This window comes from Oceanobacillus oncorhynchi (assembly GCF_000821065.1).
Lineage (GTDB): Bacteria > Bacillota > Bacilli > Bacillales > Amphibacillaceae > Oceanobacillus > Oceanobacillus oncorhynchi.
The window spans coordinates 2,072,526-2,130,196 of record NZ_CDGG01000001.1 but is presented as its reverse complement, the minus strand read 5'-3'; the positions used below and the strand labels follow the sequence as shown (position 1 = coordinate 2,130,196).

At 39.4% G+C, this 57,671-nt stretch carries 54 protein-coding genes and 1 pseudogene (2 of these 55 cut by a window edge); 17 read left to right on the top strand and 38 right to left on the bottom strand.

Translation table 11 applies throughout. The features are described 5' to 3' along the window. Together BN997_RS10080 and BN997_RS10075 are read right to left on the bottom strand one after the other, a co-directional pair. Positions 1-676, bottom strand: partial view of a class-II fumarase/aspartase family protein gene (locus tag BN997_RS10080; protein WP_042531910.1) — the 5' end (the start) only. It extends 707 nt beyond the left edge of the window; 676 of the gene's 1,383 nt are visible here — the first part of the coding sequence; the start codon lies at positions 674-676; its stop codon lies off the left edge, out of view. 20 nt (positions 677-696) lie between these two features. After that, positions 697-2,262 (bottom strand): PTS transporter subunit EIIC, encoded by a 1,566-nt coding sequence (locus tag BN997_RS10075; protein ID WP_042531908.1) that lies wholly within the window; start codon positions 2,260-2,262, stop codon positions 697-699. 201 nt (positions 2,263-2,463) lie between these two features. Between BN997_RS10075 and BN997_RS22215 the strand changes: the two genes are divergently transcribed. Together BN997_RS22215 and BN997_RS10065 are read left to right on the top strand one after the other, a co-directional pair. Next, positions 2,464-4,011, top strand: coding sequence for a helix-turn-helix domain-containing protein (locus tag BN997_RS22215; protein ID WP_052484973.1), 1,548 nt, complete (start codon positions 2,464-2,466; stop codon positions 4,009-4,011). 130 nt (positions 4,012-4,141) lie between these two features. Next, positions 4,142-4,804, top strand: a complete 663-nt coding sequence (locus BN997_RS10065; RefSeq protein WP_042531906.1) for a PepSY domain-containing protein — start codon at positions 4,142-4,144, stop codon at positions 4,802-4,804. Positions 4,805-4,893: 89 nt separating this feature from the next. Here the strand turns inward: BN997_RS10065 and BN997_RS10060 are convergent, their stop codons facing one another. The 13 genes from BN997_RS10060 to BN997_RS23755 form a co-directional block, all read right to left on the bottom strand. Beyond that, positions 4,894-5,505: an ABC-2 transporter permease gene (locus BN997_RS10060; RefSeq protein WP_042531904.1), complete on the bottom strand. Its 612-nt coding sequence runs from the start codon at positions 5,503-5,505 to the stop codon at positions 4,894-4,896. A gap of 45 nt (positions 5,506-5,550) precedes the next feature. Beyond that, complete coding sequence (locus BN997_RS10055) at positions 5,551-6,162, bottom strand: ABC-2 transporter permease (protein WP_042531902.1); 612 nt, start codon at positions 6,160-6,162, stop codon at positions 5,551-5,553. After that, positions 6,155-7,024, bottom strand: a complete 870-nt coding sequence (locus tag BN997_RS10050) for an ABC transporter ATP-binding protein (protein WP_042531900.1) — start codon at positions 7,022-7,024, stop codon at positions 6,155-6,157. The genes BN997_RS10055 and BN997_RS10050 overlap by 8 nt, the downstream gene beginning before the upstream one ends. A gap of 83 nt (positions 7,025-7,107) precedes the next feature. Then, a complete protein-coding gene (locus BN997_RS10045; protein ID WP_042531898.1) occupies positions 7,108-7,398 on the bottom strand; it encodes a YfzA family protein in 291 nt (96 codons plus the stop codon). A gap of 318 nt (positions 7,399-7,716) precedes the next feature. Continuing rightward, entirely contained in the window at positions 7,717-8,328 is a 612-nt protein-coding gene (locus BN997_RS10040) for an ABC-2 transporter permease (protein ID WP_042531896.1), read from the bottom strand. Further along, on the bottom strand, positions 8,321-9,190 hold the full coding sequence (locus BN997_RS10035; protein ID WP_042531894.1) for an ABC transporter ATP-binding protein: 870 nt from the start codon (positions 9,188-9,190) through the stop codon (positions 8,321-8,323). The genes BN997_RS10040 and BN997_RS10035 overlap by 8 nt, the downstream gene beginning before the upstream one ends. Before the next feature lie 5 nt (positions 9,191-9,195). Next, positions 9,196-9,567, bottom strand: coding sequence for a GntR family transcriptional regulator (locus BN997_RS10030; RefSeq protein WP_042531893.1), 372 nt, complete (start codon positions 9,565-9,567; stop codon positions 9,196-9,198). 158 nt (positions 9,568-9,725) lie between these two features. Continuing rightward, positions 9,726-10,022, bottom strand: coding sequence for a YfzA family protein (locus BN997_RS10025; RefSeq protein ID WP_042531891.1), 297 nt, complete (start codon positions 10,020-10,022; stop codon positions 9,726-9,728). 475 nt (positions 10,023-10,497) lie between these two features. After that, positions 10,498-12,000 carry a glycerol kinase GlpK gene (gene glpK, locus BN997_RS10020; protein WP_042531888.1) on the bottom strand — a complete coding sequence of 501 codons (1,503 nt, stop codon included), beginning with the start codon at positions 11,998-12,000 and terminating at the stop codon, positions 10,498-10,500. Positions 12,001-12,103: 103 nt separating this feature from the next. Next, on the bottom strand, positions 12,104-12,913 hold the full coding sequence (locus BN997_RS10015) for an MIP/aquaporin family protein (protein ID WP_042531887.1): 810 nt from the start codon (positions 12,911-12,913) through the stop codon (positions 12,104-12,106). 537 nt (positions 12,914-13,450) lie between these two features. Beyond that, positions 13,451-14,641 carry an AI-2E family transporter gene (locus BN997_RS10010; protein ID WP_139089061.1) on the bottom strand — a complete coding sequence of 397 codons (1,191 nt, stop codon included), beginning with the start codon at positions 14,639-14,641 and terminating at the stop codon, positions 13,451-13,453. A 212-nt stretch (positions 14,642-14,853) separates the two neighbouring features. Further along, positions 14,854-16,758 (bottom strand): ribosomal protection-like ABC-F family protein, encoded by a 1,905-nt coding sequence (gene abc-f / locus BN997_RS10005; protein ID WP_042531885.1) that lies wholly within the window; start codon positions 16,756-16,758, stop codon positions 14,854-14,856. Positions 16,759-16,865: 107 nt separating this feature from the next. Then, complete coding sequence (locus BN997_RS23755) at positions 16,866-16,988, bottom strand: RAxF-45 family protein (protein WP_281422721.1); 123 nt, start codon at positions 16,986-16,988, stop codon at positions 16,866-16,868. 249 nt (positions 16,989-17,237) lie between these two features. Here BN997_RS23755 and BN997_RS10000 point away from each other — a divergent pair, with 249 nt between their 5' ends. The 6 genes from BN997_RS10000 (at position 17,238) to BN997_RS09975 (ending at position 21,125) form a co-directional block, all read left to right on the top strand. Further along, the gene (locus BN997_RS10000) at positions 17,238-18,023 is read left to right on the top strand and encodes a helix-turn-helix transcriptional regulator (protein WP_042531883.1); all 786 of its coding nucleotides are present in this window, start codon (positions 17,238-17,240) and stop codon (positions 18,021-18,023) included. An 84-nt stretch (positions 18,024-18,107) separates the two neighbouring features. Beyond that, a complete protein-coding gene (locus tag BN997_RS09995) occupies positions 18,108-18,455 on the top strand; it encodes a nuclear transport factor 2 family protein (RefSeq protein ID WP_139089059.1) in 348 nt (115 codons plus the stop codon). Positions 18,456-18,467: 12 nt separating this feature from the next. After that, positions 18,468-18,899, top strand: coding sequence for a VOC family protein (locus BN997_RS09990; protein WP_042531879.1), 432 nt, complete (start codon positions 18,468-18,470; stop codon positions 18,897-18,899). Positions 18,900-19,101: 202 nt separating this feature from the next. After that, positions 19,102-19,494 carry a DUF3592 domain-containing protein gene (locus BN997_RS09985; RefSeq protein WP_042531877.1) on the top strand — a complete coding sequence of 131 codons (393 nt, stop codon included), beginning with the start codon at positions 19,102-19,104 and terminating at the stop codon, positions 19,492-19,494. A 116-nt stretch (positions 19,495-19,610) separates the two neighbouring features. Continuing rightward, positions 19,611-20,453: an aldo/keto reductase gene (locus BN997_RS09980; RefSeq protein ID WP_042531875.1), complete on the top strand. Its 843-nt coding sequence runs from the start codon at positions 19,611-19,613 to the stop codon at positions 20,451-20,453. Positions 20,454-20,603: 150 nt separating this feature from the next. Then, complete coding sequence (locus BN997_RS09975; protein WP_042531873.1) at positions 20,604-21,125, top strand: VOC family protein; 522 nt, start codon at positions 20,604-20,606, stop codon at positions 21,123-21,125. Positions 21,126-21,330: 205 nt separating this feature from the next. Here the strand turns inward: BN997_RS09975 and BN997_RS09970 are convergent, their stop codons facing one another. The 8 genes from BN997_RS09970 to BN997_RS22210 all read right to left on the bottom strand — a co-directional run bounded on the left by BN997_RS09970 (position 21,331) and on the right by BN997_RS22210 (position 29,628). Continuing rightward, a complete protein-coding gene (locus BN997_RS09970) occupies positions 21,331-22,272 on the bottom strand; it encodes an AEC family transporter (protein ID WP_042531871.1) in 942 nt (313 codons plus the stop codon). A gap of 69 nt (positions 22,273-22,341) precedes the next feature. Further along, the gene (gene xylB / locus BN997_RS09965) at positions 22,342-23,853 is read right to left on the bottom strand and encodes a xylulokinase (protein WP_042535988.1); all 1,512 of its coding nucleotides are present in this window, start codon (positions 23,851-23,853) and stop codon (positions 22,342-22,344) included. 92 nt (positions 23,854-23,945) lie between these two features. Continuing rightward, complete coding sequence (nadE, locus tag BN997_RS09960; RefSeq protein ID WP_042531870.1) at positions 23,946-24,773, bottom strand: ammonia-dependent NAD(+) synthetase; 828 nt, start codon at positions 24,771-24,773, stop codon at positions 23,946-23,948. A gap of 135 nt (positions 24,774-24,908) precedes the next feature. Beyond that, entirely contained in the window at positions 24,909-26,360 is a 1,452-nt protein-coding gene (locus tag BN997_RS09955; RefSeq protein ID WP_042531868.1) for a nicotinate phosphoribosyltransferase, read from the bottom strand. Between the two features lie 183 nt (positions 26,361-26,543). Then, positions 26,544-27,326, bottom strand: a complete 783-nt coding sequence (locus BN997_RS09950) for an NUDIX domain-containing protein (RefSeq protein WP_042531866.1) — start codon at positions 27,324-27,326, stop codon at positions 26,544-26,546. A 175-nt stretch (positions 27,327-27,501) separates the two neighbouring features. Then, positions 27,502-28,149 (bottom strand): hypothetical protein, encoded by a 648-nt coding sequence (locus tag BN997_RS09945; protein ID WP_042531864.1) that lies wholly within the window; start codon positions 28,147-28,149, stop codon positions 27,502-27,504. A gap of 258 nt (positions 28,150-28,407) precedes the next feature. After that, positions 28,408-29,169, bottom strand: a complete 762-nt coding sequence (locus tag BN997_RS09940; protein ID WP_042531862.1) for a MerR family transcriptional regulator — start codon at positions 29,167-29,169, stop codon at positions 28,408-28,410. A gap of 120 nt (positions 29,170-29,289) precedes the next feature. Further along, the gene (locus tag BN997_RS22210; RefSeq protein WP_052484972.1) at positions 29,290-29,628 is read right to left on the bottom strand and encodes a hypothetical protein; all 339 of its coding nucleotides are present in this window, start codon (positions 29,626-29,628) and stop codon (positions 29,290-29,292) included. 254 nt (positions 29,629-29,882) lie between these two features. Here BN997_RS22210 and BN997_RS09930 point away from each other — a divergent pair, with 254 nt between their 5' ends. Then, positions 29,883-31,199 carry a lysine N(6)-hydroxylase/L-ornithine N(5)-oxygenase family protein gene (locus BN997_RS09930; protein WP_042531860.1) on the top strand — a complete coding sequence of 439 codons (1,317 nt, stop codon included), beginning with the start codon at positions 29,883-29,885 and terminating at the stop codon, positions 31,197-31,199. Between the two features lie 45 nt (positions 31,200-31,244). Here BN997_RS09930 and BN997_RS09925 read toward each other — a convergent pair whose 3' ends face one another. Beyond that, positions 31,245-31,700, bottom strand: coding sequence for a GNAT family N-acetyltransferase (locus BN997_RS09925; RefSeq protein ID WP_042531858.1), 456 nt, complete (start codon positions 31,698-31,700; stop codon positions 31,245-31,247). Between the two features lie 116 nt (positions 31,701-31,816). Here BN997_RS09925 and BN997_RS09920 point away from each other — a divergent pair, with 116 nt between their 5' ends. Beyond that, complete coding sequence (locus tag BN997_RS09920) at positions 31,817-32,755, top strand: AEC family transporter (protein ID WP_042531856.1); 939 nt, start codon at positions 31,817-31,819, stop codon at positions 32,753-32,755. A 79-nt stretch (positions 32,756-32,834) separates the two neighbouring features. Here the strand turns inward: BN997_RS09920 and BN997_RS22205 are convergent, their stop codons facing one another. The 11 genes from BN997_RS22205 to BN997_RS09865 form a co-directional block, all read right to left on the bottom strand. Next, positions 32,835-33,200, bottom strand: a complete 366-nt coding sequence (locus BN997_RS22205) for a hypothetical protein (RefSeq protein ID WP_052484971.1) — start codon at positions 33,198-33,200, stop codon at positions 32,835-32,837. Positions 33,201-33,377: 177 nt separating this feature from the next. Beyond that, entirely contained in the window at positions 33,378-34,268 is an 891-nt protein-coding gene (locus BN997_RS23490; protein WP_244882363.1) for a cupin domain-containing protein, read from the bottom strand. Positions 34,269-34,401: 133 nt separating this feature from the next. Then, positions 34,402-35,154 carry a class I SAM-dependent methyltransferase gene (locus BN997_RS09905; RefSeq protein WP_042531854.1) on the bottom strand — a complete coding sequence of 251 codons (753 nt, stop codon included), beginning with the start codon at positions 35,152-35,154 and terminating at the stop codon, positions 34,402-34,404. A 226-nt stretch (positions 35,155-35,380) separates the two neighbouring features. Continuing rightward, complete coding sequence (locus BN997_RS09900; protein ID WP_042531852.1) at positions 35,381-35,899, bottom strand: GNAT family N-acetyltransferase; 519 nt, start codon at positions 35,897-35,899, stop codon at positions 35,381-35,383. Positions 35,900-36,022: 123 nt separating this feature from the next. Continuing rightward, the gene (locus tag BN997_RS09895) at positions 36,023-36,700 is read right to left on the bottom strand and encodes a flagellar brake protein (RefSeq protein ID WP_042531850.1); all 678 of its coding nucleotides are present in this window, start codon (positions 36,698-36,700) and stop codon (positions 36,023-36,025) included. A 504-nt stretch (positions 36,701-37,204) separates the two neighbouring features. Then, on the bottom strand, positions 37,205-37,906 hold the full coding sequence (locus BN997_RS09890; protein ID WP_042531848.1) for a LutC/YkgG family protein: 702 nt from the start codon (positions 37,904-37,906) through the stop codon (positions 37,205-37,207). Next, a complete protein-coding gene (locus BN997_RS09885; RefSeq protein ID WP_042531847.1) occupies positions 37,906-39,330 on the bottom strand; it encodes a LutB/LldF family L-lactate oxidation iron-sulfur protein in 1,425 nt (474 codons plus the stop codon). The genes BN997_RS09890 and BN997_RS09885 overlap by 1 nt, the downstream gene beginning before the upstream one ends. After that, a complete protein-coding gene (locus tag BN997_RS09880; protein ID WP_042531845.1) occupies positions 39,327-40,070 on the bottom strand; it encodes a (Fe-S)-binding protein in 744 nt (247 codons plus the stop codon). The genes BN997_RS09885 and BN997_RS09880 overlap by 4 nt, the downstream gene beginning before the upstream one ends. A gap of 42 nt (positions 40,071-40,112) precedes the next feature. Continuing rightward, complete coding sequence (locus BN997_RS09875; RefSeq protein WP_042531843.1) at positions 40,113-40,826, bottom strand: FadR/GntR family transcriptional regulator; 714 nt, start codon at positions 40,824-40,826, stop codon at positions 40,113-40,115. Between the two features lie 70 nt (positions 40,827-40,896). After that, positions 40,897-42,486, bottom strand: coding sequence for an L-lactate permease (locus tag BN997_RS09870; protein WP_042531841.1), 1,590 nt, complete (start codon positions 42,484-42,486; stop codon positions 40,897-40,899). A gap of 1,099 nt (positions 42,487-43,585) precedes the next feature. Then, complete coding sequence (locus BN997_RS09865; RefSeq protein WP_042531839.1) at positions 43,586-43,816, bottom strand: hypothetical protein; 231 nt, start codon at positions 43,814-43,816, stop codon at positions 43,586-43,588. Between the two features lie 297 nt (positions 43,817-44,113). Here BN997_RS09865 and BN997_RS09860 point away from each other — a divergent pair, with 297 nt between their 5' ends. The 5 genes and pseudogenes from BN997_RS09860 to BN997_RS09840 all read left to right on the top strand — a co-directional run bounded on the left by BN997_RS09860 (position 44,114) and on the right by BN997_RS09840 (position 50,123). Next, the gene (locus tag BN997_RS09860; protein ID WP_042531836.1) at positions 44,114-45,103 is read left to right on the top strand and encodes a LacI family DNA-binding transcriptional regulator; all 990 of its coding nucleotides are present in this window, start codon (positions 44,114-44,116) and stop codon (positions 45,101-45,103) included. An 11-nt stretch (positions 45,104-45,114) separates the two neighbouring features. Continuing rightward, positions 45,115-46,131: a Gfo/Idh/MocA family protein gene (locus BN997_RS09855; protein WP_042531834.1), complete on the top strand. Its 1,017-nt coding sequence runs from the start codon at positions 45,115-45,117 to the stop codon at positions 46,129-46,131. Between the two features lie 300 nt (positions 46,132-46,431). Beyond that, positions 46,432-47,430, top strand: a complete 999-nt coding sequence (locus BN997_RS09850; RefSeq protein WP_042531832.1) for an ABC transporter substrate-binding protein — start codon at positions 46,432-46,434, stop codon at positions 47,428-47,430. A 56-nt stretch (positions 47,431-47,486) separates the two neighbouring features. After that, positions 47,487-48,986 (top strand): annotated as a pseudogene (locus BN997_RS09845) (sugar ABC transporter ATP-binding protein). 90 nt (positions 48,987-49,076) lie between these two features. After that, a complete protein-coding gene (locus tag BN997_RS09840) occupies positions 49,077-50,123 on the top strand; it encodes an ABC transporter permease (protein WP_042531830.1) in 1,047 nt (348 codons plus the stop codon). A 44-nt stretch (positions 50,124-50,167) separates the two neighbouring features. Here the strand turns inward: BN997_RS09840 and BN997_RS09835 are convergent, their stop codons facing one another. Next, positions 50,168-51,982 (bottom strand): methyl-accepting chemotaxis protein, encoded by a 1,815-nt coding sequence (locus BN997_RS09835; protein WP_042531828.1) that lies wholly within the window; start codon positions 51,980-51,982, stop codon positions 50,168-50,170. Next, positions 51,966-54,041, bottom strand: a complete 2,076-nt coding sequence (locus BN997_RS09830; RefSeq protein WP_175297030.1) for an efflux RND transporter permease subunit — start codon at positions 54,039-54,041, stop codon at positions 51,966-51,968. The genes BN997_RS09835 and BN997_RS09830 overlap by 17 nt, the downstream gene beginning before the upstream one ends. A gap of 169 nt (positions 54,042-54,210) precedes the next feature. Here BN997_RS09830 and BN997_RS09825 point away from each other — a divergent pair, with 169 nt between their 5' ends. Then, positions 54,211-54,765, top strand: coding sequence for a TetR/AcrR family transcriptional regulator (locus tag BN997_RS09825; RefSeq protein WP_042531824.1), 555 nt, complete (start codon positions 54,211-54,213; stop codon positions 54,763-54,765). Between the two features lie 765 nt (positions 54,766-55,530). Then, positions 55,531-56,544 (top strand): Rpn family recombination-promoting nuclease/putative transposase, encoded by a 1,014-nt coding sequence (locus tag BN997_RS09820; RefSeq protein WP_042531822.1) that lies wholly within the window; start codon positions 55,531-55,533, stop codon positions 56,542-56,544. 356 nt (positions 56,545-56,900) lie between these two features. Here the strand turns inward: BN997_RS09820 and BN997_RS09815 are convergent, their stop codons facing one another. Further along, positions 56,901-57,671: the 3' portion of an SDR family NAD(P)-dependent oxidoreductase gene (locus BN997_RS09815; protein WP_042531821.1), read on the bottom strand. It continues 15 nt past the right edge of the window; 771 of the gene's 786 nt are visible here — the last part of the coding sequence; its start codon lies off the right edge, out of view; it ends in the stop codon at positions 56,901-56,903.

Genomic DNA, 57,671 nt, shown 5'->3' with positions numbered 1-57,671 from the left:
TTGACGGTACCGGCATGGTATTCATATTTAACAGTTTAGCCACTTCTGATTGCAGTGTTATCCCCTTTTCTCCAAAGGTATTAAATGAACCGACAGCTCCACCCATCATTACTTGAAACGTCCGTTTGGCCGCTTCGGATAATCTCTCTATCGAATCAATCGTCTCACTAATCCACACAGAAACTTTGTATCCGTACGTAATGGGAATGGCATGTCTTCCATGTGTACGTCCAGACATTACTGTATTTTTATGTTTTTCTGCCAATTCTCCTAAATGAGATAAAATATCAGCAAGTACGTTCATTACGCGATCATGTATTTTTGATGTAACTAATAGCTGTGCAGTTTGTTGAATATTTTGCGTTGTAACCCCATAATGCACGTACTTCCCGCTTTCTTCATGACATGCTTTAATGAAAACTTTTAAAAAGGGTACAAAGCCATGTCCAACACTTTCTTTTAATCGTTCCATCTCTTCTAAATCTATATTTTCTATTCGCGCTGCTTCATTAATATTTTTTGCTGCTCTTTGAGGAATGATGCCCAATTCTCCTTGAGCAGTTGCTAAAGCTGCTTCAACGTCCAGCCACGATTGATACTTTTGGTTGGAATCTAATAATTCTCTTATCCCGTAATCATACATTGTTTTTGTTTTGGAATCATATAACGCTCTCATACTTCCTGCTCCCTTATGCTTTATTTTGAATATAGTTTTTCATCCACTGCATTTCTGACAAATTCAACGTGTGGTCCAAATACGACATGAATATGATTTTTTTGAGCCATAAAGGAGCCGGATGAACCAGAATCTTTTAATCTTTCCAGGTCAACTTTTTCATCGTCATATAAGTCTACTCTTAATCGGGTAACACAATTGTCTACATTCTTAATATTTTCTTTTCCGCCAAGTCCTTCAATAACAATTCCCGCAATTTCAGGGTATCGTTTTTCTTTTAATAGACTCACATTTTTAATTTCTGCTTCACGTCCAGGTGTTTTTAAATTCCATTTTGTAATCGCAAACCGGAAAACAAAATAGAATACAATAAAGTTTACGATACCTAAAAGAACAAGCTGGTACCAATTCGTTCCTTCATACAATAAGCCAAATATACCAAAGTCAAATATCGTACCCCGGATGTAGCCGATTGAAATATCTAGAAAGTTTAATGGTAACGCCATAATACCACTTAATATGATATAAACGACAAACAACAAAGGAGCAATAAATAAGAATGAGAACTCAAGCGGTTCCGTTACATTCCCTAAGAATGCTGTTAATACGACTGTCAGAATAGTTCCTTTAGCAATTGTTTTATTTGATGCAAAAGAGGTATGATACATTGCTAAACCGATGGCAGGAATCCTAAACAAGGTAATCAACATCTGACCAGACGCCAAATACTTTACTAAATCAGGCATTAAGCGATCCCATGCTTCATGCGATGGACCTAAATCAAATAAAATCTTATTTGTAGCATTTAAAATACCAATATAATTTTGACCGTCAATCAGGTAAACGCCTCCCGCTTCCGAAAAACGAACAACAGAAGCAAGTACGTGATGGAGTCCAAAAGGAATTAATGCACGATGCGCAAACCAATAAGCGCCGACGCCAAAATGCTGGTTCATAAATATAAATGAAATACTTAATAAAAATTGAGTAAATAATCCCCAGATAACAGGGATAATCAATCCGACTGGAATCATCACCAAAAATGTAATGATTGGAACAGATTTTTTTCCGCCAAAGAAAGCAAATGCCAGCGGTAATTCTAATCTATAGAAGCGATCCGCAATTTTGGCAGCTATTAAACCAGCGATTATCCCTCCAAAAGCATCAATTCGCAAGGTTTGAATTCCTAATACGACGCCTTGTCCTACTTGCGACATCGTTTCGGGATCTTCAGCTAGTGTGCCTGTCACTGTCAGATATACATTCATTACAACAAGCATGGTTAAATAACCTAATACAGAGGCAAATACAGCGATTCCTTTTTCATTCTTCGACATCCCGTATGCGACACCCATAGCAAAGAGAAGCGGTATATTTTCAAAAATAATTGCTGTAATATCCTGCAAACTATGAATAGCTGTTTGGACCACCGTATTATCTAAAAAAGGTAATCTCTCAATCATATAATCCTGTCCTAAAGCTCCACAAATCCCCATAAGCATCCCAACAGGTGCCATTACACCAATCGGTAATAACAAAGATCTTCCAAACTTTTGAATTGTATCTTTAACGTTATTTAATTTCATACCTTCTCTTCCTTCCTTATTTCTTAAACTAAGTGTAGAATTATATCAGGGGTATAACAAGGAAGTTTTTCAATAGAAATCTATTCAAAAAATTACCCCTCATTTTAAAATGGACAGGCCTAATTAACTTTCACCTGTGCTTTTAAAAGAAGAAAGAACCAATATACTTTTTGAAGATACTTCATGAGGAGGAAAGGAACTATGGACTCACTTGATTTAAAATTACTTAATCACCTTCAAGAGCATGGTGAGATTGATTTATCAAATACAAAAGCTTTCAATCGAAGCGAGGGAAGTATTTATAGAAGAATTGATTTAATTAATGCCTATTTAGCCAAGCATCAGCAGCTTGTCCCTAAAAACCACAAGATTCAAAGTAAGATGACGTATAAAGAATATATCCAAATCGTTCAAAATATTCCTTTTTATGAATATGTCCCATCACAAAAGGAGCGATTATCTTTTATTATTGTGCAATCCCTTTTAAAAGAAGTTGTCAATACCTCCAGATTATATCAGCATTTAGGATTAAGTATGAGCACCAAGAAAAAAGATAACCGTCATTTGACAAATCAACTAAAACAAGCAGGGCTTTCCAAAGAAATTGTTCGTAAAAAAGGGATTCGTATTACTGGTCAAGAAACCCTAATTCGTATAGAAGGCACAAAAATTTTAGTCAAACTATTTGAGCTGGATGAGAATAATACGTTATATCTTCGGCAAGCTAATAATCCAATGGAAGTATTAATTTCAGAATACGTTTTAACCGAAACAAATTTTATTCACAGCCAAGTTAAAAATATGATTGAAAATATAATCCATCAACAGAATATAGAATTATCTTATCCTTCTAAGAAGTTTATTTTTCTATATGTAATGATTGCACTTTATAGAAATCATCTAGGTTACTATGAAAATAAAAAAGTTCATACAAGCCTGACCTTCTCGTCACCATTTAAATTGGTTGAGCATTCAACGGAGAATCAGGTTATGAATCATATATTATTCTCTTTGGATACCATGAACAGGGAAAATAACGTATCTATTCAAATCCGGTGGCTGGAAGAAAAAATAATACAATTTGTTTCCGGCATTCAATCAACTATTATTACAGATATATATTCGTACCATGAATTATTCCAAGAAATATACCAGTTCATCTTTAAATGTATACTGCGTTCCGATTATCACTTTGATTTTTATGATAATAAGCTGGATCAAACTGCAGAGAAATTTCCAAATTTATATCATTTAATTGAACAAGATTCATTTATTTCCAATGAGCTTCAATTATCTTCAGATCAGATAGCAACACTCACGCTTATTTTCCGAAAACATATTAATGAAAATAAAATCTTGGGTAGAAACACAAAAAGAATTATCGTTGTTACGAATTCTTCCATCGAAAAAGCAGATTTTTTTGGAGCTTCCCTAAACCATTTTTTAGATATTAAAATTGTTAAAATACTACACATTAACGAATTATATGAATTAGCTAAACTTGATTATGACTACGTTCTTACTTTTTCCAACCGGATTGCTACGCTTATTGAGGAACAAGGATATACATGCCTAAAAGTAAAATTCTATATGAATGATGAGGATATTAATAAGCTGTTGGACATCGGTTTTTCCAGCAGTTCACGCAGAAAAATACTAGCTGATGATATTGTGCCTGCTTTGCAAAAGAAAACAGCTGAGGAAATGAAAGAGTTCTTGATTAAAAACTATCCTTCTCACTTTCTGTAAGAGTAACCTGCATCGCTTATAGAAAAATATTTATACATACTTTTTTATATTTGTGGTTTGATTATTTTTAAAATGGGTATTATGATTTTAAATAAATTTCTTTTACAGAGATTGGAAAGGGTGAATATTCATGAAAAAAATGTTACTTCTATGCCTGACACTGCTTCTTTCCATTACTTTAGCAGCCTGCGGGACAAGTGATGACAGCAACACAGAAGATAATGCAGCAAATGATTCAAACTCAAATGAGACCGCAGAAGATAATAATGAGGATACAAATTCAGAAGGGGAAAACGAAAACACAGATACGAATGACAACACTGACACAACAGAGAATAAGGATGATTTAGACTTAACAAGTGTGTCGTTAAGCGCGGAAGATGCTATGGACGCCTTTCTTGAACATTTCCCTGGTTCAAGTCTTTCTTCTATTCAGTTGGATGAAGAAAATGGAGAGCTTGTTTATGATATAGATGGTTATGATGATTCGATGGAATACTCTGCTGAAATCGATCAAAGTGGTGATGTTATAGCAGAAGAAAGGGAACAAATAGAATCAGATGAACAGTATAACGAATTAGTACTCGGCGATTATATCACTGCTGAAGAAGCACTATCTATAGCTTCCGAAGCTTCCGAAACAGAAGGCATAACCGCAAGAGGCTGGTCCTTAGAATTTGAAAACGGCAGCCCGGTATATGAAATCAATTTTGAAGATATGGGGTCCCAAGAAGTAGATGTTTATATTGACGCAGAGTCAGGAGAACAGCTGCACGTAGAAATAGATGATTAATGGTTTTAGAAAGCAGGCTAAGCCTTGGGCTTGAGCCTGCTTTTTCACGTCCATCCTGAACCCTACAAACATCATCTTAAATACATTCGTTAAAATACTTTTCGCTGGTAAATAAATTGGCTGACTGTCCATGACAAGATATATAAACTGATGGCGATAATTGCACCGCTAAGATAAAGTGTTAATGTTGAAAAGCCTGCTAGAAATTGAATGATTACTGTGAAATTTTCGGTCACAAAGGGTACAATAAAGGATAAGGCAAATGAAAATACGAGAAATCCAATCATAATTGCGGTTCCTATATAACCAGGCCTCAGTATATAAAATAACGGAAAAGTGAAAGCAGCAAAAATGAAGAATAACCCCGCACCAATCGCCATATCCCTTATTGTATAGCTATAATTAAAGATATATAGAATGATACCAGCTGCTCCGATTGATAAAATCATAAATAGCACTGCTCCAAGATATTTTGCAGTAACAATCTCTTTTCTTGTGTATGGAAGCGAGTTCCATAATATATTTATTTTTGTCTTTTCTTCATTTATATAAGCATTGAGCGGCAAAAAAATACTCGCCACCAAAAAAATAAAAAATGGACTGAGCTGTCTGGCAAAGATGGCATAAAAAACAACTATAGCAACAGATACAAGCAGCTCCCATTTTTGTATAATTAAATCCTTTTTTATCAAATTAAGCATATTCATGACTCCATTCTTTCAAGTTTATTGATAATGTACAAGGTATCAGAATACTTTTCGCTGATAAATAAATTGGCTGACTACCCAGGATATCAGATATAAACTAATGGCAATAGCTGCACCGCTAAGATAAAGTGTAGAGGTTGATAAACTTGTTATAAAATCCGTAATGGTTGTAAGGTGTTCTGCTAAAAACCGAAAAACTGGCGGTAACATAATGGTTGAAGCAATAAATCCAATAAAAGCCGCTATAAAAATATACTCTGCCTTTAAGAAATAAAATAATGGAAAAGCAAAGGCCGCAATGAGACAGAATAACCCAGCAGCAATTGCCATATCTCTCATGGTATAGTCAAACTGAAGTACATATAGAATAACTCCTGCCAGAATAATGGATAGAATCATATATACAATTGCCCCAATATATCTGGCAGCAACGATTTCTTTTCTTGTGTATGGCAAAGAGTTAAGAAGAATATTTGTTTTAGATTGATGATCAAAGATATATGCATTCAAAGGAATAAAAACAGCCGCCATCAGGAAAATAAACGATGGGTGTATATCCTTAATGAAAATAGCAAAGATCATAATAAGGGGAACAAGAAAGCCTATTTGCGTTTTCTGTATAAAAACATCTTTTTTTATCAGGTTAAACATTTTGCTTCTCCGCTCCTTTTGCATAGAACATAATATCTTCTACAGTAGCAGGTTCCATAGTAACACGATCTCCAAGTACCGCCTTCACTCCAGCTACATCATTTGTTAAAGCTGTGAATCCATAGGAGGAACGCTCTATCTTGATAAACATTTTTTCTACATCCCGATTGATGACATCCATACTTCCTTTAACTAAAGCATAACGATTCTGTACATCTTCTATGGAATCATTAAACAGAATTTTTCCCTTTTGAATAAACGTAATATAATCGGCAATCCGCTCTAAATCACTCGTGATATGCGTAGAAAAGAATAATGTTCTTCTTCCATCTTCCATGATCTCCTGCAAGATATCCAAAAGCTCTCTCCGGAAAACGGGATCTAACCCTGCAGTCGGCTCATCCATCATAATAAATTCGGCATCATGCGATAATGCCATTGCCAACGAAGCTTTCATCTGCATCCCTTTGGAGAAGGTTTTCATTCCTTTATTTAAAGGCAATTCAAACTTCTTGATATAATCGAAAAACTGCTTATCATTCCAATTTTTATAAGCTGGTGCAACAATCCGCCGGATATCTTTTAAATTTAAACTTTCGTAAAACACATTGCTGTCATAGACAAAGCCCATCCGCTCCTTGATTTCTTTTTCGTTGCTGGCATAATCCAGTCCAAATACATTGATGTCTCCTGCATCAGCCTTTAACAAATTCATCATCAGCTTCATCGTTGTTGACTTCCCAGCTCCGTTGGCTCCGATAAAACCAGTTACACAACCTTGTCTGATTTGCAAATGAACATCTTCTAAAGAAAAATCTTTAAAGTGTTTGGTTACCCCTTTGAATTCTACTACATTTTTCATATTTTTCACCCCTTCATTAAAATTCGTAATAACTTAATCCGATTCATTCCTATCCATGAACTTCTGCTTTCAGAATCATTTCTTTATTTACTTTTCTTAAAAATAAAACTCCAGATATCCGCAAACACACATAAAATTACCGAAATCAAACACAGAAAAGTGGCGAAATTAAAAAATGGATAATCATAAAAATGGAAATACTCCGTAAATAACTTCGCGTTTAAGATTCGGTTGATGAAATCTGTATCACGAACCTTCGGCTCCCAGCCAGTTCCATCCAAAAGCATAAAAATAATTTGGGCAAGGAGAGAACCTCCTATAGTTATTAACGTTTGTTTCCCTGTTCCCTTTGTTTTTTCAGCCTTCTCCGTCATTCGAATTCCCCTTTAGATAATTCTTATATGATAACTAAATATTGTGTATATACTATATTTACACTATACACAATATTAAACCATCTTTTTATTATCTTTTCAACTGTTAAAATGATTTTTCCATAAAGAAAACTTGGCAAGCCAAGCCTAAAAGGCGTAAGATTGCCTTAGTTACGCTTATACTTGGTACCTAAAAATTTTTACTACGTCGAAATTCTTCTTCGCTAAAATTTTATACTTTTCTAAAGTGCAAAAAAAAGACCTCAGCTTTATGCTTAAGATCTCTAATCCGTATCTCTTCAAGATTTACTATAATTTTTAAAAAGCTTTCCGCTGATAAATCATTTGGCTAAATAGCCAAGAAGCTGTATATAACATGATAATGATACCCGCACTGCTTATATAAAGCGCAGGGGTGGACGCACTGGAGAGAAATTGAACAATGGAAGTCAGATGCTCTTCTAAAAATGTCATTGTCACCTGGCTTAAAACAACCACCAAAACAAATCCTATCACAATCGCCGTTCCAATATGTCCCGGCTTCAATAGATAGAACAACGGAAACGCAATTGCAAACAAAGTAAGTGTAATCCCTATCCCAATTCCAATATCCGCCCATGTAAAAGCACGATTAAACAATGAAAAAAGGACAATTGCTATGCCGATAGATACTGCCATATAAAAAATCGCACCAATATACCTAGAAGCAATAATTTGCGTGCGTGTATACGGTAATGAATTCAACAAAATGTTGGTTTCTGCCTTTTCATCATATGAGTAGGCATTTATCGGAATGAAAAATCCCGCAAATACAAAAATGAAAAAGGCAGGTAAATGGGTTCCTGCAAAAATAAAGAAAAGAATACATGGAATAAATAAATATAGCTGAGATTTCTGTATAATCAAATCTCTTCTAATTAAATTAGTCATACGGGTGGTCTGCCCCTTTCATATAAAACATGATTTCCTCTAAGGATGCTTCTTCAATCACAACATGCTTGCCAAACACTTCTTTTACAGTCGCTACCTTCTTTGTCAACGCCTGAAAACCGTTTGGAGAACGTTCTATTTTTATAAAATAGGCTTCTGTATCTGCATCTAGCAATTCGGTGCTTCCCTTCACTACCGCATATTGTTCCTGCAACTCATAAACTGGTTTATCAAAGAGTATTTCTCCTTCATCAATCAGAACAATATAATCGGCAATCCGATCCAGATCGCTGGTGATATGTGTCGAGAAGAGAATCGTTCTTTTCCCGTCTGTCATTACTTCCTGAAAAATATCTAACAGCTCTCTGCGAGATGTCGGATCCAGCCCTGCTGTCGGCTCGTCCATAACAATCAACTCCGCATCATGCGATAAAGCGATCGTAATCGAAGCCTTCATCTGCATTCCTTTGGAGAATTTCTTCATTGGCTTATTTAAAGGCAGTTCAAACTGGTTCACGTACGCTTTAAATTGCTTTTGGTTCCAATGCTTGTATGCAGGTGCCACAATCCTGCTGATATCCTTCAGGTTCAAGGATTCATAAAAGATATTGCTGTCGTAAACAAAGCCGATGCGATCTTTTATTTCTTTTTCATGATTAGCATAATCCAGTCCAAATACACTTACTTCTCCATTATCCGGCTGCAGCAGATTCATAATGAGCTTCATCGTCGTTGATTTACCGGCGCCATTCGCCCCAATAAATCCAGTTACATATCCTTGCTTTATCTGTAAATCCATATGATCTATCGTGAATGCTTTCAACGATTTAGAAACATCATGGAGCTCTATCACATTTTCCATCCCCATCACTCCTCATACAACAGCTTTAATAATTCCTGCAGTTCTTCATAAGGCAATCCGATTTCCTTACTATTCGAAATAACCGCACTCAGCTGCTCTTCAATCACTCTTAATTTCTTCTCCCGGATAACATCTAAATTTTGCTCCGCTACAAACGAACCTTTTCCGACAATGGAATAGATGAACCCTGACTTCTCCAACTCTTCATAAGCCCGCTTTGTTGTAATAACACTTATTTTTAAATCCTTAGCCAGCTGTCTGATGGAGGGCAATGCATCGCCTTCTGCCAGTTCACCTGAAAGAATTGCTGTTTGAATTTGCTTTAATATCTGCTCATAAATCGGCTCTTTAGAGCTGTTTGATATGATAATTTGCATGTCTATACCTCATTTTTCTGATTGTATATCTTCATTATACACAATACAAAAAGTATTGGATAATCTCGTAATGCTAAGCTCCAAGAACGTCGTTTCATTTAGAAAATTTGGGAGAGAGTAATTTTATTCGCTGCAGGATAAGTAAAAATGATGATGAATCAGTCTCTTTTCAACACACTTGAAAAAAGCAGAAAAACCGTCTGCATCACTATGATAACTATACTAAGAAGGGTAATAAAATTATAGATATCAGATGTGTAAAAGTTGAAAATATCGGTAAACCATGCTGACTCCATGATACTGTCCCGAATTCGCATCAAAAGCGAATTATCATCACGCAAATTCGGGCTCCATCCTGCCCCATCAAAAATAACAAGCAAGATTTGTATTCCAATCAAAACACCTACAGTATTTAACCAGTCGCCCAGTGCTTTATGTTTTGACGTTTTTTTCATTAGAACACTTCCTCTAGCAGTGTATATATACGATATAAACAATATACACGTATTAAACCATCTTTTTATACTTTTTTCAACCATAGAAAAAGACCAGGAATTCTCCTGGCCCTCACATTTCTTTTTTTCAAGCTGTAAAAAAATGAAACACCATTACAAGCAAAACGATTCCTGAAATCTCGTGGTCTCAAATTAATGATTATATCTCGTGTTAAATACTTAAATTTTCGGGGATTTTTACAGGAGAGTTAGTCATTCCGGCGTTTGTTACGAATTATACAATAGTGGGAATACGGTGATTCCATCCTTCTGATTTAGACGATGAAATAAAGGTTTCATGTTCTTATTGATTGAACTTTTGTGGGGAAGTTAATGTGATTACGGTTATATCCGTATAATCTCGCAAGGCCGCAGCTCAGCAGTATATTCTGCTGAGCCGATTAGCACTTATGCTTACTTTTGCCTGCATCAGCAACTATTCTTCCAGCTTAAACACTCTTGTCGCCTCGACAGCTTTTTGCCATCCTTTATATAATTTTTCACTTTCATTATTATCCATTTTATCCTCGAATGTTTTCTCTACTTTCCATTGCTTCGCGATTTCCTCCTGGCTTTCCCAGAAGCCGACAGCTAACCCAGCCAGATAAGCGGAGCCAAGCGCGGTTGTCTCCTGAATTTCAGGGCGTTCTACAGTGACGTCCAAAATATCGCTTTGGAACTGCATTAAGAAATCATTTTTCACAGCTCCTCCGTCTACGCGCAGGGTTTTTAATTCAATATCTGAATCTGTCGCCATCGCTTCCATCACATCTCTGGTCTGATAAGCCAGTGACTCTAATGTCGCGCGGATAAAGTGCTCTTTTTTTGTTCCTCTTGTCAAGCCAAATACGGATCCGCGAGCTTCACTATCCCAATATGGCGTTCCTAAACCAACAAAAGCAGGTACGACATAAACACCATCTGTTGTTTTGACCCGTGTTGCAAAATCTTCACTTTCCGGACTTGATTCAATCATTCTTAAACCGTCCCGCAGCCATTGAATAGCAGAGCCAGCTACAAAAATACTTCCTTCTAACGCATAGGTTACTTTTCCATCAACGCCCCAGGCAATGGTTGTTAATAATCCATTTTTTGATTCAACTGGTTTTTCTCCTGTATTCATTAGCAAGAAGCCGCCGGTCCCATACGTATTTTTTGCCATTCCCTGTTCAAAACAAGCCTGCCCAAATAAAGCAGCCTGCTGATCACCGGCAATGCCGGCAATCGGAACTTCCTCACCAAAGAAATGATAGGATACGGTTTTTGTATATTCCTCAGAAGATGGACGTACTTCTGGAAGCATCGATTTCGGTACATCTAAAATGTCTAGCAGTTCTTCGTCCCATTCTAAATCATGGATATTAAACATCAGTGTTCTGGCAGCATTAGAATAGTCTGTCACATGAGTTTGTCCGCCTGAAAACTTATAAATAAGCCACGAATCAACTGTTCCAAATAACAAATCTCCTGCCTCCGCTTTTTCTCTTGCACCTTCTACATTATCCAGAATCCATTTAACCTTGGTTCCTGAAAAATACGGATCAATCAGGAGTCCTGTCTTCTCCCGGAATGTGTCCTCATAGCCTTGTTCTCTTAACTCCTTACATATAGGCTCTGTCTGACGGGATTGCCAGACAATCGCTTTATAAATTGGACGTTTCGTGTTTTTGTCCCACACGATTGCGGTCTCACGCTGATTGGTAATTCCAATCCCCTCTATTTGATTCGCTTCAACACCTGTTTTATTTAAGACTTCTGCGATACAGCCTAATACAGATGTCCAAATCTCATTGGCATCATGCTCTACCCAGCCTGGTTTTTCAAAGTACTGTTCAAATTCTTTTTGTGCGGTATCGATAATTGCCCCTTTATTATCAAATAAGATCGCACGCGAACTCGTTGTTCCTTGATCAATTGAAAGAATATATTTCTCTGCCATCCCTGTTTCCTCCGTTTATTCATTTAAAATTCACCTGTTCCAAAAGTTCAGGCGTAGTGATTCCATTTATTGCATACCCTAAAATGCTATCTTCTATTCTTATTTATGAGACAGCATGCTTATCTCGATGCTGTTCAGTTACAAAAGCTGTTGCCAGAATAATGGCTACTACAGCAGACATGATCCAAAAGCTTGCACCCATATTTCCATCAAAAAAAGCATGATAGAAAACGGCACCGTATACACCACCGATAATCGGACCAATCACAGGTATCGGTGAATAACTCCAATCCGATCCGCCTTTGCCTGTAATCGGTAAAATAGCATGTGCAATTCTTGGACCCAAATCTCTGGCCGGGTTGATTGCATAACCGGTCGGTCCTCCCAGAGACATCCCAATCGCAACAATTAGTAAACCAACAACTGCCGGATTTAATCCTTCTGTGAATTCGTTTGCACCAATAAATAATAAGCCCATAACCAAAACAAATGTCCCGATTATCTCACTTACTAAATTGGATGGATAGCTTCTCACAGCTGGACCTGTCGCAAATACTCCCAGCTTCGCCCCTTTATCTTCCGTTTCTCTCCAATGTGGAAGATACTGAAAGTAAACAATCATTGCGCCGATAATAGCTCCGAGTATTTGACCAGATATATATGCCGGCACCTTTGCCCAAGGAAATTCGCCAATTGCAGCAAATCCTAATGTTACCGCAGGATTTAAATGGGCATCGGAGATATTCCCTGCCGCATAGACTCCCATCGTCACACCTAAACCCCAGCCTATTGTAACCAATACCCAGCCGGCGCCTGCAGCTTTCGATTTTTTTAATTCTGTGCCAGCGACAACTCCTGCCCCTAAAATGATTAGAATCATTGTCCCAAGCAACTCAGCTGCAAATTCAGACATGTTTATATCCCCCTTGTTAAATAGAATGTTCTATTGATTTTCAACAAGTATGAAGTAAAAATGACAAATAAAAAAGTCCACACAGATACAACCGTCCCTTCTCTTACGAAAAAAAACGATTTACTGTGTGAACTTTATCTCCGACACAATCCTTAACTTGTCATCCAATACCTTATAACAAAATTAAAACGCTGTCAATAATTTCAATTTTTATATTTGGCAGGCATCATCATTATGTTAATTAAACGCTATCGTCATTTGTCCCAAGTAAATCGCTTTTGATTGGTCTTTTCCGTCTTCCTATCATACATTTCTGTATAATATCTTATTTCATAAGGATTCCCTATAATTTAATAACCATTCACATTTTATGAAACCTTTAAGCAACAGACTTGTATTCCTTTTCATTTTACCCTAATTCAATAAATTAAAAACGCTCCTGCTTTCCTTGAAGAAAGGCAAGAACGTTTTTTACTTTTATTTCTATATTCATCAATACCTGTAGATTTCTTAATTGACGCAAATTACTGCCTTCAGCTACTCTTTTTCATCCCGATTGTCTGACTCCAAATCAGCTTCATATAAATGACTGCGGATTTTAAAGAACTCAAAGGCATGCGTCACAAATACTTTAAGAAGTGCGTAGCCGGGGACAGCTAACAGAATACCAACGACACCAAATAAATTCCCAGCCGTCAGAATAATAAAGATAATCGTAATCGGATGCACACGGAGATTTCTTCCCATAATCTGCGGGGAAATAAATTTCCCTTCAATAAGCTGTACAATGGTCCATACAATAATCAGCTTGATTACCATAAATGGAGAAGTCACAACTGCAACAATCAATGCTGGAGTAATCGCAATTGCTGGTCCGAGGTAAGGAACAACATTTGTAAAAGCAGCAATTAACGCCAACACCGGCGCGTATTCCAATCCAATGATGGTAAATCCGATATACATCAGTACACCTATACAGAAAGCAACAATAATTTGTCCGCGAATAAAACTGCTGATTTGATGATTCATTTCTTTCAAAATCACGTAGGTCGGTTTTCTCATGGAGACTGGTAAAAATTCAAGAAAATAGTGTGGCAGCTTTTCCCCATCCTTCAATAGATAAAATAAGATGAATGGCAGCGTGACAATTGCTAAAACAATCTCTGTGACGGCACCGATTACACTGCCAATATTGGAAAAGGCGCTGTTCACTAAATCAAGTGAACGGTCAGATAACTGTGTAGCAAATCCTTGCAGATCAATATATTCTACTAATTGAAATTGATTAATGAAATTCCCGCCAATAAAATTATTTACCATTTTTTCAATATCTGAAATAAACGGCGGCAGGCTTGTTATGAAACTTGTAATCTGCTCTCTTAAAAAAGGAAAGACAGAAATGATTAAAATCGTTAAAATGCCAGTAATAACCAGATACAGCATAAAGATAGAATAAATCCGCTTCACATTTTTCTTTTCTAAATAATTAACGATTGGATTTAATAAATAATATAAAATTGCTGATAAAATAATCGGCAGCAATACGGTTTTTAAAAGTACAACAAATGGTGTGAATACAAAGGAAATATGCGTGAAAATAAGTATGTTTAAGCCAATCAACAATAAAATGACTAAAAACACAACGAAGCGGTTATTTAAGAAAAAACGTTTAAATAAATCTATTTTATCGTTAACGGATTTCAATGCAGCACCTTCTCTTTTCCCCATATTTCTAAGTTACTCCTATTATATCGCAAAAACTGACAGGAATCTCTACCCAGCTCACCATTTTTTGCATATTTAGATACGTTAAAATTTTAGTAAACGTTTTTCATGGAGGCGAATAAAACGCAAAAGTTTTTTGATGGGCGAGTAATCCCGGTCCCATCCTCATCTTATCAAAGGCATTCACCGAATTGGTTGATGAATGCCATCATGCCTTAATCCCCATTCTCTAAAACTACCAGCTTTTCATAGGCGTGTTGTCTTTCACTATCTTTATTTTCCTTCTGCTCTTGTAACCTTTGCAGTTCTTCTGCATCAGCTATTCCTGCCATACGCAGCTCTATCGCATAAATTTCCGCTTCTAACGCTTCAATATGCTGTTCCAGCTTCTCTAACATTATTGACGGGTCTTCTATGGTTCTATACGATTTTTTCATTTTTTTATCTGTTTTTTTGTCAGAGGAAAAGAGCGTTTCTTGCTTTTCCGATAATTGTTCTTTCCGTTTTTTCTTTGCCCAAGAATAATTCCCCAGATACGTTGATATTTGTTTGTTTTCTATCCAATACAGATAATCAAATTGTTTATCTAAAAAGTAGCGGTCATGGCTGACAGCAATCAGACTTCCTCCAAACCCTTCCAACGTCTCCTCTAATACTTCTCTGGAATCAATATCTAAATGGTTCGTCGGTTCATCCAGTATAAGCGTATTGATGTCCTGATGCATCAGCTGTGCTAAGCGCAGACGCATTTTTTCACCGCCGCTCAATTGTGTAACTTTACGAAAAACATGCTCTCCGTAAAAAAGAAACTTTGCCAGAATATGTCTTGCCTTTCCCTCCGTAACGGAAATTGCTTCACGAAAGGTTTCAAGCACCGTCTGATTCGGGTCAATATCATGAAATACATGCTGTGACAGGTAACCAAATTTCACATTGCTGCCAATCATGACTTCTCCACTATCTGGAGATACATTGCCGAGCATCAGCTGAATCAGCATTGATTTTCCTGTTCCATTTTCCCCAATAATGGCAACACGATCCTGATAACGAATATGCATAGATACATGATTAAAAAGCAGTTTTTCTCCAAATTGCTTCCGCACATCGGTCATCACAACTACATCTTTACCGCTTCGATCCGAGCTGTCTAATTCCATTTGCATCTTTTTTCGGTTTAGCCCCGGCTTATCTATTTTTTCCATTCGCTCCAGCGCGCGTTCCATATTTTTTGCCCGCTTATGCAGTCCTTCATTTGGCGGATTGGCCCGGTTCGCCCACTCCTTCAAACGCTTAATAGCTTCCTTCATTTTCTTGATTTTCTTCTGTTGTTCTTCATAGGCCTGAAACTCCCGGAGCAGGCGCTCTTCCTTTTCCTTCACATAACCGGAGAAATTCGTATGATACACAGCCAGCTCTCCATCCTCTAAATCTAAAATCCGCTCCACGACTTCATCGAGAAAATAGCGGTCATGGGAGATGACAACCACAGTTCCCTTATAGTTATTTAAAAATTCACCAAGCCATTCCACTGCCTGCAGGTCTAAATGGTTTGTCGGTTCATCCAGTAATAGTAAATCTGGATTCTGAAGAAGAATCTTCGCTAAGCCAACCTTTGTTTTTTCTCCGCCGCTGATTTGGTCAAAAGGCATTTGTAATAAATCATGAATGTGCAAGCCCGTCGTAATCCGATCAATATTTGCCTCTAATTCATATCCGCCAAACACAGTGAATCGTTCCTGCGCTTCACCATATGCCTTAATAGCTGCAGTCATATCCTGTTCTGATTCCGGGCTCTGCATCGCCTGCTCCAGATGCTTCATTTGTTTTTCCAAAGCTACTATTTCCTCATTAGACTGTTTTAGCACTTCAAATACACTGATGCCTTCCCCCGGATGAGGTATCTGTTCTAAATAACCGATGGTCGTCGCTTTTTTCCAATGAATATTTCCTTCGTCCTGCTTTGTAATTCCTGCCATTAACCGTAACAGTGTCGTCTTGCCGCCTCCATTCCTGCCGACAATTCCGATTCGCTCCTTTTCTTTTACTTCCAATGTTAAATCTTCAAATATGATATTTCCTCCGTACATTTTCTTAACCTGATTCATTTGACAAATCATTATTTATTCCCCTTTACCTTCTCTGCCGAAGATAAAGACAGCAAAAAGCACACAAAGAGCGTACCTCTCTGTGTGCTTTCAGACGTCACTTTATTTCACATAACCGTACTTTATCCGATGCAGAGATGCTTTTTTGCTTTCGTATTTGCTATTAAATTGCTAAAAAAGGACAGACGTATCCCGCAGGCAGCAAATAGCGCAAATTTCGCACGGCAGTAATATAAGAATTCCATCCAGTCTCCGCACGATTTCTCAAGCCCTAAAAACATCTCTACACCTCCATTTCTCTCATAAATTATATTCATTATATAGAATTTTTGTGCTCCATGCAAACTTTTCCCAGTGTATTGTTTCACAGTTCAGGATCCATTGTGAAATTTATTAAATTTAGATTAACCATTTAAAATAATTTAAAATTCTAATATTAGTATAGATATTCTCTTATTTTCAGCTATACTCAGAATAGAAGGAGGCTTTTAAAAATGCTGACACCAAATAAGACCATTCAGGATTCCATTGTATTTATTCAGCAGAATTTAGATCAGGACCTCTCACTCAACGTTCTTGCTGATGAAGCAGCTTACAGTCCATTTCATTTTTCCCGTATGTTTAAACGGCAGATCGGCGTATCACCGATGTACTTTATTTCCAGTTTACGCTTGCAGCTTGCCAAGACATTATTATTAGACACCGCTTTTCCTATCCGGGATATCGGTCTTGAAATCGGCCAGCAAAGCCTCGGTACCTTTACAACACGCTTTACCAAAAGTATTGGAATGACACCTGCCTCCTTTCGTGCTTCTCTTCAGCACCCGGAAGCATATATGACTGATTTAAAGCAAAATAAATGGCAGCCTCCATCCATGCATACTGCTTCTACCCGCCAATTATCTGGATCGATTCAGACAGATGAACCATTCAACGGTATTATTCTGGCGGGGCTATTTCCAAAGCCGATTCCAGAAGGACTGCCAGTCCGCGGCACCTTATTAATACATTCTCATTCTTTTCATTTAACGAATATTCCTGTTGGCACCTATTTTCTGATGGCAACGGCTATTTCATGGGAAATGGATTCCAAAAAGATTCTTATCCCGCAAGAAACATTACGTGCACGCCATCCCTATCCCATCAGTATTGATGGAAAACGTTCACTGCCCGAAACCCGCCTGATTATGAGAAAACCGGAAATTACAGACCCGCCCATCCTTATTTCGTTACCATTACTCATGAAACATTTCCTGCAGCAGTCACCGATTTCACATTAAATTATTTTAAATGGAGCAATCGAGAAGAAATCAGTGTAAACAACTGCTGCTATACTAAAAAAAAGAGAAAAGGAGTGAAGAAAATTGACCGTTACTAGGCAATTAATGGAAAAGTTTAACACTGCTTTCGCCAACGGAGAAGTTGATTTTATTTTTGAAGCAGCCGCAGACGATATTATCATGAATGAAGTTGGTCAAGGTATTAGTGAAGGAAAAGCAGCTTTTATTGAAAAAATGGAGCCGATGCGCGGTTATAAGGCAGATGTCTATAAGGTTTACCGAACACTCATTGAAGGAAATACAGCTGTTGTGGAGGGTGAAATGCAGTTTACAGATGAAGATGGGTCTGTCACTTATTATTTTAATGACTGGTATACGTTTGAGAATGAAAAATTAAAAAACCTTACTGCCTATATGATTAAACAGACCTAGGAGGAGAATACGATGCCTGCAGGAGTATACGCTTATATAACAATGGATGGTACCGGAAAAGAAGCAATCGATTTTTATAAAGAAGCACTGGATGCTGAAGTATTAGGGGTACAAACATTTGGCGACCTGCCTGAGAATCCGGAATTTGCTCTTCCGGTTGAAGCAAAGAACCGTATCCTGCATGCCCAGATACAAATAGGAAATACGTATTTTATGCTGTCTGATACTTTTCCAGGGCAGCCCCTTGAGACGGGTTCACAGGTCCACGTTTGTGTTACATTAGAAGACGCCGGCAAATCTAAAGATACATTTGAGAAATTGCAGCAAGGAGGCAAGGTGCTTATGCCGCTTCAAGAGACACATTGGAGCCCTGCTTATGGACAGGTGCAAGATAAATTCGGGATTACCTGGCAAATATCAACGAATCTGCAGGAATGCATGTAAGTTAGATTCTAAAGCAGATGAAATGTATCTCCACCTTCTCTTACCTTTATCAGGTAGGAGTTTTTTCTTTAAGGAGAAATTTTAAAAACAACGGATAAAAAGTGGTTACCGGATAAAATTTTATATTGTTCAAAACAGGTGAAAAATGCAATAATACCAGATAAATACTATTTATAATAAACGAAAAAAGGATGGGAAATCGTTGGCTTTTATTGGTTTATTGCTTTGCATTGCAGCTTTGTTTGTTATTTTCTTAAAATTAAAGAGTGTTTTAACTGGTGAATTAGTAGAAGGAAAAATTGTAGGATATAACCGCGGTGCGAAAGGCCGCTATAGCATCGTCGCCTACAATTATAGAGTTTTACTGGAATATAATGACGAACTGTATTATGTTACCTCTATTGATACTTTTACTGCAACAGACGGTGTAATACCCAGAAAGTATTTGGGAATGTATTGCTGGGCTTATTTTAACCCGAAGGCACCAGATAAAAGAGTGGCTTTAAAAGGTTTTCATCGTTTAGAATGGATGGCCTTCTCTCTATTTTTGCTGGGAGCTTTGATTATTATCATCGATTTGGCCAGGATGCTTTAAACCAAACGCCGCCGAATACATAGATGGAAACGATTGAACGGTAAAGACAAATTGTTTGAATTTTCCGGAGCAGACAGGTAGGATTTTAAGTATAAGCGAAGGGAGAGTATATACAGATGACATATCAAATTCCAGAAATCACATTACATGACGGTGTTCAAATTCCTGCTGTCGGCTTTGGTACGTACAAGCTGAAAGGACAGCAAGGCGCACAAGCAATCAATACGGCAATCACAAATGGCTACCGCTTGATCGATACAGCGTACAACTATGAAAATGAAGCTACCGTTGGAGAAGCCGTACGTCGTAGCTCCGTACCACGTGAAGAATTAGTTATCACATCAAAGCTTCCCGGACGTTATCATCATTATGATGATGCCATTGTTACGATTCAAGAATCCTTATTCCGCGCTAATCTGGATTATTATGATTTATACTTGATTCACTGGCCAAATCCCATTCAGGATAACTATGTGGAAGCCTGGCAAGCGTTAATTGATGCACAGAAATTTGGTTATATCCGTTCCATCGGTGTGTGCAACTTCTTACCAGAACATTTAGAGCGGCTTGAAAAAGAAACAGGGATTTTGCCGACTGTGAACCAAATTGAATTACATCCGCGATTCAATCAGGCAGAGCAGTTGAAATGGGATACGGACCATCAGATTGTAACAGAATCCTGGAGCCCTTTATCCAGAGCAAGCGACCTCCTGCAGGATGAAACCTTACAAAAAATTGCTGAAAAGCATCACAAAACAATCTCACAAATTATTCTCCGCTGGCACTATCAGCTGGGAGCGGTGGCAATCCCTAAATCAGCGTCACCAGTCCGCCAGAAGGAAAATATTTCTATATTTGACTTTGAATTAAGTAATGAAGAGATGACGATAATCAACAATTTTACCAAGACAGATGGGCGTTTGAAGGATCAAGACCCGGCTGTTTATGAAGAGTTTTAAAAGATTAAAAAATAGAAGACAAGTTTCACCTGTAAATAAAGAAATCACTTATACGAAAGGAGGCTGTTGTGCAATGAGGTAATCGATTGTACGGCAGCTCTTTTTATTTCTTACTTCCATTTATTCATTTCATAAAGGAGTGGCTAACTCATGGCAAATTTGACACGCGGTATTGACCATATAGGAATTACAGTACCAGATATTGAAGAAGCAACAACATTTTTCAAAAAAGCTTTCCATGCAAAAATTGCTTACGATAATAAGAAATTAGGCGACGAACCGCAGCAGGGAGAAGCTGTTGAAAAAACGTTAGGTCTGAAAAATGGGGCGAAGGTGATCCATATACGGATTCTTTCTTTTGACAATGGTTCCAACATAGAGCTTTTTCATTTTAAAGATACCGAACAAAGAGAACCTGTTATTGCCTCTGATTTTGGAGTCCAGCACGTTGCATTCTATGTTGATGATATCCAGCAGTCAGCTGACGCTTTTGTGGAAGCAGGCGGCGAATTATTAACAGAACCTGGCGAGCTATTAGGGGATGTAGAAAACGGATCTGGAGAATTTGTTTATGGCCGTGCACCATGGGGCATGCTGATTGAGTTAATAAGCTATAATCCGAATCAATTGGATTATCCTGAAGATAGTGAAGCAAAAAGATTTACACCGTGAAAATCTTTTTACATGTCCAGTTTTTTGTAGCAGCTTAACTGGACCATGCCCGGCATAAAGCAACATAAAAAGTTCCAGTCATCAAAAAGAAGGATTGGAACTTTTTTATGTTAGGTGATAAAATCTCTGGGATGTATTATTCATCAAATTCATAGCCATAAACACAAACTTTAATAGTAAACCATAACTTTTCTATTCACCAACACTAAATCAACAGCAAAAACACCAAATAAACAATCGGAATACTGACAACCGAAAGAAGTGTAGAGAAAAAGACAACTACCGCCGAAAATTCCATATCTCCCGCATATACTTGTGCGTACATACTTATTGTTGCCGGACTCGGCGTCGCGGAAAGCAAACATGCTATCATAAATAATTCAAATGGAAGCTTAAATAACAGCAATGGCAAAAAAAAGACAATGGGATAAATAAACAATCGAATCATTACAGCAATATAAACAAAAATATCCTTCATATAGGCAAGGACTTTGGCATACGTTACGGTGGAAATCATCATGCCAATCATAATCATGGATAAAGGTACTGTCATTTGCCCAATAGTAGCTATAGGATCCATGATAAAAGCCGGAAACTGAACAGGGAAAATAAATAAGATAAAACCAGCTATCGTTGCTAAAAAGCCGGGATTTTTTAAGATAAACATCGTTTTGGAAACAGGAAGTCCTTCTGGATTCATAATATAAATCGCATATGTCCACATCAGGACATAATAAATCAGATTAAATACCGAAGCGAACAGGACTCCCTCCTGCCCAAATAGCTGCAGGATAATCACCATGCCGATAAACCCTTGATTCCCAAATAAAATTACATTTTCGAATACAGCGCTTCGGTTCACCGGCAGCGTTAGTTTTTTCGTGATAAACCTGCTTACAAAAAGGGTCCCTCCCATGATATAGATGGAAAGGACGAACATAATAAGGGCGCCATAAGCTTGTTCATATTGGAAGGGCATATGCATAGAACTAATTATTAGACAAGGTAAAGCAATATATAATAATAAGGTCGTGAATGAACGCTGACCCTGTTCAGAAATCAGTCCCTTACGTCTGATTATCCACCCGATGGCGACAATAATATAAAGCGAACCAATTTCATACGCTAGTGTAAATAAAGTATCCATGCCCCTCCGCCTTCCTCTTTAACGTATCGTTACAGATTATTCATCTAGAGAGGAAGGTGTGATAGGTGACTATGCTTTACCGCTATTCCGGTATTGCATTAAATCCTTATTTACTTGTCTCGTAGAACCATAAACAGACTTATACAGTTTAAACAATTCCTTATACTTCTCTACATTTTCCGGAATAGGCTCCACCCTTTTTGCATCCTCCAGAAAAACAGAAGCACATTCCTGCAGTGTTTCAAACCACCCTGCTCCATAAGCTGCCAGCATCGCCGCTCCCATTCCCGGTCCTTGCTCACTATTCGGCTTTATTACTGCAGCATCGAATACATCTGCCTGAATTTGCAGCCATAGCTCACTTTTGGCTCCGCCGCCAATGGCGATAACCTTATCAATCACTTTTCCATGCTCCCGGAAAATTTCTACCGATTCATTTAAAGAAAATGTAATTCCTTCAATTACTGCTCTGGTAAAATGCTTGCGCTCATGTGAGCTGTCCATGCCAATAAAGCTGCCGCGTATGGAGGCGTCCACATGGGGTGTACGTTCTCCAGCAAGATAAGGTGTGAATAAAAGTCCGTTTGCTCCTGCCGGTACATCCTTTGCTTCCTTTATAAGGTCGTCAAACGTCCGTTCTTTTGCAAAGGTGTTCTTAAACCAGGATAAACTGTGACCTGCAGAAAGTGTCACCCCCATCGTATAATAAGCATCTGGAGCAGCATGGTTCATGTAATGCACTTTTCCTTCAAACGATTTATCTCCATTCGCTTCATAGGAGACAACAACACCGGAAGTACCGATACTGACCATCGTTTTTCCTTCTTCCAATATACCGGAACCAATCGCTCCACAAGCATTATCAGCTCCTCCTGCAAACACTTTCATTTCTTCTGACAAACCGGTTTTTTCTGCTATTTCTCTCTTGAAGCTCCCAACCATTTCATGAGAAGGAACCAGCTGCGGACACAAATCAGGATGAATATCTAAGGCTTCACAGATTTCCTTGCTCCATGAGCGCTTCTTTATATCTAATAAAAGGGTGCCTGCAGCATCTGAATAATCCATATGTAATTGACCAGTCAGGCGAAAACGCAAATAATCCTTCGGCAATAAAAACAGCTTTGCTTTTGCGTAATTTTCAGGCTCATGCTTTCTAACCCATAAAATTTTAGTTAATGTAAAACCTTCTAAGGCCATATTTTTTGGTATTTCTAAAAGCGTATCCTCTCCAACACACGTTGTAATTTCCCGGCATTCTGCAGTAGTGCGCGTATCGTTCCATAAAATAGCCGGGCGGATTACCTCGTGACTATCATCCACTAAAACAAGACCATGCATTTGCCCGGAAAAGCTGATTCCTTCAATATCAGATAAATTCCCAGAAAATCGATCTGTCAGCTCCGTCAGGCCGGCTATTGCCTGCTCTACCCAGTCTTCCGGATTTTGTTCACTATACCCTGCTTTTTCCTGCATCAATGGATATTCCTTCGATACCTCTTGAACTACTTTTCCCTTCTGATTGACCAAAAGCAACTTTACCGCACTGGTCCCTAAATCCACACCGATAACATACTTCACTGCTTCATCACCCTTCCTCTCCCTTATAACAAAAGCCACTTCTTTATTAAAAAAGAAAAAAGGACGAATCATTCATCCGCCCTCTGCAATTCTTATTTCCACCAATCATTATAAATAGAAGCAATCGGCTCCCGCTTATGCATCGTTTTGATATAGTGGCCTTCAATAACTTCTCTTGCTTCTTGAGATATTTCTTTTCCTTCTAAATAATCATCCACTTCTTCATACGTAACACCTAATGCTTCTTCATCAGCTAAGGCCGGACGGTCATCCTCTAAATCTGCAGTCGGTTTTTTCAAATAGAGATGCTCCGGACAGCCTAACGCTTTCAGCAGTTGTTTTCCCTGACGCTTATTTAACCCTTCCAGGGGTGCCAGATCACAAGCTCCGTCTCCATGCTTGGTGAAGAACCCGGTAATTGCTTCTGCGGCGTGATCGGTTCCTAATACAAAGCAGTTATGCACCCCTGCGATGCTATATTGCGCCTTCATGCGTTCTCTTGCTTTTTCATTCCCTTTTAGAAAATCGCTGATAACGACTCCTCCAGCACGCAATGCTTTTTCACTTGCATCTACTGCTTCCTTAATATTAACTGTCAGCACTTTCGAAGGCTGAATAAATTCAATCGCATCTGCTACATCATCTGCATCGCCTTGCTTTCCATATGGAAGCTCCACACCAATAAATTGATACGTTTCTCCTTCCTCTTCCTGATTCAATTCATCTATTGCCAATTGAGCCAGTTTCGAAAGCAAGGTAGAATCCTGTCCCCCCGATATTCCAAGGACAAAGCCATTGGCAAAACTAAATTTCTGCAAATATTCCTTCATAAAATCAATACGGAGACGAATTTCTTCCTTCGGGTCGATTTCTGGCTTTACATGTAATGCGTTGATAACGGATTGCTGTAATTCACTCATTCCTAAACACTCCTTTATTCGAAAACGTCGAATTCACTTATTCTTAGCAAACCAGCAGCTTTCACTTGGCATACAAACATTTCACTGCGGTAAAAAAACAGAAAGTTTATCCGTATTCCGATAAAATCAATGATTCTAATCTTGTTTTAGCTGTTTCTTCACATTTTCAATATGCTCCATCTTACTATTCCATAGTTTGATACTTAAATCGACTGGATATTCAGCCGGATAGTTTGTCCGCTTATATTCATCCCAGAAAAGCTGAAGCTGGCTCTTTGCGTAATTCTGTACTTGGAGAAGACTTGGACATTCATAGACAAGGTCACCGTCGACAGCAATATCAAGATGCAGGTTTACTGCGTCAAAATTAGAAACCATTTTTTTATAATACGTATGAATCGGGTGGAAAAGCATAATTTCCTCTTCCTGATTCGGATCTTCATCCTCTAATGTCAGGTAGTCCCCTTCTGTATGGTGGTTTCCCTTATTAATAATCCGATACACTTTTTTCTTGCCTGGTGTGGTCATCTTTTCCGGGTTTCCGGACAATTTAATGGTATCTACCATTTCTCCATGCTCATCCTCAATCGATACAAGTTTATAAACCGCTCCCAGCGCAGGTTGGTCATATGCCGTAATCAATTTTGTGCCGATTCCCCATACATCGATTTTCGCATGCTGAGCTTGCAGACTGGCGATGGTATATTCATCTAAGTCATTGGAGACGTAAATTTTTGCATCCTTGAATCCAGCCTCATCCATCATTCTTCTGGCTTCCTTCGACAAATAAGCTAGGTCGCCGCTGTCAATCCGGATCCCTTTAAAATCAATAGTATCCTCTAATTCTTGAGCAACTTTAATCGCATTCGGCACGCCCGAATTGAGTGTATCGTATGTATCTACTAAAAAGACACATTCACGATGACGCTCTGCATATTTTTTAAAGGCGGTATATTCATCTCGATAAGCCTGAACCATCGAATGGGCATGTGTTCCGGATACAGGGATTCCAAATAGCTTGCCTGCCCGGACATTACTGGTTGCATTGAATCCGCCAATATACGCCGCTCGCGTTCCCCACACGGCTGCATCCATCTCCTGTGCTCTGCGTGTTCCAAATTCCATCACCGGGTTATCTCTGACCAGCTGCCTGATGCGCGAAGCTTTCGTCGCAATCAGTGTTTGGTAGTTCACAATGTTTAATAAAGCAGTCTCTAATAATTGTGCTTCTGCTAACGGCGCCTCCACACGGATAATCGGCTCATTCGCAAAAACAACCTCTCCTTCATGCATGGATTTCAACGATCCGGTAAAACGAAGCTGACGCAAATAATCGAGAAAATCTTCTTTATAGCCGAGTTCCTGTAAATAGGTTAAATCCGATTCACTGAAGCGGAAATTATGTAAATACTCGATAATTCTTTCTAAACCGGCATATACGCCATAGCCGTTTCCAAAAGGGAGCTTGCGAAAGTATAAATCAAACACAGCATTACGCTGATGTACATCATCATACCAATACGTTTCAGCCATGTTTATTTGATAAAGATCTGTATGCAGCATTAAGCTGTCATCTATATAATTCATTTCCGATTTCCTCCTGTGGTTTATCACGGATGACTGTCCGTAAATCTCCCTCCTCCAAGTAGAAGGGGAATAATTAAATCTGCTTAGGCGAGACCTCATTTTCTGAACAACTCCGCCTGATCCAGTGAGAGAAAAGCAAAGCTCTCACGGAATGAAGTTTCGTTTTATACGTCTTCTATTTTATTACCAAATAGTTGAGAAAACAACATAATCGTTAAATTGATATAACTGGGACGGCCTGAATGAATTCCGTTCCGTTTTCTTTAAGTTTCCATGCTGATCGACAACTTTTTCTAAAAAAGGTAATTTGGGAGCTTTTCCAAAAAATACAGATGTGTTTGTGATTCTGGAATGATTGGATACCGTCATCAGTACACGCTGTAATTCAGATAAAGTAAATTCATTAGGCAGAAAGTTTTTAGCAATGGTGGAATGAAGCATATCCCATTCAATTAAGGATACAGCATCTGCAATTATTTGTTCGTGATCGAACGCTAATGCAAGCTCACCTATCTCATCCAATGAGAACAACCCAACTTCCGCTGCATCATCCGCCGCTTCTCGTTTTTCAAGCTGAAATTCCGGTACAATGGCATAATGCGCATTGGATATAATCCAGCCGCGCGGGTCTCTTCCCCATGCATCGTACGTGCCGAAATGCTTTAAGAATACATTTTCTACGCCTGTTTCTTCCTTTAATTCTCTCGTTGCTGCCTGTAAAGCAGTTTCCCTTTTTTCCGCATCCACAAACCCTCCGGGCAACGCCCATTTGTCGGCTTCAATATTAGGTTTTCCCTCTGCATTCATTTTAGCCCGTTTGATTAATAAAAGCTTTAATCTTTTTTGAGGCGGCTCTTTTTTGCGTTGTTCCCTGGGTTCAGCATTCTCTGAAACAATGGTAAATACGGCAATATCACTCGTATAACCGTCTGGTGTAATATACTTTGATTTCTCCTCCACCATCATTTTTCACCTCCAACGGATATCATTATCAGTAATTTGTAATTTTATAATTACTAAATATTATAGCTAAAAGAATACCGATGTCAACTGTTGAAGCTCCAGACTTATTTTCCATAACAAAAGCTGAAAAGAATGGACCCTTCATAAGATCCTGCTTCATTCTCTCCAGCTTTTTTAATTATGCTTTCGTTTTTTTCGGGAAAAAGGTATACGACCAGGAATAAATAAAATCAACGATAAAGATAAGCCCCCAAAGCTTGGACATGCTAAACGCTGTTTCACTGGCATACGGGGACTGCCGATAATCATCCACTTCCACCCAGGTCAAATCCGTTAAATAATCCACAATTCCTGCTGTCCCACCCAGTCCATAAATCCACAACCCTGCTTGTACAATGATAAAAATAACCAGATGAATCATTGCACTCATACGATTTTTACGGGCAATATATTTTGTATCCTGCTGGCGCTCCATTACCTGCATATCTTTTTCCGTTAATAAGGAAACACCGCGCCACTTACCAATCGTTTGCCGCATCCAGCGGTCAAGACGTTTAAAATCTGCGATACCAAAAGTACAGGCATAGAGCACAAAAAGCATAACGATAATCTGGAAAGTGCTGATTTCTCCGGTGATTTGATAAATGTAGAGAGCCAGCCCTGCTTCAAAAATAAACAAAGCTAAAAATAAACTGATGAAGATGACGCTTAACTTTTTCTGATTCAGCAAGTATCTCGTTAATCCAAATAATAAGAGCATAACAACAGAAAGAATCTCCGCTGCGATAAATAATTCCCACTGGTAGGTTAAAAGTGCTTCTTGCATGGCTTATCTCCTTTTTGTAAATACCTTTTATCACGAGGAATCGTCCGTAAAATTCCCGCCTCAAAATACAGAGTAGAAATCAATTTATTCTGACGGGAGATGAACAGCCTCTGAATCACTCATCTACTTTCTGTGAGAAAAAACCAAAAATTCTCACAGAATAACGTTTCGTTTTATAGTATTTACGCAAGAGCACCAGAAAAGATTCATGTATATAAAAAAATCGAGAAAACGCTTCCCCGATTTTTTTCAGCAGAATCAATCCGCTGCATATTTAACTACTGCATCATGCAAGAGAGAAACAACCTCTTTTTTCGCACGATTATTATAATATTTCGCAAATCGTTCATCTGCCATATACATTTGTACCAAGCCTTTATGAGCCTCAACGGAATAATTCGGCCAAGAATACAGCAGCCATTCTTTATGAAGTTCATACACTTCCTTTGCTTCTGGTGTATCTAAATCCTTCGTCTCTGCCAGCTGCTCCAGCTTCCTAAATAATTCATCTTCTATCCGCTGCATTTCCTGAAAATCTGTCTCACTGAGGTTCATAAATTTTTTATTCGATTTTTCTATTGTTTCCTCTCCATATTTTTCTCTGATTTCTTCGCCATATAACCGTTCATTCTCTTCCAGGCGTTCTTTCTTAAATCCTTCAAATTTTTCTTCCGCTGTCATCGTAATCTCTCCCTTTGTATGTTGAATTGTTTTTTTCACGGTAGCTAACAATCGGTTTATCTTTTCTTTTTCATCCTCTAATTTTTGCTGATGCTCTTCCAAGGCAGTGAGCGTATGAAATGCAGGATTATCTAATACAGATTGAATCTGCTCCAGCTTCATCCCTAAGGAACGATAAAGAAGAATCTGCTGCAACCGATTTAATTCCTTGTCTTCATAGAGACGATATCCTGCATCCGAATGCTCCGCCGGCTTTAATAAATCAATTTGATCATAATACCGGAGTGTGCGTGTGCTGATACCAGACATGTCAGCTACTTGTTTGATGGCGTATTTCATCTCGTTTGCCCTCCTTTCATTTTTTAGTATAGAGATTTACGCAGCGTCAAGGTCAATACCTTTTTTACTTATTTAAAAACCCATCTCGATTAATTTGAGATGGGTTTATCTTACCTTATTTTAGATGATTTCATTAAAAATTTGTCCGCCATTTAAGTCAATAATCTTTAAACGGCTTGTTTCTTTGATAAAAATTGTTTTGTATTTTTTCTGATTAGCGTCATCACCAATAAATAGGATACGCTTATGCGGGTTATCCTCCACTACTTGGACAGATTCATTTCCAGATGGAATTTGATCCTGGATAATATCCATTTCTTCCTGCGTATTTGCACCTGTTTGCTCTTCCATAGTCACTGCTTCCTTATCTGCTGTGACTTCTTCCGCTTCTCCGGTATTAGCGTAGATTCCACTAAACAGTAATGCTCCTGCTGCCGTTGATAGTAAAATTGTCTTCATTGGTAAAAACCTCCTTAATTTCTTAACAATTACCAGTTTACTTGATGACTGCTTATAATGTCCTTAGAGAAAAATGAGAATTTGATGAGAAGCCTCAGCGTTTATTTTCATGGGAATAGGGGAAAAAAGATAGTAAGCTGCTTTTCTTTAACAAGCTTTTTATGTAACAGTCCTCTCAACAAAGCATAATTATTTCTTACGTACCAAAGCGATATAAATCATTCAAATTAAAAAATACAATCGGAGGAACGACAATGAACAAAGTATACGATGCAGTCGGTATTGGAATTGGTCCATTTAACTTAAGTCTTGCTGCTTTAACAAATGATCTTCAGGATGCAGACATCTTATTTTTGGAACAGGAAGCTTCTTTTGACTGGCATCCTGGAATGTTGATTGAGGGGATGGACCTGCAGACACCTTTTATTGCAGATCTGGTAACTTTAGCAGACCCGACCAATCGTTTTTCTTATTTAAATTATCTCCATGAGCATAATCGGATATATCAATTTTACTTTTTTAACCGTTTCACCATCCCAAGAGAAGAGTACAATACTTATTGTAAATGGGTCTCTTCCAGACTAGATAACTGTCAGTTCGGACAGCGTGTAACGGATGTATCAGCTATGCCGGATGAATCCTGTTATAAGGTTACAGCCCGATCTACAGAAGATGAAAGTGAACGAAGCTATTATGCAAAACATATTATTTTAGGGACGGGCAGCATCCCGAATATTCCAGAAGCGCTGCAGGGCTTTCCAGAAGAGGATATCACACATACCAGCCGTTACATGTATCTTAAAAACACCTTAAAGCAGGGGAATTCCATTACGGTCGTCGGTTCTGGTCAAAGCGCTTCAGAGGTGTTCTATGATTTGTTACAAGACCAAAAAGAAGGGGCTTATGATTTAACCTGGTTTACCCGTTCCAGCGGAATTTTTCAAAAAGAGGATACAGGACTCGGAAAGGAGGTATTCTCTCCAGAGTATGTTGATTACTTTTATAACCTGCCGTTAAGAGACAGGATGGAGTCGCTTGAAAATTTAAGCACTATCCGAAACGGCGTCGATCCTAAACTCTTAGAAAAAATTTATGAGCTGCTTTATAACCGTTCCATCGAATCGCCTTTACAGCAAATCACGATTCAAACAAACACAGCAGTAAACACGATGGAGCCCGGCGACAATTCTCAAAACAGAGCCTATAGCCTGCAATGTGAACAATGGCAAAAAGGAGAAAAATTTACTTACCCGGCGGATAAAGTAATTCTGGCAACTGGATATAAGCCGCATCTTCCTGATTGGCTCGAGAACTTCTATGAATACATAGAGTGGGAGGATGAAAAAAGATTTCGTGTAACTGCGGATTATCGGCTTGTTTTTAAAGACTCCCGTAAAAATCAAATATATACGTTGACCAATATTGAACATTCTCATGGTTCCAGTGCAACAAACTTAGGTTTATCGGTATTGCGAAATCAAAAAATCATTAATTCGATTGCCGGCAAAGAAATCTATCCTATACCGCAGCAAGCAGTCTTTCAGCAATTCGAAATGAAAAAATTATACTAATATCAAAAGATGCCAAACGCGTTGGAACAGCGTTTGGCATCTTTTTCACTGCTCCAAGTCCATTTCCAGACGTACCATATCGATGACCTGTATCCCATTTTCAAAAATCGGCTCTTCATAATGCCGCAAAAAGAAATTACGGTCAATGGAAACCATCCGGAATCCGCATTTTTGATATAGTGCCAGCTGCGCAACTCCTGAGTTCCCTGTTCCAATTTCTATCGTACGGTACCCTTGCTGTTTCGCTGTCTGAATCGCATGCAAGACCAGTTTCTTTCCCAAACCTTGTCCATGACAAGTTTCCTCCACAGCAACATTGACTAGCTCCGCGGTATCTGGTCTGGTCGGCAGAAGAACGTATACACCAACCACCTTTTCCTCTTTCTCCAGCACATAGCAAGCTCCTCTGGTAGTATAATCACGGATCAGCCTTTCTGATGGATCCGCAAGCAATAATAATTTCATAGGCAATGCTTCCCCGCTATGCAATAGACGAATCATATTTTCACTTCCTCTTTTGATAAAATAAGCTTGTTTCTGTCTTGTGATTCTTCTAGTATTAAGAATTATACACTGAATTTAAGTATACCAACTTTTCAGATTCAAAGGAGATTAAAATGGATGTCACCACTGTCATATTGACCGTCATAATGATGGGGCTTATTTTATTTATTGGAGCCTTGGTAGCTCTTAAAAACACGATTACATATGAAGCAAAACAGCTGTTCATGAGCGTAATTATCAATGTCGCCGTTCCATTTATTATTTTAAACGGCGTCTTCAATACCGATTTAACAGACGATGTATTGCATCAGGTTATTCTGATGTTTATTTGCAGTGTCAGTTTTAACGTTTTGGCTGTCGGTATTTGCTTTTTGTTTGGAAAAATTATCGGCTTTTCCATGACAAAATCAAAGCAGCTTGCTTTACTTGCGGCTATTGGAAATTCCGGTTTTATCGGCATTCCGTTATGTGCTGCCATCTTCGGTCCAACCGGCGGGCTGCTTGCTGCTATTTTTGATGCAGGACTGGACGTTGTTGTCTTTTCGCTGGGAATCTATCTATTGCAAAACAATAATCATTTTGAATGGAGACACTTAAAGGCGCTCGTGAATATGCCGTTAATAGCTATCAGCTTCGGGCTTATTTTTGCCTTCAACGGCTGGGGAGCCCCTGTTTTATTTAAAGATTTAGCCAGCATGCTCTCTGCACTGGCGGCTCCCATGGCGATGCTCTATGTCGGTTTTAGTCTGCCAGACCTTTTCCGCAGCAAGCAGCCGTTATTTTTTCGTGAATTATGGATGCCTTTGGTGTGGAAATTGCTTATTCTTCCAATCATGGTGATGATTATTCTGTCCTTCTTGCCACTGGAGACATTACTCAAAAATATCTTAGTCATCCTTGCTTGCATGCCAACCTTTATGCTTTCTGCGGTTCTCTTTTCCCGCTATACGGATAAAGAGCAGGAAGCTGTCGTTACATCGGTATTTTCTACCATACTCGCTTTAGGAACAATTCCGTTTATCGCCTGGCTGTCCGCCTTTTGGATTGGTTGATACGCAGGCTAATATATACTGCAGCACCTAAAATAAATGAAAGCAGACGAATATGCCTCCATGGACGTCTGCTTTCATTCTATTTTTTCGTCATGATAAACCAATTGGAAGACACGATGAGGATGATGAAAATACAAATCAATCCAACCACATGAAAACCGGGAACCTTCGATATTATGCCCAGTATAATAGCAAAGATTCCAACGATATAAATAGGAACACATTTCGGATTTGCAGTCACTTCTACGTTATCTCCATCACTTACCGTCAGAGGTTTGCTCCGGAGAAAGGATTGATTAACAGCAATTTCCGCTGTATCTCCCTCGAAGATGGCAACAGTAATATCATTGTTTTTTAGTTTGCCCTGAAATTCCCCATTCACTTTTACCTTTACACTGGACAGTCCGCCCAATAAACCGGTACTTCTACTTATGTAAACCTCCATTCATGTACTCCTTCCACTATTTTTGAATATACTGGGAATTCTAACACGGAATACATGTCGTCAACAGGTACAATGGAACTAAGCTCTTTCTCTAGAATGCAAAAAATAGAAAGCCGCTCTTTGAAAAGAACGACCTTCTAAGTTTAAAAAATTAGCAGGCTTACGAAGACACCAGCTCTAACCTTCCGCCTGCATCGCCTCTTCTTTTGTAGCTTCCACCGTGCCAAACGGATGATGAGGCGGGGCATAAATCGTATAAAGCTTTATAGCTTCATCCCCTGTATTCGTAATATTATGCCATGTGCCAGCAGGAACCATTATCGCACTGTCTTCTTCCACCTGCTGTCTAATTGTCAGATTATCCTGCCGATTTCCCATCTGTACCGTTCCGCTTCCTTCTTCAATCCGTATAAATTGATCGGTATCCGGATGGACCTCTAAGCCAATATCTCCTCCTGCCGGGATGCTCATTAATGTAACCTGCAGATGTTCTCCTGTCCACAAAGCAGTCCGGTAATTCGTATTGTCTTCCGCTGCGTTTTCAATATCAATCACGAAAGGATTTCCGCCATGATCAGTAACTCTGGAAGCTATTGTATTCCCTTGATTATTTTCTAAATATCCGGCTAAATGGCTTGCAATTTGGTAATCTGTCATCGCGAGCTGATAAAGCAGCTGCCGGGAATACGGTTCATTTACTTGCCCGCTTTTATGATAGTTTTCTTCATAGCCCTGCCTGGCATGATCATACACGTCCTCGATATGATTATTTCTCTCCTGATGATGCTCTGACTGTCTCCTATCTAGCTGTTTCCCGGTAAAATAGTGATAAACCTGCTCCAGACCTGCAGCGATTTGATTTCTGGATTGGACAGCATACACAAGTCCTTGTGCCGATGCGTCATTTCTAAACTGATCTGCTATTTGAAAATACATTGGTAGTGCTGATGCCTCTCGCTGTAAGGTTTCCTCTATGATATTAGCTGTCTGTTCATCATACGGATGTCCTTGGTTTCCATTCGAATCCATTCGATCCATTTGCTGCTGGTAAATAGGGTGATAATACATATGGGTCTGTTCCCTGCCTTTCCTTAATCTCCTATCAGCATATGACCATAAATGAAAAATGGAACCCAAAAAAAGAAGACATTGACAAATATCTTCTTCATCCATATTTCATTACACTATACCCAACTATTCTTTATACGCTCTGCTTTGCTTTCTTCTCCGCAGCAATCATCAAAAACATCGGTCTGCGCCATTCATGCTTCATCGCCGGCTCCCTCTCAAGCATTTCCTTTGAAGGTACTGACTCTTTCACACGTAAAATCTCAAATCCTGTTTGGATTAAATCGTTCATAAAAACAGACATCGGACGATGATATTTTATGACTGTTTCATTTAAAAAAGATGCTTCTCTTTTTCCTTCTATTTGATAATTATCCACTGGCCAATATAATGGATTCTTACTCGTTTGATCATATATCCAGTCCTGTTCTTTTCTTGCCGTAAAAATGGGATGCTCCACAGAAAACACAAAGCTTCCGCCTGGCTTCAATATCGTATGCACTTTTTCACATACACTGGAAAAGGACTTAATATAATGCAGGGCAAGCGAGCTGATAACAGTATCCATCGAGCTTTTAGAAAAATCGATGTCCTCTATAGCTTGATGCAGATATACAATCCCTGAATCATTGGTCAGTTCCTCTGCATGCGCAAGCATCCGTTCAGATATATCTGTTCCTGTCACAGATGCTGCGCCCTTCTCCCGTGCATAACGACTATGCCAGCCAAATCCACAGCCTAAATCTAAGACATTTTTTCCCTGGAAATCCGGCAGCATTTCTTTTAATATATGCCATTCACCGGCTCCTTCCAGCCCTTGTTTCGACCGGTCCATTTCCGCATATGCTTGAAAAAATGATTTATCATCATATTTGTTTTGTTTCAACGTGTCACTTCCTTTCCACCCTGTATATTATAATCGTCTATATAACGAAAAAAAAAGCATATCTATTTAAAAACATGCTTTATACTTGAAAATTATGTACCTGACAGCAACCTTATACAAATCTAAAAATAGATAAGGTGTACCGCCAGATTAAATATATTGAAGTTAATTGATTCTTATGAAATCCAAGAAGAAAGTAATGAGGATGGAAAACAACGGTTACAAATTATAAAATCTTTTCATACCTGCAATGATCATGATTTGTGCCCTTATAATCATAGCCAAAGTTTTTATAAATTTGGTTTAGTTTCTTATTGCTTTCTACACAGTCTAAACGAATCCGGCGCATTCCCTGCGTCTTCGTATATGCTTCCATCCATTCGACAATAGGTCTTCCTAAGCCGCGTCCAATATAATCATAGTCTACGGACAAGCGGTGCATATAAAACGCATCTTCGCTGGATTGTCCCCAAATGTTTTTATCCCAAGGGGTCTGCATTTCATTTAGTGTGAACGTAGCAATAATCTCATCGCCTTCTTTAACAACAAAGGTAGCTCCATCTTCAACAGACTGTCTTACTTCCGGATCTTCCTCATCCTGATCAAGGAATTCCCACTGCTTTAAACGGCTTTTCTTCAGCCATGTTGTTACACCCTTTAGCAGGCGGAGTATAGCTTTCATATCTTCCTTTTGTGCAATATACACATCTAGCTCCTGATTAATAGATCCAACTTTATTCGACATACCTCTACCTCCTTATACCCTTTGCTATACATTCGACATGAAAATTAAAAATTCCTCCTTTTTTATAAAAAAAATTCAAATTAAAGTAATCATTATCTCTTTCCAGATATTCCAATCCGTCATTTATCCCTTGATTTTATTGCGAATCTCAATTTGTTTAGCAATACAGAATTTCACAATATGTGACCTGGTTCCTTCTCGCATATCAATAAATTGCAGCGCATTTTTATACATGCTATTCGATTGTTTTATCACATTCACAACACTGCCTTTGAATACAATTTTCTGCTGGGTATCCTTTGTTTTCAAATACAATGTTCCTTCGACCTTATCGCCTATTTCAACGATTTTAGACTGCGTCAGAAAAGCAGCTCCCCCGCCGCTTATATCGTGGGTAGTAACGGTTATACTTTCCCCTTCGGCTTCCTCTTCGTTCGGATTTGCATCTTCTGCAGAAGGCAGTGTCAAATCCATATCCAGCATGACTTTCACACGGAAAAATTGCCTTCTTTGCACTACTTTAATTGCATCTAAAGAGGGGTTCGTAATGGCGATTTTTCCGTTTTGCTGAAGATATAATTGGGAAGAGAAGTTACAGAGCCCTTTTTTATCATCATGAAAACAGACTGTAACCATCATGCCGTTTTCAATCAGCATAGGTACATTCTGTTTATTGACAGGTCTTTGAATCAGCAGCTCAGACTCATTGCGAATGAGCTGTGTATAGTATGTTTTTCCCTCTGATGTTACCAGTTCAAGTAATTGGCCATTCCAAAATTCTGTATATGCTTCGTTGCTCATAATAAATCCCCCTTTTCTCCGTTACTTTAAATAGATCATGTTCATCCTTCAATTCATTTCATTCTATGTAGTCATACAAGGAAACATTCAATCCAACCAAAAACCAATTTTTGTATTATTTTTAGAACTAATAAACGAATCCTATTTCTTACCACTATTTTTACCGAACTTTTCTATGTGTTATATCTATCATGGTGCCAGCGTCTGTTTTCTCCTCTGTTAAAGGGGAGACGAAAATAATTATATCCAAACAAAAGAGTCCTCCCAAAATAAAAACCCATACTATATTTAGGTATTTAGACAGGACTACTTTCTCCTAATTATAACGTTTTTTCTGATTTTTGTAATGGTAATTCTTATTATTCTTGATAAATATAACTCTTCCAGCTTAGTAATCACAAAAAAACACCTTTCCGTTCCGCGCTATTAAAAAACGCTTAACAGAAGAGATGTTTTTTTGACAGAAGCGGCTGTTTTAATAAAAAAGCTGCCATAAAAGCTATATTAATCTACTACAATATACGTTACCTTTACCGGTCCATGCACACCAACAATCAGATTCATTTCAATATCAGCACTGTTACTCGGACCTGTTACAAAACAAACACTGGAAGGAGGAGCAATGCCTTTTTCATTATCCTGATGAATCTTACCTGCTGCCTGTGTCATCCTGGGCACAATTGTTTCTTTAGGGATAATGGCAACATAGCATTTCGGCATTAAGCTGATGGATCTGCCATTATCTTTATTCGTCATCAATGCGACTGTTCCTGATTCAGCAAGCGTGATATCACTAAAGGAAATACCGACATCTGTTCTTTCGGCAATCACTTGGTTTTCCTTACCAAGGCTTGCATCCCAGATATGGACATCGACCTCTTTTGAAAATTCCTCATAAGCCTTATCCAGTCCATACTCCTGGTTACGCTTATCATTCGATGCAATAATCGAAGCTGCCTCATATCCATCTAATACTCTTTTCAGTGTTGCTTGCAAATCGCTTTTATCTGTCCGGACAAAATCGGTATGGATCACCTTACAATGCTCCTTTAGCACTCCAATCAGCTCTTCGGCAGAATAATCTTTAAAAACCTCATGCTGCGGCTGAACACTGTACTCCGGCCGGCTTACACTTTCTCTTCTTTGCGGACGTCCCAGGTTTGCGGCAAGATTGCTTAAAAAGGAGTCACGGTTTTGAATAGCCATTATGCCTCTCCTCCCTTCTGACGTTTATTCCACCAGCTGCGGAAGGATTGTTTCCCCGGTGCCGGAAAATCTCGGACATCCGTCCATCCTTTTAATGGTCCCGGGCCATTTTCAACGTATTCCTCTTTTGTCCACGGTTTTAATGCACTTCTTGCGACTTTTGTACTTAATTTATACGCCGCTGGATTCGAGGCCCATTGCGCAAAACCTTTCATCATGATTTTTTCAGAAGCAGGCGATTTTTTCTCTTCTTCTACAATAATTTCACGGTGACGTATCAACTGTTCATGTAATGGAATTTTCACCGGACATGCTTCCGTACAAGCAGCACATAAAGAAGACGCATACGGCAATTCTTTATGATCCTCATAGCCGTCAAGCAGCGGTGTTAATACAGCTCCAATTGGGCCTGGATAAATCGAGTTATACGCATGCCCGCCGACATGGCGATACACCGGACACACATTAATACAAGCTGCACAGCGGATACAATGAAGTGCAGACTGAAATTCTGTTCCCAGGATTTTAGAACGTCCATTATCCACAATCACCAGATGATAATCATCCGGGCCGTCGATTTCCTCTTCCAAGCGCGTCCCTGTAATGGTTGTGATATAACTGGTCAGCTTCTGCCCGACAGCAGCTCTTGTTAATAAGCTCACTAATACTTCCATGTCCTCCCAGGTTGGAACGAGTCTCTCCATCCCCATTACACTGATTTGTGTATCAGGAAGGGAAGTAACCATTTCCGCATTTCCTTCATTGGTTACCAATGTAACAGAACCAGATTCTGCAATCGCAAAGTTGCAGCCGGTAATCCCGACATCCGCAGTTAAGAAATCCTGCCTCAGCTGTTCTCTGGCAAAGGAAGCCAGTTCCTCCGGTGTATCTGATTTATCATAGCCTTTTTTATCTTGAAAGGTATTTTTGATTTGCTGCCTATTTTTATGCAAAGCCGGGGTGACGATATGTGATGGAGGATCTTCATCTAATTGCAGAATCCATTCCCCTAAATCCGATTCGACTACCTCTGCTCCGATTTCCTCTAATGTTTTATTTAAACCAATTTCTTCGGTAACCATAGATTTGGTTTTCACAACTTTTTTCGCGTTTTTCTTTTTGACGACATTTTCAATATAAGTATTCGCTTCCTCTGCCGTCTCCGCAAAAAAGACATTACCGCCGCGTTTTTCCACTTCCTCACTGAGCTGATACAAATAATAATCAATGTTTTCTAATGTATGGGACCGTATTTCCTCACCAAGCTGGCGCCAATCCTCCCAATTGCCGAGCTCTTCCGCCTGCGTCAGGCGGCCATTCCGGAACCTTCCTTGTGCAGAAGAAACAGCCTGCCGCATAAAATCATTGTCAATCCCTTTTCCAATCCGTTCTTTATAAGGAGCTTCGCTAATTTTTATGCTCATGCGGTTACGCCTCCTTGCTCTTTGACATGTGTATTTAAAATTTCAGTGATATGCATGACTTTTACATTTTTACCTTCTCTGCGCATACGTCCGCCGATATTCATCAGACAGCCCATATCTCCGCCGACAAGGTATTCTGCTTCTGTTTCCGATACATGCCGGGATTTTTCTTTTACCATTTCACCAGATATATCTGCATTTTTCACAGCAAATGTACCGCCAAACCCGCAGCAGTCCTCTTTTACCGGCAGTTCAACAAAGTCAATTCCTTTGACATTTTTAAGCAGCTTCGTCGGCGCTTCCTTTACTCCTAAAATACGGGTCATATGACAGGACGGATGATAGGTTACCCTTCCCTCAAAGGTAGAACCGACATCAGTTATCCCTAATACATCCACGATAAACTGTGTTACTTCATAGGATTTATTAGCCAGGTCAATTGCCGGCTGTTCCCACTCCGGGTCCCCCTTGAGTACGTTCGGATATTCTCGCAGCATACCGACACATGAACCAGACGGGCCGACCACATACTCCGAATCTTTAAAGGCCTTTATCATCTGCTTCATTGCTTTTTTCGCTTCACTCAGATAACCGCTGTTATATGCTGGCTGGCCGCAGCAGGTTTGAGCTGCCGGGAAATCTACTTCACAGCCCAGACGCTCTAATAATTCCACCGTATTCTTACCTACATCTGCAAAAACAATATCACTTACACATGTAATGAACAAAGATACTTTCATTTTTTCCACCTCTTCTATTGAAACCGGACATGAACGAGGTATTTAATTCTTATCAAGTTCTTGAAACAGCAACTGCTCTACATTCTCCAAATGCTCATACATTTTTTCTCTTGCCTGGTCCGCCTGCCTATTTTTGATTGCTTGATAAATACGTTCATGCTCTTCATATAAAATATGTGACCGGTCTTCTGTATATAATAATATCCGCCGTGCTTCCCGAATCGTCTCTGACATTAATTCGGAAACACTGCCCATTAAATGAATCAATAAATTCATTTGCGTTGCCTGAGCAACAGCCAGATGAAAATCGGTGTCTGCCTGCTCAGAAAGCTGATCATTCCCTTTCGCATCCGCCATCAGCTGTAACGCTGCTTCCATTTTCTCAAGGTCCTTGTCCGTATAGCTCTCTGCAGCATATGCGGCAGTGCCGACTTCTAAAATTTTGCGGACCTGATACAATTCTTTAACGTCATTCTGTTTCATTAAAAATGCAGTGCTCACAGGCAAGGTGAAAAGCTCTGCATCAAACGCTTTTACGTAGGTGCCTTCTCCCTGCCGCATTTCGACCAGCCCCATGGAACGGAGTCCGCTGAGCGCCTCTCTGATTGCGGAACGGCCGACGCCAAAGCTTTTTGCCAACTGCTCTACAGAATCCAGCTTATCTCCTGACTTCAACCTTCCGTCCTTAATCATGCCAATCAAGGAATCTGCTACTTGCTCATATATTTTTTCGGTTTTTATACGCTTATATTCCATCTTGTCAACTCCTCTAGTACGTGAATCTATTTTAATTCATTCCCAGAGGTTTTTAAAGCCCATCAGCTTATCAGCCGAAGAATTGAATAGCAATAAACCCAGCCAATCCAATCATCAATCCATAGACAACGGCCGGAATCAGCGTTTTCCGAATGATATCCCCTTCTTTACCGCTCAAGCCAACGACCGCGCTTGCTGCAACGACATTATGCACACAAATCATATTTCCCGCTCCAGCTCCCATTGTTTGAGCAGCTAAAACCGTATTTATATCTAAGCCCAATTGATTTGCTACGCTGTATTGAATAGGTGAGAATGTTAAAGTAGAAACCGTCGCACTTCCAGTAATAAACGACCCTAACTCTCCTAAAAAGGGTGCGACAAACATCCACATAAACCCTAAATGCTCCGCCATGCTTACGGCGATATACTGCGGCATGCTGATTAAATCTTCTGTATTTATTCCCGAATTTGTAAACACATGCACCATTGCTAATGTGGCTACTAAAGCAATTGCTGTTGACCGCATCGTCATCAGAGAATCCTTGGAGGCACTAAAAAACGTGCCAATTGATTTTCGATGAACAAATACAGATAAAACTGCCGCAAAGGTTAAAATTGTTCCTGGCGAATATAAAAACTCCCAGGCAGAGTCCACACCTTCTACACCAAAAATAGTTGTCCAAGAGAAATCAATGGCTGCCTGTGTGAACTCCTGCAGCCAAGGTATAATCCTGGTCATTAACAACAAGGCAACGACAATAACATAAGGTGTCCAAGCTGCCCCTATGCTCATCTTTGACTTCTCCGTTTCCACTTCAAAACCGGGGCGCAGCGCCTCTTTCCATGTCGTTTTTGGTAACAGCCAGCCTTTTTTAGCCGTGATTGTTGCTACTACCAATCCAGTTAAAGATGCTAAAATAGAGATAAATTCCTGACCAAATACCGAAGCATAGAATAAAGCAGACAACGTATAAGTAAACCCTATAAGAATGGTCCACGGAAGCATCGGCAAGGCATACTTAAACCCTTTGTTTCCACCAAAAAATAAAGTCATAATAACAATGACAATAAACGGTATAAATGATCCGGCGAATATATCTAACGTGGTTATCCGCACTCCAATTGCATTAAAGAACTCCGCATCTGCCCCCGGGATATTACTTAACCCTACTGCCAAAGGTGTCCCTACAGCTCCAAAAGCCACCTGTGCGCTGTCTGCAATCAACGCCAATGTCGCAGCAACAATAGGACGAAATCCTAAAGCTACCATTAATGGAGCTGTAACCATTGCCGGAGTTCCGAACCCTGCTGCCCCTTCAATCACTCCGCCAAATAAAAAAGCAACAATGACAACCTGAACACGCATATCTTCAGAGATGCTCTGAAAACCTTGATTTATTCTGTCCACTGCTCCTGTTTTTCGAAGTGTATCCAATAAAACTAATGCACCAAATAAAATCCATAGAATCGTTAATGTTTTATGGGCCCCTTGAAAAATCGATGATAGAATAACATTTCCTTCCATCCCCCAAAAAATCATAGCTATTGCAATAACGATTGCTGCGCTTAACGACATCCCCTTCATTGCCGGCATACGTAACAGAACTAAAAACACAAACGGCGCAATGATTGCACTTAAAGCTAATAATAAATACAAACGAATCCCCCCTTGCCGCTCTTCTAAAACGCTTTCATTAGATATGTATAAGCAAGGTCATCAGATGACCTTACTTATACATAGTACTTTATAATTCTATTGATGACAAGATAAAATTATAAATTTTTCCCGAAAACATATAAAAGCAACATGTGGTACCAATTCTAGTGCTTATTTTTTAAATAGTTGGGTAAATAATCTATAATTTACAATTTTATTATGTTTTTCCAATATTAACTATGATATAATTAATAATTTTATGATTCTTCGAGAAAGATATTGCCATCACATGTCTTTTGTTGTAATCTAATTTAATTATTCAGAATTTTTATAATTGTACATCATTTGCATGTTAGATTCTTAGTGAAATAGTCCAAGAGAATGTTCAACTATTTACTAACAGATTTGCTGAAGCGAGTAACAACGCCCCCCCAGTATCCAATAATAAACAGCTCAGGAATTTCCGTTTAAAAAACTATTCATGGTGCGGGGCACTAGCCGACTATTTCTTATCTGTCAATTTTGCGAATACATCTATTAAATGAAACATGAGTGAATTTCATAATTCAAAGCCCTTGTGTCCCAAGCTTTTTGAAACATAAAAAAAGAAGTACCTCCCCAAATCTTGTATAATGGTAGTTACCCAGAAAACCATAAAAAGACTGGAGGAGTACTTCTTATGACCATTATACGACAACCGAGTCTATTTGGCATCCAAGAATTATATGACATCCAAGCGGAGCTTATTCAACAACAACAAGCTGCATAATTTTTGTTTTTTAAAATACACTTTCGAAAATTCTGCTCGTCTTTGTATTTTTAAAAAGAGCAATTATGAAATTCATTCAAATAATTACGAAAAAATTGTTATTTTAGAAGACCATTATACTTTTAATGCTATGACAGAGAAATTATTTGATAAAAAATTGAAACCTGGTATATATGATACTGAAGATATTATTGGAAATCAGGAACTTAATAATAAAAATTGACATTCATTAATAAACCAAGCAATTGAGTAAAATCAACAGCTTGGTTTATTAATATAATAGTTTAAAACACATAAGCCTTATAGATTCATCCTATTATTTGCTGCTAATTATATACAAAATCGCAACATCTCACCCAAACCCTTCTCCACAAAAGCAGGAATATCTCTTTTCTGAACAGCAGCCAATTCTTTCAGTGTATAGCCTTCCTCTAAAAGAAATTTCATCAGCTTTCGCCCTGCATAGTAGGCCTCTCTCTTATTCCCTGTTGTCCCCACACTAAAAGTAAAGCGAATCAGTTCTTCATTATCCGAACTGTCCAAATACGGCATCACAGGCATTTATCCACTCATTCTCTGCGTCCAAATAATCCTTTTTCTCTTTTCCAGGAATAAGTATTTTGCTTGTATGCATGGCAATGTCCTCTTCTAAAATCAGCTGTGCTACTGGTTGCTCCCAATCCAGCTTTAAAAAGTAGCTTATTTATAAATAAGCTGCTCTTCCAAATTTTTTAGAATGTATTTATAAACCTTCGCATATTAATTCTATAGCTTACAGAAAACGTTTACATCAGAACTTCTTCATTCTATTCAATTCTACATCGACTGTACATTATTTGTTCTGAAAGAGGTTGTGCCATGGCAAATATACATCAGGTTGCAAAACAGGCAGGTGTTTCCATTGCTACGGTTTCGCGTGTTTTAAATAACACATCCAAGGTCTCTGAGAAAACGCGACACAAGGTTGAAAAAGCCATTCGGGAGTTAAATTATGCTCCCAGTATGCTTGGCAGGAATTTACGAAACTCGGAAAGCAGATTACTTCTTGTTCTTATTCACACGTTCTCAAACCCTTATTACACAGAAATCATTAATGGGATTGAGGATTATGCCATAGAAAACAACTATAATATTCTGCTTTGCGAAACAGATGATAACCTGCAGCGGGAAGATATCTTTCTTCATATGGTTCGTAATAAATTGGCGGACGGTATTATTTCCATGAATCCTACCGTTCATGTTGATAAGCTGAAAGAGCTTTCTGAGTCCCATTCTATCGTGCTTTGCAGTGATTATTATGAAGATGCCAATATCCCTTATATTGCAATTGATAATACAGAGGCTGCTTATCGCGCGGTAAAGTATCTGATTACGATGGGAAATAAAAAAATCGGCTTGATCAATTTCAATGAAAATCTGCTCTATGCAAAGCAGCGGCGCATCGGATTTGAGAAGGCCTTAAACGAATTTCAATTGCCTATTTGTGACGAATGGATCCATTACACTGACGGACTCAGCTTCCAGGACGGTGTAGAAGCCATGCGGCGAATGCTGCGTTCTAAAAACCGGCCAACTGCTGTATTTATTATTTCAGACACTTTAGCGATTGGCGCTATCAAAGAATTACATGCTCAGGGCATTAAGGTCCCTCAAGAGATGGCGATTATCGGATTTGACAATATTGCTTTTTCCAGTATGACCACACCTGCCCTGACAACAGTTTCTCAGCCAAAATATCAAATGGGCTATCGTTCCGCAAAAATGGTCATTGACCGGATTCAAGGGCTGCCTGTTGAAAATGTCATCATGGATTATGAGTTGATTATTCGAGAATCAACATTGGGTTAGGAGGGATCTAAATGATTGTAGGAATTATTGGCTGCGGCTCGATTACACGCTTCAGGCATGCTCCCGAGTATAGAGCCAATCCATCCGTAAAAGAGATTGTTTTCTATGACAGAAATCCTGAACGCGCAGAGGAAATGAAGCAATTATTTGGCGGCAGAACCGCTTCGTCACTGGAGGCATTGCTTCAAGATTCGACCGTTGATGCCATTAGTGATTGCTCTTCCAATGAAGCGCATTATATCCACACTACAAAAGCTTTGCAAGCCGGCAAGCATGTTCTTTGTGAAAAACCAATTGCCGCCACTGTGGAACAGGCAGAAAAAATGGTACGTACTGCGAAGGAAACCGGAAAGCTATTAATGGTGGACCACAACCAACGCTTTACAAAAGCACATCAAAAAGCACGCGAAATCCTTCGAGCGAAAGAGCTTGGCGAGATTCTCTCCTTTCAGACAACCTTTGGGCATAGCGGCCCCGAAGATTGGGGAGCAACCAAATCAAAAGAAACCTGGTTTTTTAAAAAAGACCGTTCCCATTCAGGGGCTGCAGGAGATTTAGGCATTCATAAGCTGGACCTGCTCTTCTATCTGTTGGATGACGATATTACAAATCTCCATTCCTATACAGCTACCCTAGATAAAACAGATGAAAACGGTCAGCCTATCGAAGTAAATGACAATGTCGTCTGTATTTTAAAAACTGCTGGAGGAAGCATTGGTACTGCCACTTTCTCTTGGACCTATTACGGGGAAGAAAATAACTCTACAACGATTTACTGCCAGGAAGGAATTATGAAAATATACCAGGATAAACACTATCCACTTCTTATTGCAAAGAAAAACGGTGAAAACATTTACTATGCATTAGAAGGAATTCAAACCAATACGAATCAAACAAACTCCGGCGTAATCGATGCCTTTATCCATTGCATTCAAGAAGAAAAAAAGCCCATTGTCAGCGGAGAAGATGCATTAAAATCATTACGACTGCTTGAAGAAATTCTCCAGCAAAACGAGGAAAGGATGTAATGGATTTCATGAAAGCAGCTGATTTATCTCTCATAGGAAGGAAAGGAGGCGTTTTCCCCATCTATTTTATTTATTTCCATCATTACCTCGTATGCTAATTGCAAACGGTTATTCCTGTCTCTTATTCTCATCTAGATGTTTTTTTGAGACAGTTTTTTTGCAACATGTTGTACCAATTCTAGTGCTTATTTTTTAAATAGTTGGGTAAATAATCTATAATTTACAATTGCAAACGGTTATTCTGTGCAGAGCCAGTCTATTTTATAAGATTCACTAAAAATCGGGGAGGTTTACAATACGATGAAGAAAAAAAGTTTTGGCTTTTTAATGATTGCTGTCCTCATGCTTTTGTTGGCTGCTTGCGGCGGTGGAAATGATTCTGGTAAGGCTTCAGAGGAGAATAATGCGGACAGCGGAAATGGCAGCGAGGACACTGAAGAACACTATAAAATTGGCATACTTGCGCCAGAAGTGACGCATGGCTGGGTTGCGGCAGTTGCTTACCATGCTGAAGAACGCGTAAAAGAATTAGGAGATCAAGTAGATTATCAAATTCAAACCAGCAGTAACGCGGAACAAATGACTTCCCAATTAGATGATTTAATGACATGGGGAGCTGACGCCATTGTTGCTTTTCCTCAATGGGAGGGCATGGAAGTCCCGATTCAAAATGCCATTGACAGTGGTATAACCGTGGTTAACTTTGACATCGCGATTGATGTAGAAGGAGTTTACCGCGTTGCAGGTGATAATGAAGATATGGGTATCCAGGGAGCGAATTACATTGTAGATAAAATTGGTGAGGAAGGGAATGTCGTTGTACTGGAAGTACCTTCGTCTGGTTCTGTATCCGAATTACGGACCAAAGGCTTCGAGGAAACCATGGCAGAAATTGCTCCAGATATGAATCTGATGACGTATGCAACAGAATTCACCAGAGAGGATGGTTTAGCTGACTTCGCTGATATTCTGACTTCTGTTGAGGATATTGATGCCGTTTATTCGATTGATGATGAAACCTCTGTCGGTGTCTTACAAGCTATTCAAGAAGCTGGAAGAACAGACATTCAAGTCGTCACAGGCGGCGGTGGCATGCAGGAATATTTTGAAATGATGCCAGAAAACGAAGATATCTGGATTCAATCCGCATTATACAGCCCTGTTATGGTAAAAGATGCTGTTGACATTGCGATAGACGTGCTCAACGGAGAAGACGTGGAGGAAGAAACCATCATTCCAACTACTGTCGTTGACCGGGATAACTACGAAGAATTCTTAGATGAAAATTCACCATATTAAGCAGAGGGGAGCAGGAAAGTCTGCTCCCTTTCCATCCATTTCTCAGAGGTGATGACATGCTTGTGGAGTTAAGAAATATCCAAAAGTCCTTTGGCAAAAATCATGTTCTAAAAGACGTTTCCCTTTCTATTAAAGCAGGAGAAATTTGTGCATTGCTTGGAGAAAATGGAGCAGGGAAATCAACCCTGATGAACATCTTAGGCGGTATTCATCAGCCTGATAAAGGCAAGCTTTATATAAACGGGGCCGAGGTAAATCTGACCGGTCCGGAGCAATCTATTAATATGGGAATTTCTTTTATCCATCAGGAGCTGAACTTAATTAATGATCTGCCCATCTATGAAAATATGTTTTTAGAAAGAGATTATAAAAAGGGATTCAAGCGCGTACAGCATCAAAAAATGATTCAAGAAACAAAGGAGATATTTGAACGCATGCATGTAGACCTTGACCCCCGCATGCTGGTCAAAGAGTTAGATTCTTCCTATAAACAAATTATTGAAATCTGTCGCGCGATTTCGATGAATGCTTCTGTCATTATCATGGATGAACCAACAACATCGCTTACCGATTCTGAAATCGAACGTGTATTTACGATGATGCGGCGTTTACGCGATCAACAGGTTGGCATTATTTTTATCTCTCATAAGTTAAAAGAAGTCATTGAGGCTTGTGACACATATGCCGTACTTCGGGATGGCAGGCTTGTTTCTGAAGGACAGGTCAGTGATGTAACCACAAAGGAGCTTGCCCGCTTTATGGTCGGCTATGATGTCCGGACAGATCAACTGGTCCAGCAGCGTGACCGCGGTGAAGAAATCCTGCGTGCAGAAAAATTTACGTATAATGCTGCTTTTTCCGATATTACTTTTTCCATTCATCAGGGAGAGGTTGTCGGATTCACCGGTCTTTTAGGGGACGGACGCAGTGAGCTGTTTCAATCCATTTTTGGCGCAAATGATATTTCATCGGGCAAGCTGTTCCTTTACGGCAAAGAAATTAATATCCATACCACGATGGACGCTGTTAAAAACGGAATTGCCTACCTTCCAAGAAACAGAAAGGAAAACGCCATTATTAAAGATATGAACATTCTCGAAAATAGCGCCATTGCTTCTTGAAAGAGACATGCCAAATGGGGAATCATCCAGCATTCCATCCATCAAGAGAAGCTGGCTGCACTTCAAAAACAGCTGAAGATACGGATGACTGATTCCTCAAACAGTATTCTGAATCTCTCTGGAGGAAATCAGCAGAAGGTCGTTTTAGCTAAATGGCTTTCCACAGATCCCCGTATTTTGATTTTAGATAACCCGACACAAGGGGTAGATGTTGGAGCGAAGGAAGATATCTATGATATTATCCTTCGTTTAGCTGATGAAGGGATTGGGGTTATTATTCTTTCCAGTGAAGCAAATGAAATATTAAGGCTTTGCAATCGGACGTATGTCATGTACCACGGACAGCTGCAAGGAGAATTAAAAGGAGAAGCAATGAACGAACAAGCAATAATGGAGCTGGCTACAGGCGGAGATGCTTTTATTTCAACGTCTTAATGGACTGTCCGCCATCACTTAGGCGATAAGTAACAGGTATCCCGCAGGTTGCAGCTTCTTTTTATCCGGGATCGAAAAGGGGTGTACCTTTTGACAGAGAAAAATATCAATTACTTTCACCAGTTTATCCTTTGGTTCAAGAATCGATGGTCTACTAGTCCATTGTTTAGTATTTTTATTGCGTTCATCGTAATGGTTATCTTACAAACGATTGTATTAGGCTTTGATTATCCTTCATTTGGAGAATGGTTTACGTCTTGGACTAATAACTGGATCAATATTTTACGAAACAATGCCAGTGTAGCAATTGTCGCACTGGGAATGACGTTTGTTATTATGACAGGCGGAATCGATTTAGCTGTTGGTGCAACGCTTGTAGCAACTGGCGCATTGACAATGACATTGCTTGATATTGGAGCAAACGGTTTTTTTAATGCGATTGGAATCACAGGCTGGACAGCTATTTTCATTACAATCATTGTTGTGATTCTTTTTGGATATTTGCTTGGTTCCTTAATTGGCGTAACTGTTACACGGGGAATGGTTCCTCCTTTTATAGCCACCTTAGGAGCGATGATGGTCTTCCGCAGTGTCACACAGCATTTCATGCAAGGAGCTGCACCGCGTGTACCGCCAGAATTTTTACAAATTGCCAATTTCAAAATCGGGAACTATATGATTATGCCCATCATCTACTGGATTTTGATTGCTGCTGTTATGTATTATATTTCCAAGCGCACCATCTTTGGCCGGCAGATTATTGCGGTTGGCTCCAATGAAAGAGCTGCCAGACTATCCGGAATTAACGTGAAGCAGGTTAAGTACCGGGTTTATGCGCTTTCCGGAATACTTGTAGCCATTGCTGCAATCATTCAAGTTTCTCGAATCGGCTCGATGGATTTTGCCGGTTCAGGACGGGGAATGGAAATGGACGCTATCGCTGCCGCTGTTGTCGGAGGTACAAGTATGATGGGCGGAAGAGGATTTATCCTCGGAACGGTTTATGGAATGTTGATTATTGCTGTGCTGAACAACCTGCTCAATCTCTTCGGGGTTCCTCCATTACTGCGGGATGCATTTAAAGGGATGATTGTCATTGCAGCTGTTCTGTTGCAGCGGAAGGAAAAAACCGCATGAGTCATTTCATGCGGTTTCTTTATCATTAAAATATTGAAATCCTCTTAAAACAAATTCAATAACCTATCCCAAAACCCTTCGTTCTCTTCCTCTTCTTCTGTCTCTTCGGTATCCTCTTCCGGCTGAATACTGTCTGTTTGAATCACAAATTGAACAGAATTTGTGATCTCATCATTTTCTCCCGATACGAAGGATACAGGATCAAAATCAGATTTATCATATTGTGAAATCATCTCATCAATTTCTTCCTGCATCTCATCAGGGATACTTTCAGTGGCATCATATAATTCACTGGTTCCATCCTGTAATTCATCTGCTCCGTTCGCAAGTTCATTGGAACCGGATGCCGATTCACTAATTCCATTATGAATATCAGCATAGGAAGTACTGAGCTCATTTACGCCATTGGTATAAGAAACCAGACCTTCATGGAACTGATTATAATTTTCAGCCATGGTATCTACACTTGTAATAAATTCATCCAGTCCTTCATCGATATCAATTTGGCCGACAGATTGCTCTAATTCATCGGAAAACGTACGGATATTGCTGGCAATGTCACTGGCAGAAGTTTGAAATTCAGATAATGCCGGCTCCACCGCATCAAATGATTCTACGGATTCATAGTAGACAGCTAATGCACCTTGGGCAGCTTCATAGGTGCCAACTAATTCATCAACAACCGCCGGATCTACTGCTTCACTATCATATAATGCTTGAAAATCCTCTTCTGTTAAGGTGGCTTCTGGGATGCCCTCCATAGCTGTCTGCAATGCTTCTTTCGCATCTCCATAGCCTGTTGACAGCGAATCTAATTCGTCAGCCAATGCTTCCATTCCTGCAGCCATATCTGATGCAGCTTCTGTCATCCCGCTTAACTGCTCTATTCCATCTATCCCTGTAATTTGGCCAACTTCTTCCTGTACGGTTTGAAAAGCATTATTGATTTCTTCCGATGCACCTGTTAATTCACCGCTGGAATTATTTAACTCATTTAAACCGTTCTGAAATTCAGAAGACCCATTCTCTAATTCACTTAATCCGCCAGACAGCCCGCTGATTCCATCACCAAGCTCACCTACTCCCTGGTTGATTTCACCAATGGCATCGGTTAAGCTCTGAAACTCCTCTGTGAGCGCATCTGTATCCGGACCGTCTACAGAAACAGAAGACGGCAGGCCGGAGATTTCCATTCCTTCTAATTCAAATTGATCGGTATCTGCTTGAATCGTCAGCGTCTCTTCTTCTCCCGGCATCACCGTAAATGCCACCTGCCTATTTTTCCCGGCATTGGCTATCGTTGCATCCTCCGCTTCAATATTATAAAAGTAATCGGTATTCAGCGCCTGTGATATTTGCAGCATATAGTTATCAAAGAAAGCAGTTTCTGTTTCTGCATTCTCTTCTACCTTTATTTCGATTTCTACCTGTCCGGATTCCCCAATAACCGTTTGCGGATCTACTTCTTCCCCGTCTAAATAATAGGAGATGGTGAATTTCCAGGGCAGCTCTTTGGAAAGGTCTCCTTGATAATAAAACGTATCTGAAGCCGCGTCCATACGGATTGTATCTCCGTCCTGTTCTATTTCACTCGTATCTGTTAAATTCTTGATAGATTCATAGTTTCCGAAATCCTCAATAACACCTGATTTATTCAATTCAAACGCATTTACGACATAGATATTTTCTAATGCGCCGCCTGCTTCTAAATTCGCATAAATAACCTCGTTCTTTTCCTCAATTTCCGCATCTCCCTCAGACGCAGAATCCTCAGAAGCCCCCTCTGCAAGAGCTGTATTCATAAACGGAATAAAGAACAGAGCTAAAGCGAGCCAGATCCATTTAATTGTTGTCCTCATGTTTTTCCTCCTTGCGAAACTTCATTCCTAATGATGTCTTTTGAAGCAATGTATCCCCATATACAAGCAATGCAGGCAGTAAGGTGATAACCAGAATAAATGCCAAGAGCGCACCTCTCCCCAGCAGCAAGCCGATAGACCCGACAACCGGATTAGATGATGTCATCCATAAAACAAATCCGACGATGGATAGAATCGATGCAGAAACAGCAATGGAGAAAATCTTATCATCCAATGTCATTTTTATTGCCTTCCATTTCGGCATATATCTTCTGTAATTTTTATATGTCTCCGTTAATAATATGGCATAATCCACCGTTGCTGCCAGCTGAACCGTACTGACAATTAAATAACCGATAAAGACAAGCGGTGTTCCTGTAAAATAAGGAATAGCTAAGTTTATCCATACGGCTGCTTGGATAACCAGTAGTAAAATAATCGGGAAAGAAATCGATCGGAAATTAACCAAAATCACAATCCCTACCCCAAGAATGGTTAAAATATTTACAAGCTGATTATCCTGGGACACAATATTCTTCATATCATACAGAGACGCACTTTCACCTAAGGTCAGCGCCTCCTCTCCATAATAAGCGGAAGCAATTTCCCGTATATCTTCTATCACTGCAAAAGGAAGGTCTCCTTCTGTTCCAGCTTCCGTATTAATAATAATCCGGCTGTAATGATCGGAAAGAAATTGCTCTGTCGCCTCTTCCTCTAAAAAGTCCTGCGGAATAACACTGCCGACCATGGTTGCATAGCTGATAACCGAGGAAACATGATTTACATTGTCCAGGACCTGAACCATTTCCTCCTCTTTCCCTATATCATTATTAGGAATAAGCAACACAACGGAAGTCGATTCTCCAAAAACTTCTTCAATCTGTCTCACATCAGTTCCTAGCCGGGTATCCTCCGGCGGTTCTCCCATCCCGTAGGTAAAGGTCGTGCTGCTCTGCGCCATAAAGCTGGGAACAAGAAGCAGCAGCACCAGAATAAGAACAGGAAGTCTTAATTTCAAGAGCTTCTTCCCGACTCCCTCAAAACGAGTCGGAACAAACGCACGATGCTGCGTCCGGTCAATCCAGCGATAAAACACAAGTGTAAAGGCTGGCAGAAAGACAATCACACTGATAAAGCTTAAAATAATTCCTTTAACTAAGTTCAACCCCAGATCGGAACCAATCTCAAAACGCATAAACATCAATGCCATAAAGCCAAAAATAGTTGTAAAAGCACTTGTGCTGATAACCGGCCATGATTCTTTAATAGCTGATTTCATTGCTTCTTCCGGTTTGTAATTTTTATTCCTGTAATCCTGAAAGCTATGCAGAAGAAAAATAGCATAATCCAAGGAGACTGCAAGCTGCAATATTGGTGCAACCGCTTGGGTAACAAAAGAAATCTCGCCGATAAATATGTTCGTCCCCAGGTTAATTAATACAGATACCCCAATGGCTGTCAGGAAAAATACCGGCTCCACCCATGAGCTGGTAGACAAGATAAGAATAATGATAATAATTGGAACAAGCAAGGCCGCCGCGTACATGCTCTCTGTCCCTGTCATTTCCTGTTCTGTTGCTGTATTGACAGCCTCCCCGGAAACGGCATTTCCCTCACCAATCAAGTCATAAATAGCATTGGTGGCCTCTACCTCTTTTTCATTGGCAATCGTGACAGAAAAAAGGGCATTTTCATCCTTATAGTATGTCTCCACTGTATCCGTGTCAGTTACTTCAATCGGTGTCCGAATATCAACAACATCATCCAGCCAGAGAACCTCTGTAATCCCATTTATCTCTTCCAGAGCATGTTTATACTCCATCGCTTCCTGAATCGAGACATCTCCTATCATGACCCTGGCATTTGCAATACCGCTTGAAAATTCCTCCTCCATCACCTCTAAAGCCTGCGTAGATTCTGCATCATCCGGTAAATAATCCTGCATATTGTAATTCACATCAACAAACAGAATCCCCGCTAAAGAAAGGATCATAAGTATGATAAAAAGTGTTACCACTGTCTTTTTAAAACGAATAATTAAATTTGCCACTGTCATTCCCCATTACCTTGCTGATTTCATTCATATAATCTATTATTATAACTACACACTGTCAGTTAGACAACAAACAGTTGTTTAAAATATGTACGTTTCGCAACAAATAATCATTATCTGTTGGATAACAGATAGAATTTCATATTTTGTTCATAAAAGGAGCTTATTTATCATGGCACAAAAACTAGATCGCAGAAAACGTTATACAAGGATGGCTCTTAAAAATGGGCTGATGGAGCTTTTAAAAGAAAAACCAATTTCTTCGATTACAATTAAAGAAATTTGTGAGCAGGCTGATATCAACCGTTCCACATTTTACAGCCACTATGCCGATCAATATGATTTACTGACCAATATTGAGGACGAAATTATCGATGAATTAAATCAGGCACTGCTTCAGTATGACTACACGCAGGAAAAAGAAGCGCTGGCGATGTTAAATTATTTACTCAAATATGTGTACAGCCGTCATGAGCATTTTCGGATTCTGTTCAGCGAACACGGCAATAAAAGATTCACACATAAAGTCATGTTCGCCGCACAAACGCATATTATGAATGACTTTAACGGACCAGAACATAAAATGAGCGAAACCGCTGCAAAGTATATGACAATCTATTCTATCAGCGGGAGTATTACGGTAATTGAATACTGGCTGGAAAATGGAATGAAGGAGTCACCGGATGAAATGGCAAGAATTATTACGGAAATAAGTAAGCCTTGTTGAATTCAGGGAAAGTCAAACTCTTTCACTAAGCTTCTTCCATTGTACGATAACATCGAAACTTGTCCATTTTCACACCAAGAACAAACGATTAAATAAGGATCAACACCAAAATCTATGGTTGGAAAATATAATTAAATGTGATAAAAGCAACTAGCTAGCGGAGAAAATACACGGAGACTCCTATGGGAAAGCGCAATGGTCTTCGGTGGGGCGAGTAATCGCAAAAGCTCTTCGATGGGACGAGTAATCGCTGTCCCAGTCCCAGTGGGAAGACCCCGCAGAAAAAAAGCGAACTTCTTTTTTTCTACCCGCAGGGCATAAGTGCGACTATGCTTCTGTCTGCGCCTGACGGCTTGCCAATCAGCAAGTCTTCTTTTCACCCGCAGGGCATAAGTGCGACTATGCTTCTGTCTGCGCCTGACGGCTTGCCAATCAGCAAGTCTTCTTTAAAGGAGATGAGCTTGGGGCCGATGGAAAGCGTAGTGTATTTCCGTAGCGGTCGCTTACAGCAAATTTATATCTACTATGTCACCCATAGATTTTGGTGAAGAGCCTTAAATGATCATTTTTCGTTCTGTATAAAAAAACATAAAAAATGCAATATGAACATCCTATTGTCATTGAAAAAGGCACAAACCTAAGTTAAAACGTCATTTATACAGCAGATTTTCACGCAGGAAATCCTATTTTACCGTTTTGCATCCCCCACTCATAGCCGCTATGATTAAAAGCAAATTTAATATTACCTGGGGGTGTGATAAAATAATGATAACCACAGTAAAAGAAAATACCGACAGCTACGATGCAAAGGATACGGATTATGACGGGCTTTGGAAAAATTTGATTGAAGAACTGTTTCAAGAATTTATGGAATTTTTCGCACCCGAGTTATACCCGGAAATTGATTTTGAAAAAGGAGCAGATTTCCCGAATATAGAACTTCTTCAATTTGTAATTAATTCAAGAAAAGGCAGAAAATATTCAGATAGGTTAGCCAAAGTGACGCTGAAGAACGGGGAAGAAAAATACGTCTTCGTCCATATTGAAGTGCAGGCTATTGGAGAGCAAGACTTTGCTGAACGCATGTTTAAGTACTTTTATCGAATCTATGACAAATATAAGCATCCGATTTATTCCATCGCCCTCTTGACGGATGCAAGTCATCAGCATTATGAAGATACGTTTCGTTATTCTTTCTACGGAACAGAATTAACTTATTTATACAATGTCTATCGTTTTTACGGAAAAGATAAGGAGAAGCTGAAAAAATCTGATAATCCATTCGCTTTAGCGGTACTTGCAGGAATCTATGTTAGTGAAAACGCCGGCAGAACAAAGAAAGACGACGAAGAAAAGTTCCAATTTAAACAGCAGCTTATCAGTATGGCACTCGAAAAATATTCGCACCGTGACACCTATCTGTCAGCCCTATTGTATTTTATCGATTATATCCTGCAGGTCCCAGCGGAATTACAGGAAAAGCTGTATGAATCATTACCAATCGCAGAAAACGAAAAGGAGGAAGGAAAATTCATGGGAATGGAAAAATTGAGAGATACCCCGACGTTTGGAAGACTGTTTAGAGAAATCGAGGAAGAGGCGACAAAAAAGGGCTTAGAAAAAGGGATGGAGAAAGGCATGGAGAAAGGGATGGAGGAAGCGGAACGGAATTTTGCCAAAAAGCTTTTAGACAGGAACTATTCAGATGAAGAAATATCCGAATTAACAGGTCTCGAGCTTAAGGACGTAAGCGAACTCCGAAAATCGCTTGAAAATTAATGTAAGGGTAAAACGAGCAGCTCTTTTGTTTCTATTTTTATACAGAGGTAAGTTTAAACTTACCTCTGTATAAGTGTAACTGAGGTTGTTATTTAAAGGCTGGGTGATAACCCATTTTCAAAATAACAGCTTTGGTTACATAAAACGAAACTTCACTCAGTGGGAGTTTTTCGACGCACAAATGTTTCCGATGGGGCGAGTAATCGCAGTCCCAGGATGTGCTAGTGCAGACGTCGCGAACTTAGTCTGTTTCCTTAGTTCCCCACTGAGTGTTAGTCGAGTGATTCAGGGAGTTAGCGTCCGTTATCTCCCGCCTAAATAAATTTATTTTTACGCTTTATTTTGAGGCGGGAGTTTTACGGACGGTTCTCCGTGATAAATTTGCTTAAATCCGGATAACCTGTCACTGCCCAGCCACCATCTACAAGTAAGCTGGCTCCATTCACGTAGGAGGCTTCCTCGCTGACAAGGAACAACGCTGGACCTGCTATTTCTTTCGGGTCCCCGGCTCTTTCCATTGGGATACGCTCCAAATAAGCTTCATTGATTGCATCAACGTCTGTTAAGCCGGAGGTTAACGGCGTCGATACAAGCCCAGGCAGAATGGCATTGACACGAATATTGTGCTTGGACATTTCAAGCGCAGCATTTTTTGTAAGCATCTCCACACCAGCTTTCGCAGAGGAATAAGCTGCTCCGTAATGCATTGGAACATGCGCGTTTAAAGATGAAACATTGACAATTGCTCCACCGCCATGCTCTTTCATATATTTTGCTTCATGTTTTAAAGATAGGAAGACACCTTTTAAACACAAGTCAACAGTGAAATTCCAATCCTCCTCCGGCTGATCAATAATTGCTCCTGATTTCGATGCACCAGCTACATTAAAAGCTATATCCAATCCGCCAAATGCTTCTACCGTCTTGTTAACAAGGTTTTTAATATCCTCTTCTTTGGTTACATTGGTGACGACACCAAGCAGCTCCCCTTTATGCTGCTGTTCCAGCTCTTTCAGCTTTTCTTCATTTAAATCCGCTACACCTACTTTTGCCCCAGCTTCCAGCAAGTTCTGTACCATCGCATAGCCAATTCCTGAAGCGCCTCCAGTTACAATTGCAACTTTACC

What these genes read in the sequence shown, in the direction of transcription:
- BN997_RS10050 (WP_042531900.1), bottom strand. Translation starts at nt 7,024, where the DNA reads ATGAAAAATGTAGTAGAATTCAAAGGGGTAACCAAACACTTTAAAGAT.
- BN997_RS09850 (WP_042531832.1), top strand. Translation starts at nt 46,432, where the DNA reads ATGAAGAAAAAAAGTTTTGGCTTTTTAATGATTGCTGTCCTCATGCTT.
- BN997_RS09920 (WP_042531856.1), top strand. Translation starts at nt 31,817, where the DNA reads ATGGATGTCACCACTGTCATATTGACCGTCATAATGATGGGGCTTATT.
- BN997_RS10030 (WP_042531893.1), bottom strand. Translation starts at nt 9,567, where the DNA reads ATGCAAATTATCATATCAAACAGCTCTAAAGAGCCGATTTATGAGCAG.
- BN997_RS09950 (WP_042531866.1), bottom strand. Translation starts at nt 27,326, where the DNA reads ATGATGGTGGAGGAGAAATCAAAGTATATTACACCAGACGGTTATACG.
- BN997_RS09990 (WP_042531879.1), top strand. Translation starts at nt 18,468, where the DNA reads ATGCCTGCAGGAGTATACGCTTATATAACAATGGATGGTACCGGAAAA.
- BN997_RS10060 (WP_042531904.1), bottom strand. Translation starts at nt 5,505, where the DNA reads ATGCTTAATTTGATAAAAAAGGATTTAATTATACAAAAATGGGAGCTG.
- BN997_RS09860 (WP_042531836.1), top strand. Translation starts at nt 44,114, where the DNA reads ATGGCAAATATACATCAGGTTGCAAAACAGGCAGGTGTTTCCATTGCT.
- BN997_RS09885 (WP_042531847.1), bottom strand. Translation starts at nt 39,330, where the DNA reads ATGAGCATAAAAATTAGCGAAGCTCCTTATAAAGAACGGATTGGAAAA.
- BN997_RS09875 (WP_042531843.1), bottom strand. Translation starts at nt 40,826, where the DNA reads ATGGAATATAAGCGTATAAAAACCGAAAAAATATATGAGCAAGTAGCA.
- BN997_RS09940 (WP_042531862.1), bottom strand. Translation starts at nt 29,169, where the DNA reads ATGAAATACGCCATCAAACAAGTAGCTGACATGTCTGGTATCAGCACA.
- BN997_RS09970 (WP_042531871.1), bottom strand. Translation starts at nt 22,272, where the DNA reads ATGGATACTTTATTTACACTAGCGTATGAAATTGGTTCGCTTTATATT.
- BN997_RS10045 (WP_042531898.1), bottom strand. Translation starts at nt 7,398, where the DNA reads ATGACGGAGAAGGCTGAAAAAACAAAGGGAACAGGGAAACAAACGTTA.
- BN997_RS09925 (WP_042531858.1), bottom strand. Translation starts at nt 31,700, where the DNA reads ATGATTCGTCTATTGCATAGCGGGGAAGCATTGCCTATGAAATTATTA.
- BN997_RS09930 (WP_042531860.1), top strand. Translation starts at nt 29,883, where the DNA reads ATGAACAAAGTATACGATGCAGTCGGTATTGGAATTGGTCCATTTAAC.
- BN997_RS09820 (WP_042531822.1), top strand. Translation starts at nt 55,531, where the DNA reads ATGATAACCACAGTAAAAGAAAATACCGACAGCTACGATGCAAAGGAT.
- BN997_RS09890 (WP_042531848.1), bottom strand. Translation starts at nt 37,906, where the DNA reads ATGGCTATTCAAAACCGTGACTCCTTTTTAAGCAATCTTGCCGCAAAC.
- BN997_RS23490 (WP_244882363.1), bottom strand. Translation starts at nt 34,268, where the DNA reads ATGTATTATCACCCTATTTACCAGCAGCAAATGGATCGAATGGATTCG.
- BN997_RS09955 (WP_042531868.1), bottom strand. Translation starts at nt 26,360, where the DNA reads ATGAATTATATAGATGACAGCTTAATGCTGCATACAGATCTTTATCAA.
- BN997_RS09835 (WP_042531828.1), bottom strand. Translation starts at nt 51,982, where the DNA reads ATGAGGACAACAATTAAATGGATCTGGCTCGCTTTAGCTCTGTTCTTT.
- BN997_RS22205 (WP_052484971.1), bottom strand. Translation starts at nt 33,200, where the DNA reads ATGGAGGTTTACATAAGTAGAAGTACCGGTTTATTGGGCGGACTGTCC.
- BN997_RS09895 (WP_042531850.1), bottom strand. Translation starts at nt 36,700, where the DNA reads ATGAGCAACGAAGCATATACAGAATTTTGGAATGGCCAATTACTTGAA.
- BN997_RS10015 (WP_042531887.1), bottom strand. Translation starts at nt 12,913, where the DNA reads ATGTCTGAATTTGCAGCTGAGTTGCTTGGGACAATGATTCTAATCATT.
- glpK (WP_042531888.1), bottom strand. Translation starts at nt 12,000, where the DNA reads ATGGCAGAGAAATATATTCTTTCAATTGATCAAGGAACAACGAGTTCG.
- BN997_RS10055 (WP_042531902.1), bottom strand. Translation starts at nt 6,162, where the DNA reads ATGTTTAACCTGATAAAAAAAGATGTTTTTATACAGAAAACGCAAATA.
- BN997_RS09900 (WP_042531852.1), bottom strand. Translation starts at nt 35,899, where the DNA reads ATGTCGAATAAAGTTGGATCTATTAATCAGGAGCTAGATGTGTATATT.
- BN997_RS10040 (WP_042531896.1), bottom strand. Translation starts at nt 8,328, where the DNA reads ATGACTAATTTAATTAGAAGAGATTTGATTATACAGAAATCTCAGCTA.
- BN997_RS22215 (WP_052484973.1), top strand. Translation starts at nt 2,464, where the DNA reads ATGGACTCACTTGATTTAAAATTACTTAATCACCTTCAAGAGCATGGT.
- nadE (WP_042531870.1), bottom strand. Translation starts at nt 24,773, where the DNA reads ATGAGTGAATTACAGCAATCCGTTATCAACGCATTACATGTAAAGCCA.
- BN997_RS09975 (WP_042531873.1), top strand. Translation starts at nt 20,604, where the DNA reads ATGGCAAATTTGACACGCGGTATTGACCATATAGGAATTACAGTACCA.
- BN997_RS09945 (WP_042531864.1), bottom strand. Translation starts at nt 28,149, where the DNA reads ATGCAAGAAGCACTTTTAACCTACCAGTGGGAATTATTTATCGCAGCG.
- BN997_RS10000 (WP_042531883.1), top strand. Translation starts at nt 17,238, where the DNA reads ATGCTGACACCAAATAAGACCATTCAGGATTCCATTGTATTTATTCAG.
- BN997_RS09830 (WP_175297030.1), bottom strand. Translation starts at nt 54,041, where the DNA reads ATGACAGTGGCAAATTTAATTATTCGTTTTAAAAAGACAGTGGTAACA.
- BN997_RS10065 (WP_042531906.1), top strand. Translation starts at nt 4,142, where the DNA reads ATGAAAAAAATGTTACTTCTATGCCTGACACTGCTTCTTTCCATTACT.
- BN997_RS22210 (WP_052484972.1), bottom strand. Translation starts at nt 29,628, where the DNA reads ATGAAGACAATTTTACTATCAACGGCAGCAGGAGCATTACTGTTTAGT.
- BN997_RS09825 (WP_042531824.1), top strand. Translation starts at nt 54,211, where the DNA reads ATGGCACAAAAACTAGATCGCAGAAAACGTTATACAAGGATGGCTCTT.
- BN997_RS10025 (WP_042531891.1), bottom strand. Translation starts at nt 10,022, where the DNA reads ATGAAAAAAACGTCAAAACATAAAGCACTGGGCGACTGGTTAAATACT.
- BN997_RS09880 (WP_042531845.1), bottom strand. Translation starts at nt 40,070, where the DNA reads ATGAAAGTATCTTTGTTCATTACATGTGTAAGTGATATTGTTTTTGCA.
- BN997_RS10035 (WP_042531894.1), bottom strand. Translation starts at nt 9,190, where the DNA reads ATGGAAAATGTGATAGAGCTCCATGATGTTTCTAAATCGTTGAAAGCA.
- BN997_RS10075 (WP_042531908.1), bottom strand. Translation starts at nt 2,262, where the DNA reads ATGAAATTAAATAACGTTAAAGATACAATTCAAAAGTTTGGAAGATCT.
- BN997_RS09980 (WP_042531875.1), top strand. Translation starts at nt 19,611, where the DNA reads ATGACATATCAAATTCCAGAAATCACATTACATGACGGTGTTCAAATT.
- BN997_RS09865 (WP_042531839.1), bottom strand. Translation starts at nt 43,816, where the DNA reads ATGCCTGTGATGCCGTATTTGGACAGTTCGGATAATGAAGAACTGATT.
- BN997_RS09855 (WP_042531834.1), top strand. Translation starts at nt 45,115, where the DNA reads ATGATTGTAGGAATTATTGGCTGCGGCTCGATTACACGCTTCAGGCAT.
- BN997_RS10010 (WP_139089061.1), bottom strand. Translation starts at nt 14,641, where the DNA reads ATGGGGAAAAGAGAAGGTGCTGCATTGAAATCCGTTAACGATAAAATA.
- BN997_RS23755 (WP_281422721.1), bottom strand. Translation starts at nt 16,988, where the DNA reads ATGGAATTCTTATATTACTGCCGTGCGAAATTTGCGCTATTTGCTGCC.